This is a genomic window from Chlamydiota bacterium, from assembly GCA_016178055.1.
Taxonomy (GTDB): domain Bacteria; phylum Auribacterota; class JACPWU01; order JACPWU01; family JACPWU01; genus JACOUC01.
Genome location: JACOUC010000036.1, coordinates 1 through 57,671 on the forward strand (window position 1 = coordinate 1; position 57,671 = coordinate 57,671).

Genomic DNA, 57,671 nt, shown 5'->3' on the forward strand with positions numbered 1-57,671 from the left:
CCTTCCCTCTGGCTTCACTCGGTTCGTTGCCTCTCCAAGTGCAGAGTTCAGTTCTGAGTCGGTGGTTAGCCTTTACTCAGGCTCCTTATTTCGGCTTGCTTTTGTTGGCTTGCTTGGCGCACTGAACTTTCAACTTTAAACCTTAAACTTTCGTGATACATCGCATCTCTCTCAACCGGCTCACGTCCCGCATCAGAAATGAGTTTAATGAGCGTCTCTCGGGTGAGCGCATTTTGAGTTTTTGCTCCGGCATCATGATAAATTTTTTCCTCGATTACGGAGCCGTCAATATCATCGGCTCCATAAGAAAGAGCCACTTGAGAGAGAGCGGGGGTGAGCATAACCCAATAAGCCTTGATATGATTAAAATTATCCAGAAGAAGACGAGAAATGGCCAATGTTTTTAAATCATCCATTCCCATCGTCCAACCGATCTTTCCCATCCGATTATTTTCAGGATGATAGGCCAAAGGAATAAAACATCGGAAGCCTCCTGTCTCATCTTGAGCACTCCTCAACGCTAAAAGATGTTCAACACGCGACTCTAATTTTTCCAGATGTCCATAGAGCATGGTCGCATTGGTTGGGATCCCTAACCGATGAGCAGTCTTTGCGACCTGGAGCCAGCGAGCCCCTGTCGCCTTCTCTCCACAAATTTTTTTGCGCAATTTTTCATCGAAAATTTCAGCTCCTCCCCCTGGAAGAGAATCCAAACCCGCTTCTTTGAATTCTGCCAAAACTTCATGAGCTGATTTTTTATAAATTTGAGAGAAAAAATCAATTTCAACACAAGTAAAAGCTTTAATATGAAGCGTCGGATATGCCTTTTTAATGGCCGATAAAAGATCCAAATAATAAGAATAAGATAACTCCGGATGAAGCCCACCGACCATGTGAAGTTCTGTTAAACCCTGATCCCAAACATTCTCAATTTTTTTTAGAATTTGATCAATGCTAAGTGTGTATCCTTCAGAATGGCCCAGGTCACGTCGAAAGGAACAAAAGAGGCAATCGACGGCACAGATATTGGTATAATCAATATGGAGATTAATAACAAAATAAGCCTTATTTCCATTTTTCTTCTCACGCACAAGATTGGCAAGAGCCCCAATTCCGTTCAAATCTCGAGAACGAAAAAGAGTCAAACCCTCTTCAAACGAAAGACGCTTGCCATGCTCAACTTTTTCGGCAATCAAAGACAATTCAGATTTTTCTAATAAAAGATTCATCATAATCCAAACTTGTTCCACATTTGAGTGACCCGCTCTTTTACTTGAGCATCCATCACAATTTCATCAGGCCAATCACGAGTAAAACCTTCTTCCTTCCATTTACGCGTGGCATCAATCCCCACCTTACTTCCCAGACAGGGTAAGCGACTCGCATGATCCAGAACATCAACCGGTCCAGTTGTAAAAAGAAAATCCCGTTCAGGATCAATATGGTTCAAAGCCTTCCAAGCAACTTCTCTGAGATTGTGAACATCCACATCTTTATCCACCACTACAACCACTTTTGCAAAGCACAATTGAGCTAAACCCCAAATCGCACTCATCACTTTCCGAGCCTGACCCGGATAGCGTTTATCAATCGAAACGATTAAAAGATTATGGAAAATACCCTCTGCGGGCATATTCATATCAATGAGTTCAGGAAGCTGTTTCTTCAAAAGGGGAAGAAAAATACGCTCCGTCGCCTTCCCCATAAAAAAATCCTCCTGAAGAGGAGGACCCACAATGATTGTAGGATAAATAGGATTTTTTCTCATCGTGATCGCGGTCACGTGAAATACAGGATAAAGATCAGCCAAGGAATAATAGCCGGTGTGATCTCCAAAAGGGCCTTCCGTTTTTGATTCTGTTGGGTTCACATACCCTTCTAAAATAATTTGAGAATTGGCTGGAACTTCTGAATCGATTGTTTTACAAGAAACCATTTCCACGGGACGATTGCGAATAAAACCGGCCAACATCATTTCATCGACTCCTTCAGGAAGAGGTGCAGATGCCGAATAAATGACCGCAGGATCAGGCCCTAAAGAAACCGCAACCTCTAGACGTTTTCCTAAAGACTTCGCCTTATGAAAATGGGCTGCTCCCCCCTTATGAATTTGCCAATGCATCCCGATCGATCGTTCATCAAAAATTTGGAGCCGGTATATTCCATAATTTTTTGTTCCCGTCTCAGGATCTTTTGTAATCACGACCGGTAACGTAATATAGCGTCCACCATCTTTGGGCCAACATTGTAACGCGGGTAAATCAAAAAGTGAAAACCCTTCTTTTTTTACAATTTCCTGACATGGGGCCTGTTTTATCAACTTTGGTTTTAACGCCCTTAACGTTTGGAGCATGGGCAACATCTGAACAGATTCTAGAAAACCTGAAGGAATTTTAGGTTCTAAAAATGAGGAAATGCGCTCCGCTAGCTCCTCTAGATTCTGAGCCCCTAAAGAAAGGGACATCCGCTTCGCACTTCCAAAAGTATTAATCAAAAGAGGAATGCTAGACCCTTTGACTTTTTCAAAGAGAAGCGCAGGCCCACCCTGCTTGGTCACACGATCCGTGATCTCTGTAATCTCAAGAACAGGATCCACCTCGTAGGAAATACGCTTCAGCTCTCCTATTTTTTCAAGAGCCTGAACAAAATCATTAAGACTGTCGTAGGTATACATATTTTATGGAGGAAACGATACCAAAAGGCTCATAAAAAAGGAAGGATTACCTCTTAGATATTTCAAGGTTCATAAGAGGTTCATAAAAAAATTGACGTAATACTGAATTACTGATATTCTTACTTTCATCAGTCTAGAAAGGCGAGATACTAAATGATCCTACAACTTAATAATCGCTCAACCATTACGATCCCTTTGGTAACACGAAGAGAATTGGGTATTGGGCCAGGTGATCCCTTGGAGGTATGGATCGAGAATGGTCGTTTGGTTCTTGTACCGGTATCCCCTGTTCCAAGGATGGCCAAATTGACTCCCAAAGGCGAACGGAAGGAACGCGTTGCCCAAAGAGAGATGCGGAAGGGTAAAATTCGTAAATATGCATCATCGCGGGATCTTTTGAAAGATTTGTTACCTTGACCATTGCTAGAACAGATATTTTTAAAAAAGACTTTTTGGCTTTGCCTCCTGAAGTCCAGAAGGCTACAGCCAAGCAGATTGCTCAACTCTTAATTGATCACTTCCACCCTTCTTTGAATTTAGAAGGGATCAAAGGACATCAGGGTTTGTTTTCTGCCCGAGTTAATCAAAGATACCGGATTTCCTTGAGCTTTCAAGGAAGTGATACCCTCTTATTAAGACGCGTTTTTGATCATGATGATCTCTATTGGAGGCCGTAGCTTGCATCTACTCAAACGGCACTAGGAGCTCAATACCAACATGCGATCTCGCAAGAATTCTGGAGCTAAGTCAGCTCCATTTTCCCAGACCAGAGTTTCTAGTTCCGGGTCTACTCGAAAAGATTTAAATCTTTTAATATTTTTTAATGGTTCAAACATCTCTCCATAGAGCTCGTCTTTTAAATCTACAATCCCTTCAGACCCATCATTGAGTCGCAACCAAATCATATATTTTTTTTTATATCTAGCTTTCACAATGTGTAAAATCATGCTTTTACTCCAAGGGTGGAATACAACGAAGAGGGCTCCTTTTTCTTGCCCGATCCCAATCATCCACCAACTCACTCACATGAATTTTTCTCCACGCATTCACCAATCCCAAAGCCCGCTTGGACAAAGATCCTTTAATAATTTTCCCGCTTTCGATCTCAATCACAGCCTCCTCACCACCATACTTGGCATGAAAATGAGGCGGAGCATGATCATTCCAATAAATCGCAATGAGAATTCCAAAAAACCTACTGATGATTGGCATGCGTTGATTTTACCATAAGAAGAGACAGACTTTTCAAAAAAAATTGAACTCTTCACATGCTTCGTTCCGTCATCTCCGTCGCTTCACGAAATTTTTCCATTTGATCATGCCAACGGCTTACATTTGCGAAGGGCGTAACCTGATGCTCGTCCACATCCACAAGCAATCCTTCCAACTCATCAGGTTTAAAACCATGCTGAAGCAATGCTCGGGTAATCGCTTCGGCATCCCCATAACAAATGGCAGCCATCACGGACACCATCTCCTGACCGTACATGAATTTGTCAAAGAGCCCTTGAATGGGTTCATATAAGTTCCTATTTTCGCGATGCCCCAGCAGCCACTTTTCTGCCTCCTTCCCGCGAAAAAGTTCCCTCACTTTTGTATCGATTGCAGATCTCGCATCTTGTTCATTCAAATCTGTCAGGAAAAGAACTCTATCTTGAGGAATTTGATGTTCCCTGCAAAGGGTATCAAACTCTTCTCGAGATCTTTTTCGTTCCACAAAAACCATTTTACGATTTCCTGTTTCGGATTCTTTAATAAATTCTGTCGGACTCAAACCTCCCAAACTTTGAACCGGTAAATCCATATCGGGGAATAGACAAACAGGTTTTTGATCTGCAGATGGTTTTAGAGCCGCTAAAAATTTTTTCTGAAAATGACGCAGCTTGGTTTTTAATCCAATCAGATAAGCGAGGGCCAAAGATAAATCTCTAGGCCGTGACATCTGAACGTGTGTGACACCCAGCGTCTGGGAATTCAGCTGAGCGGTCATTTCTCCTATTTCCATTTCGAATGACGCACCATTCATATCCTGTCTGATAGACCAAGTCACATCCCCACTAAAGTCGAGCGTAATCGAGCTTTGCTGAAATTCTCCTCTTTCTACCTTTCCTTCAAGCTCTTGCTCAATATTTTGAACTGTTTGACCCAACCCCTCCTCATCCAAAAGCCTCCTTGCCTCTAGCTCGAGAGAAAGTCTTTCAGTTTTTGCCTGATGAGCCTCTGCCTCTCTAATAAGATCCGGATGTTTGACTTGGATCATGAGTTCGACCAGTACAGCATCTAAAGTCTTAAGATCATTCTCTGAAAGCGATGTCTCTTTAGCAAATGAATGTGTCGCATCTCCCAAAGTCCAAAGAATGTCATAAACGGTATGGCTCTCCATCCATTCCCTTAAGGAAAGTCCCGCCGTTATGTTCTCCTGGGCCCAGGATTCAAAATTTTGAATTAAATTTTGTTTATGGAATTGAACAACGCCCTCTAAAATTCTAGACTTCAAAGGTTCATCTTCGGGCACCAAATGAAGATAAGCTGAAAAAATTTCTACTAAACCCTTTCGTTCATTGATGGCCCTAACAGCCGCCCGAACACTGGCCCAGGGGAAGGCGTCTCTTCCTTGATAATGACAAACCAAAAGGTCCGCTCGATACAACCATTTGTTTATCTCTGTAAAAAAGGCATTTGTCTCGTCAGGGTATAACGACCGAATCCCTGAAGTGTTATAGCCCGGGAAAGACAAGCCCGTTATAAGAAATTCTACAGAGGAGTAAACTTCATACTCTGGTTGAAACGGGATGGCCTCTTGATAAAGGCAGTATTGATTCTCACCAACACGTTGAATCACCAAATAAAGATCTTCATTCTGATTTTCAAAATAAATTTCCCCCCTCGGTAAATTTAAAAAGCAAACGCCTTGATGGGAAAGACGCTTTAACAATCTCTCCACCACCTCCTGTTGAGTCTGGGTCAATAAATAAAAAGGCTGAATGGCATTTCCAGATTCATCAACCCAATCGACCCCCTTCGCCAAAAACCTGCGTTCTACCCCTTCATCAGGTTTCTTTAAATGGTGTAAAGTCATGCTAAGCGAAATAAAATCAAAAGATTCTGCAGAACGATTCTGCATAAACGATTCACTCATTACATCATTTTGAGGAATTCTGGCGTCAAGATATGTCACCCCTTCTACATCCGTTTGTCCTCTCTCCCTAAAATCCGCACTGTTAAAAGCACTCTCTCTGATCTCTCCACTCTCTAGCGAATAACTGGGGAAAAAGGCATCTGTTCCTTCATAGCTAAAATGGGTCCCGGGCAAAGCCTCTTCAAAAGTTTTTCTCAAAAGATTGAGCGTGGGAGCCCCATAAGCCTTCGGGGCAGATCCAATGTCCAGCCAACGATAATGGTCTTTATGAGGTATCGACAAATGAAGTGAAGGAAGGTGAGTGGGAATCCATTCCGCTTCAACACCAAAGGGATTTGCATAAAGATGATACATGTCCAGTAAATATCGAAACTGAGGATTGATTTGGATAAACCGGACAATCGGCTCTCTTGAAAAAATATCTCTTCCTTCAAACATATTCACCACTGCAAGTGCAAGAGGCATGAAACGATGTTCTCCACTGGCATGCCAGGTCATGAATTTTAGAAAACGCACTATATTTTCTAAGACCTCTTTTCGCCGAGTCTCTGGCAAAGCAGCAACGATTGATAAAATCTTTCCTGCCTCTCGATGTCGTTCATCGTCATTAGCAAAATCCAACCCGAAAATAGCTGCAATTCCTTCTAAAATATTTTTCTCTTCAATCGTTTGGTGATTAATCTCCGTATAAATTCGTTTAATCTCAGTTAAGATATTCGTCCGACGCATAACACCTAAAAACAACTTCAAATGTCTCTCCAAATTCGCCTCTCGGGAAAACCTCTTGCCAGCCACTTGTCTCGCCCTTTGTCCCATCGTAACTCTTAAATTTGGATGACGGATTAATTCCTCAATTTTCCCTCTAAACGCTTCAACATTTCCAGACTCAACAATACAGCCTGTTTCTCCATCCACAACTGTTTCAGGCAATCCTCCCGATCGAGAAACAATAACGGGTTTTCCCATACTTTGAGCCTCTAAAGACACGAGACCAAATGTTTCCTCATTTTTTAATGGTTCATCTCGTCTGCTTGGCATGGCAACGATATCGGAAAGAAAATACCAATCTCTCATTTCTTCCGCACTCAAAGGGCCTAAAAGAACAATTAAAACACCCTCTTCACGCAAATGTTGAATTTTCTCATACAAAGACTCTCTGAACTGTCTATTGTAGTCGTCATCTCCGTCTCTCAGCATATCCTCCGTGAAACCCGCAATGACAACAGCCGCATTCCTCTTTAAATCATTTGATAAGCCCAATATGGCATCGAGCACGACGTCATATCCTTTCCGTTCCACTGGACGGCCCGACATCAAAATAACTGTCTTACCGGACAAAGAATGATTTACTCTCAAGTCATCTGTTTTGGTAGTAGTCACATAACGAGGATCGTAAAAACTTAAATCAGCAACAGGATAAAGGCACTCCACTTCAACACCAAAGTCCTTCTGAAATCTTTTTTGAACAGACTCACTAACCGTCAGAGCTAAATCAGCTTTCTTAAGAATATTTACCGTATTCGGAGAGAAAAATCTTGAATCACCAACCAAATCTTCTGGGACTCGATCTAACAAACGCCAGGGCCCTGAGTGAAATTCTTGGATCACAGGTATTTTATTTTGTTTTCCGAACGCATTAAAAGCATTCCCTGCATAGTGAAAAGAAGATTCACTCACAATGAGATCTACTTTACCCTCTTCTTGTAAAATTTTCCTTAACAAGCCATTGACTTCATCTGCAAGATCTTGCCCTGGCTCATTATTCTGACGAGTCATATGAATTTGAACAACGCCTTCCAATTCCGATGAAACGACGACTTTACCCCCATCCCGTTTCAATAATGGAGACACCCTTTGACCACCACCCAGAACAATCACATGGATTTTGAGTCCTTTAATCTCTTGAGCCAATAATAAAAGCAGATGATCCATATAGGTCGATACCCCATTCATCTCCAAATACCCAGGGGCATAAAAAACAAGCACTTTTCCCGAAAATGCCTCTTTGAGTTGAGATAAGTTCTCTGTTGTTGAAGCTTCCCCCTGTGTAACAGTAATCGAACCCTCTGGACTTGTTTGGGAACCTTGGTCATCGTTCGCATCATCCCCTAACACCCCCTTCTGATAAAGGGCCCCTGTGACCGTTACCCAATGATTAGAGACAATGTGGGCAATCAGGCCCATGGCCAAAACCGGCCAGAGGCGAAGTATATTTGAAAAAAGGTTTGATACAACACTCGTCGGTTGAATATCCGGAAGAAGACCAGCAAGGGCAATGTCAGGTTGAATTAACGAAGTTAATATCAGCAACCCCATGCCCACTACTAAAAAAATCGCTGCTCTTTGACTCTTTCCCTTGACTTGCCTAAGCATCTGTCCTACGATTCCTGCCATGGAAGAAAATAAATCTGAAAATGATTCCGTAATGAAATCAAGCCACGTGGCTGTCATTCTTGAAGACCTTCGAGGCCAATTTAAGGTTTTTGGAGAAGGGTTATCCGGACTTCGTGAAAAGACAGAGGAAGGCTTCGCAAGAATCGATAAAAAGTTCGACCGTATCGAAAATGAGCTTGCTAATTTTCGCGTTCGTGTGCGCGGAGTTGAAGACGGCAATGCACGTATAGAGACCAAAGTCGATAAGATCGAAACCCGACTAGAGAAGGTTGAGACCAAGGTTGATAAGATCGAAATCAGGCTAGGGAAGATCGAAACCCGACTAGAGAAGGGTGAAATCAAGGTAGAAAAGATTTCAGAAAGTAACGTCCGAATTGAGGCCGATCTTAGGATCATCAAAAATCTTGTCAAAGTGAAGGTTGATTTGGAAGAATATAAAATTCTGGAAGATCGTGTTGCCCTTCTTGAATCAAAATTTGCTGCTCTAGCGAGATAACGCGCTCCATACAAATTCCACACCAAATAAAAAGTTATCCCAACCACCAAAATCATCTCCCACGATGAGAGCCCTGTACGGAAAAATCCAAGAAGTGAGACCAGAGAAATCAAGGTTGGAATGAAAATTCTTCTGAAGCTAGATGAAAAACCGCTCGAAGCTCGAGGCTCAAAGCTCGAGGTAAATACTTCTTCGGTTCTTTGCTTTTCCCTCGAGCTTCGAGCCTCCAGCTCATTTTTAGCTTCTAGCCGCCTTTCATGCCCCCACACAAACACCACTCTCAAGACGGCGTAGAGCACAGGACTTCCTAAAGATAAGGCCCAAATAAAAATTTCTTCGATAAAAGGAACAACAAAATCTTCTTTAAAATCTCGACTCAAAGACTTTCGTCCAAGAACATTTACCCAAAACCAGTCGAGAGGTCGAGTAACCTGAGACGCCAGCCAATAGGAAGGAAGAAGAACGCCTTTGCCAGAAGAGAAAGAACCTAAAGCAGGATCAACATAGCGACTTATAAATGCTTTTAACTCTTGCACTTTAAACAGAGGTTTTTCAGAAAGTTTTCGGGCTTGAATCTCATTAATATAGTGATTGAGCCAAACTTTTGCTAATTCTAGTCCCTCCTTATTGCCATGTTTTTTCATCATCTCTAGCAAAAATCCTTGCATGACCCCTGTTCGAAGAATGGCATCATGCCCCTGGCCAAGACTTTCATGTCGATAGCCCTTCTCACCTTCCCTCAACGAGCCAAGCCAGTGTAAATTAAAATAGTAATCAAGAAAGTGAGATGGATCGATCCCTCTTTTAGTTCCCCGCCATGTGATGAGAGAGAATTTCATTTCCCGACCCGAAATAACAGAAGCTCTCCCTTGTGCCGCTGTCAAATCTCGAACATCCACTCCCACATCTCCTGCATTAATTCTAAAGCCATCAATCAGGGTTTGAGCCTCAGGATTATAGTAACGAACCAAAAACCGTCCCATGGCCGCAAGGGTATTGATCATATCTCCAGGCTCAACAAAAGCGCCCCACTTTCCAGGCAAACTTGTATTAACGAGTAAATATCCAGGAGGGATTCGATTTGCCCAAGCATGATGAGGCGAAATATACTGAATCTCATCCCGACCATTGATGAATCGACTCGTGTAGGCGCTCACTTTTCCTTCCTGAGTCTCGACCTCTCCATCACGCAAAACCTCGACCAATTCTGCATCCCCGCGATGGCTTAAAAGGGCTTGATACTCACTCGATGTAACACGTGATTTTTCTTGTGCGTCTCTGGCCATGACCATCACCAAAGGAATCACTTCCTTCGTTTGTTTTAAAGTTGTCAAAATAAAATAAATATTCTGATAAACCCCCTCTTGAAGGCGAATGACTTGAACAGGAAATTCAATATCATCTAAAGAAAGTTTACGCCCTCCCAATTCATCCTGAAGAGAATCGAGCAAAATATTTCCCTCTCCCGTTTCAAGATTCTTCATCAACAGAGCCTCAACCGCATTTCTTGATTGTGCCAATGTCAAATCATTGCGATCCCGAGGCACATCCCACTGATCTCCCTGCCGCCACTGACCCGCTCGATAGAGGTCATAATGGCAAATCCTACCCCCTTGAGCCATCGAGGCATTGTCCGGCATTTTCTCCATCGCTTGAGATAATCTTTGATAGATCTCAAGCGTCTGAGAGAAAGTGGAGGGCATTTTGGTTTTGAGTATATTCAGCTTTGATTGATAACGCTCAAGCAAAGTCCGATCCTGCAAAATCACAAAATTGACTGCTGTTAGAAATAAGAGTTGGTCTACTTGACTCTGAATCGCCCCTTCAATAAGTTTTCCAAGTGTCCCGATCTCCTCGGAAAGCAAGGCCTGTCTCACTTCTTCTGTGATACGCTGATGCACATTTTCTCGTCGAACCACAAGAGGTTGAAGAGTAGAGGCTGCAGGCAAAGCAGTTTCACCAGACAAAATATGCGCCTCAATAAACCTCCTCAACGCCTTGCCCAGGGGATTTTTGCCTTCGCGATTGAAAATTTTATCTGTGAGCTGGATAATCTGAGGATGCGTAAGACGGGTTCTTTCCAAGGCCTCATGAAGGGTCGCTTCATCCACCAGATCCGAAATGCCAGTGCTCTTTTCCTCCGCCTCAAGAAACTGCATCAGATTGACCGCCAAAGCGCTTTCAGAGCCCAAGAAATATTTTTCTCTGCTCAAGACCCGAGCCTCAAACCATTTGAAAGCCTCTCGAGGATTTTGAAGAGCCGCCAAGACCTTTACTATTTCATCGTTTTCAATTCCTTGCTGAACCAATGTGCTCCAAATCTCACTTCCAAGGCGCCCAGCCAAAGCCCTCGAGCGTTCTTCCACAAGCGTTACAACAGGCTCATGGGAACTTCTCACCTTGTCACTTTGCTCTTCAATTTCTCTTCGCCACTGGGCTTCTTCGTCAGGCGTAACCTCTGGGCCAATGATGTTGCCTGAAGATGGCTCTTCTTCACTTAAGGCGAGTGACGGAGATTGGGAAGTTTGAAGTTGCCACACAATTTTAGAAGATCCATCACCATTCGTCGTTAACACCTGACTCCCATCTTCAGAAAACTTAGCAGAGCGCACCCAATTTTTTCCTCCATAAAAAGTCTCAAGGAGCTCTCTTGTTTCAACATTCCATACTTGACCACTCCAATATCGAGTTCGCTCTAGGTAATAGTTATATTGATCACCCCCCCAGCTTGTTTCAGTTCTATCAAAACGCATTGTTAATACTGTACGTCCATCAGGGGAAACAAGAATATGAACAAGTTTTTTGCCCATGTATTCCCTATAACGCTTGATAATGCGTTCCTTTGCTTCTTCGGTTAATAGAGAATCAGGAGATCGAGGAGTCGTGGTACCTAAAGGAGCGTCTGACGCTGTCGAAGTTACACTTCCTTTTTTCCCCCTCTTTCGAGAAGGACTTGACGGAGGTGTGACTGTTGCTCCAGCAGAGTCAGCTGTTATCGTTGTCGTGGTCGAATCAGCCCCTGAGCCCGTTTCATCTCGCACAGGTTCAGGGACTATGACTACTTTTGGAGCTTCCGTACATTCCATCCTCAACCAATATGTCACTTCATTCTCCCCTTCTGTAAAGCCCAACTGACACCCTGGAATAGATGCCATTTGTGCCTTGAGTTCGAGTAGTTTATTCCTGACATTGGATTCTCCTGATTCTCTGAGACGAAGGGCCTCCTGTCTTGCAGCTTCAATGTCTGGATATTCACCGGTGAGATGTGTTTTTAAGAATTTCTCTTCGTTGGCAGACATTCTTCCTTCTCTGACAATCTGAATATTAAAGTGGCCTTCTTTTAATTCACTTCCCAGTTCAATGAATCGGCCTGGGTTGTGGGTTTTGGCGATGCGGACAAATTCATTGAGCCAGTCTTTTGCGATGGGTCTTTGTTCTTCTGGTAGAGGGAGAGCTTGTGTGAATGGGGTGATGGCTGCATCTTTTAGTTGGGGGTCGTTGTGGTTTGAACGCTGCCTTTGTTGAGGGGGTGCAGGTAAAGGGGTTCTGGCCCAGAAGCAGCCATATTGTCCATTCATCTGATCGGTTTTGGGAGCGGTTCTTTCAGAGTCGATGAGATTTGAAAGCACGGCTGGCTCCACCCCATCATTCTGAGAATCCACTGTTTGGCCGACGAGTCCCATGATCTTCTGAAAGATGGGAGCGACAGCTTGAGAAGCTGATAATCGATTGTCTGAAGGGGGCGCAGGGTCGAAGGTGAATTGAAAGCCTCTTTCTGGGTTGATGTCTATGTGGAAGGTTCCGCCATTGAGAATGTGGCCTTGAGCCATTTCTTCGAGGATTCTGTTGCTTAAGGGGTCTCTGATCTCCTGTTCGATGAGTCGTCGTAAGGGCCGTGCCCCATTGATGATGTCATAGCCTCTTTGAGCGAGGGTTTCATAGACGTTATCCGCGACTTCGACTTTGAATTTGTTTTCTGTGAAGTCACTGAGTTCCCGTTTTAAGAGGATGCGAGCAATTTGTCTTATGTTTTCAGGGGTGATGACGTTGCAGGCGATGATGTGGTCGATGCGGTTGATGATTTCAGGTTTGTATTTGGCTCTGATGCTGGTTTCTACGGTTTGGGCAATGAGGTCGTTCATTTGGGTAATAATAGCTTGTGTTGCCTCTTCTGTTTCTGCGGTTTTAAGTTCTTCAGCCAGGGTTCGTAATGGACCTTGTATTTTCTCCATGCCAATGTTGGAGGTCATGATGATGAGGGTGTTTTTGAAGTCGACGGTGTTCCCTTGGCCGTCGGTGAGTTTTCCTTCGTCGAAGACTTGCATGAGGGTGGTAAGGACGTCCGAATGGGCTTTTTCGATTTCATCAAAGAGGAGAACGGAATAAGGACGTTTGCGGACGGCTTCGGTGAGTTGGCCGCCTTCTTGGAATCCCACATAACCCGGTGGGGAGCCGATGAGTCTGGATTTTTGATGGGATTCTTGGTATTCACTCATATTGAAGACCGTTAAGGCCTGGTCGCTGTCAAAGAGGAATTGAGCTAAGGCTTTAGCCAGTTCTGTTTTGCCTACGCCTGTGGGGCCGGCCATGAAGAAGACGCCCATGGGACGTTTGCGCTCACCGGGGATAGCCCGGGCACGACGAATGGCTTGAGCGACGGCTTTGATGGCGTCTTCTTGGCCTACGACTCTTTTATGGAGTTCTCCTTCGATGTTCAAATATTTGGCTGCGTCGTCTTGGTCTAAGGCACCGACGGCCATGCCGGTCATGTCGGCTAAATATTCCTGGACGTCGGCTTGGGTGATGCGGATGTCTTTTCTTAAATTGGATAATCGGCTCAAAATAGTATGGTAAGCCTCGAGTATGCCGATCATTTGGTTATGGACTTCGATGACGGTGGGGTCGGTGTCTGGAACTCCTTCTTTTTTAAGGTCGATGTATTCGTTAATGACGCTGTGGAGACGGTTGAGGAAGTCTTCTTTAGTCATTTCTAGACTGTTCCTTCGGGCGTTGACTCGGCCCATGGTTCCTTCTAAGACGTCAATGGCTTTGCGGGGTTGGGATTTTTCAGAGAGATAGCGTTGGGCGCATTTGACAGCGGCTTTAATGGTAGCACGATCTATTTTGAGTGAGAATTTTCCTTCTAAGTAGGTTTTGGCGCCCGTAAGAATGGTTTCTGTTTCCTGGACACTGGGTTCAGGGACAGAAACTTTGGTAAACCTGTCTTCGAAGGGTTTGTCTTGTTCGATGTAGGCTTTGTATTCAGGGTCTGTCGTGGCCCCAATCACAGTGACTCGCCCTTTTTCCAGGATGGGCTTTAAGAGGTCTGCGATTCGGGTGTCAATGCTGTTGCTGGGCCCTTTCAATAGGAAATGGATTTCATCGATGAAGAGAATGACGTTGTTGTTGGTTTTTTCAAGGAGTGGGATCAGTGTTTTGAGGTTGTCTGACATCTCTGAGAGGGTGCTTCCTAAAGCACCCGCTTTAAGGGCAATGATTCTCCTACCCTTTAAAGGGCCATCGAGGTTGTTTCGGGCAAGTTTCAAAGAGACGAGTTCGACGAGGGCTGTTTTACCGACTCCTCTGGGGCCGACAAGAACTAAGCTGTTTTTGATTCTTACTGGAGTGGCCAGACGAGCCATGATGCGGCCGATTTCTTCAGAGCGCCCCACCAATGGGCGAGCGCTGTCAGCTTCAAGAGCGAGGTCATAGGTATAGTCTTTTAATACCTGCCACTCTTTTTTCTTTTGACCATTGCCTAAATCGACATCTGCGTTCAGTCCTATTCTCTTCAAGTAATCATCCAGGGGCTCCATCGGAGACTCACCTACAGAGAGTCGAAGGAATGGGACACCGAGGAGATATCCTAAAAGACCTGCAACTACGGTAAACAATAAGGAAGCAATCGAAGATCTCCCATTGATCATCGAAGCCCCCCATGGTACTATTTTGATAAAGGAGGCTTTAAAATGTCCGCGAAACTGCAAGAGCTGACGGAATTGATGGGAGAATTGGAGCCTAAAAGTCTTTCTCGACGAAGTAGAAATGTTGCCAAAGCGCTCTTGGGTAGCTGCCGCGGCCTCATCACGCCTCGAGGTAAGTCCTCTACCCGGTGGATCCGACAAGAACGTTCCTCCCTCCACAGCAAGGTGAGATAGTTCTGTGCCCTCATTACCAACACTCATTCTCGATACAGATGTCATTGTCAACTGGCTATCGGAAGAGCTTGAAACAGGAACAGGTCGAGAGTTATGGAAAGCCCCATTTGACATTATCTCTAAAGCAGAAGAAGGTCGCTCTAGTGTACTCATTTGTCTTACAACTCTGTTAGAGCTTAGATTTCTCTTGAGGAGAAAGAAACGGCTGAGTGACGCTTCGATTCGGTCTATTATTAATCGAATGTTCCAAATTATTTCGGTCAATGTTCCTGACAAAACTGAATTGCTCAGGGCCAACCATCTCCAGAGCCTCCATCCTTTGGACCCGTTTGACGCAATACTGCTCGCTTGCGCCATGTCGTCTGAAGAAGCTATTCTTGTTTCTCGTGACAAGCCACTCCTTCGCATTGCATCTGAATTCCTTGAAGCACTTAACCCTGAAGATGCCCTCGCCAAAATTTCAAAGTCTTGAATAGCATCAATGCTAAGACGAAAAACCGGAGAGCCAAAAATCCATCCTAAGAGGCCTGTCCCTATGGCTAATAACACAGAACCAATTTTGAGGATGTGTTGAGCATGTGTATGCTCTCCTTTTCCATCGCCATGAGAATGGGTGTGAGCGGGTTTCATCACTATGCTTGAGGTAGGGCCTCCTTCATTTGAGGATTGAAGAAGTTCGAGGATTTTAAATTCATCGAGCCAATTCCCAATGGCTTCTACGACGCTTACTCCGTCAGGGAGCCTACACTCTTCTATAAGTTTTCTTACAGTGGCTTCATCATCGGCCCCCATTTTTCCCATTTCACGCAGTTTTTCAATCAGCCTGGGCGTTAAGGCCTCACGAAAGCGCTCTTGAGTATAAGCACCGCTATTGATCATTTCATCCAGGGCCTCAGGGACGGCATGGGAAGCAGCATGTTCTGCGTCTTCTGAGTCTAAGTTGCTTTTGATGTCGGGATTCTTTTCGGCATCTTGAGCAAGTTGCCGCCCGATCCGGCCTAAGATCTGAGTCAATTTCTTCGCCGCTTCGTCTAGTTTTTTCTGAATAAATTCTTCCTTCATGAGAATATTGGCTTGAATCTCTTTAAAAGGCTTACCGTAATGCTGTTCCAGCTCTTTTTGAAAAAGTTTAATAAAAAGGTCCCGCGTCTTAGGATCAGCCGTTTTTAATCGATCCGCCAGAAATTCACGTAAGGGTCTTTCCTCACACCAGCCCAGGGCACCAAAACCAAAGAATGCAGATATGGGAGACGTCATTGCGAGGAGCGAGAGCTCCGAAGCAATCCCAGCTTTGCGCAAAACAGAGATGGCTTCGTCGGCTTCACCTCCCTGCAATGACGGCCAAACATAGCTTCCATCCAAAGACGGAAGAGGCAAAAGATTCACCAACCCTAAAGCCAAATTAATTTTGACTCCCCAAATAAGCGGGCCCATTAAAAATCCAAAAGGCCCAACGGCATTAGCGGCAAGGGCCCCTACCGCAAAGACCACGGCCAAAATTAAATTACTCACCGGCCCCGCAAGCGCTACTTTCTTCATCGAAGATTCTGAGAGCCGCCAAGAAGAAATAGGAACGGGCTTTAACCACCCGATCGGAATCCCGATCAAAAGCGTAGACGCTAAAAAAGAAATCGTCCCCCAAAAATCTAAATGCCTCCAAAACCTGAGCAACGTCAATCGCCCCGCCTCCTCAGCCGTCCGATCCCCCAACCTCGCCGCCAGCCATCCATGGGCATATTCATGAAGAATCGCGGAGAAGAGAATAATTGCTATCAATGGAACAGCACTTCCTAAAAGGCCAGGGTTGGCCACAAATACAGCGGCAAAAGGAATGCACAAAAAGACATAAATATTCTTGACTTGCCCCGGACTTGATTCTATGATTTTTCTCATGAATGAGAAAAAGACTCCAAAACCTATTCCTACTCCAGAAGAAGCCCAGCGATACAACTCCGTTATTATTGAGGAGATGAGAAGCCAATTTAAGGTTTTTGGCGAAGGATTAACCGGTTTTAGAAAAGAAACGAATGCACGATTTGACAGACTCGAAGAAGTCGTTATGGATACGCGTGAACGTGTCTCTAGGGTAGAGAATAGACTCACCAAAGTTGAAGAGAGCAACGCTCGCATTGAATCTGACATTCGCCTCATCAAAAACCAAATCAAAGTCAAGGTGGATTTAGAAGAATTTAAAGTACTTGAAAATCGGCTTGTGATCGTTGAAAAAAGACTGGCTGCCCTTCCCATCTCCGCTTGATTAGCGCTATTTGAAACTCTTCTGGAACCCCCTATACTGCGTATCAAGCCATCCACATCCCCCACATATCCTCCTAATTCCAAGGCTCTTCTAAGGTAAATTTCTATTGAATGAGCCGTTTGTGCGTGACTCAGGAAAAATCGCATCTGATCTTGCGTGAGCGTAGTCACGCGTTCAAGCCAAAGAAGAGGGTTTTTCTGCAATTCATCGGAAACTTCCGAACGATTTTCCTTTCCCGCTTTCCTCTCTATTTCTCGAATAACCCCTTCTAAATCTCTCGCCACCTCCTCCCAATTTTCTAAATTAAGTTCTCGGGCCAAAACCTCTTGATCCCTTTGCCATTGATCAAATTGGAGAGCCGTAAGCCCCGCAGCAAAAGCAGCCTCTTCTCCCAACGAGCGTATTTCCTCAAGAAAATGAAGCCTCGCGATTTTCTGAAGGGTCGGAAGTGAGGCTTCTTTTAAAGCATCAGGAGCGCCCGAAATAAATCCAAATTGCTCTTTCATCTTCCTAAAATAGGCGCTGCGATCGTCATGACCCGTCATACGAGGGGCAATGACCCAATAACCGATCTTGGCCTCTTTCAATTTCTTCGTGATCCCCTCCGTATGAAACCCACCCACCACAAGCGCTGCACAGGGAAGTTTCTTTTCCTGAATTAATTTAAGAGATTTTTCGAACATGATTTTGTCTCGTTTTAGAACTTGAGTGTAGAATTTTTGGGAGAGGTTAAAGATTTCTCCAAAATCAGGAGATTCATAGTCTATTGCTTCCTTTTTAGCTAATTCGCCAAGTTGAATTAGAAAATCTCCGATAAAGTCGTTCGGGCCTGCTTGGCTCGAGGCTCGAGGATAATACTTTGCTCGAGGCTCGAAGCTCGAGGCTCGAAGTAAATGCTTCTCCAGTTTTTGCTTTTGCCTCGAGCCTCGAGCTTCGAGCCGTTTTATGTCTTCCCTACTTCCTTCCATCGCAATCACACGCCTGAGTAGGTCATAGTCTTTTTCTAACGCCAGCAGCTCTTTCGCCTGAGGCGTTGTCGCCAAATTTTCAACGAGTTCTCCTTCGAGGTTTTTAATTTCTTCATCCAACTTCTCCCAAGAGATTTGTTTTAGGAGAGACATTTGTTGAATAAGGAGTTGAAGATTGGGATATGGAGCTGATTTCTCGACAGGCTCGAAACGTTTATTAATTCTGTTATTGGAGTGCTTCTCGACTGCGCCTCTCGCTCCACTATCGTTTCTCGACGCGTTTCGACTAATGTCGAAACTTGCTTGAAAACTAAATTTATTGTTCGAGCGTAGTCGAGAACCTTCCTTCGCGTCCTCTACCTCCTCCTGGCCCCTCCTTGTGGTTTGCGCCGTGTTAGGCTCCAACCACTTCCTCGTCCACCCGCTACGGCGGGTACCCGGACTTGGTCGCAAGGAAGGGAGATTATTTCCCTCTAGCTTCGAGCCTCGAGCCTCGAGCATTCCTAAGTACTTGCTTAGGAACAAATAATGCTCTTCATCACTGGTTCTGCCCAGCCGATGCTCTAAGATATTTCTCAAAACTTCATTGAGTTCTTCTTTTGGAAGCTTCTTCTCTAGTTCAGATAAAAATAAGAGGTATTCAGACTCAATTTTTGATGCGTCCGTTTTCTTTTCGAGTGCTTGGAGTCGAAGGTAGAAATCAAGCTGGGGGTAGTTTTGGCTCGAAGCTCGAGGCTCAAGGCTCGAGGAGGAAAGAGGAAGAGATTTATTTTCTACATTTTCAGTTTTTCCTTTTGTCTTTGCTTTTGCCTCGAGCTTCGAGCCTCGAGCCTTCAGCCCGTTTTCCGCTTCTAGCTGCTTTACATATTCCCCCATCTCTATCTTATGCTCCCTATACTTCTCCCTTTCTTCAATGAGCTCTATCAATTCCTTTGGATAAATTTTTTCGGACAAACCCCTAAATATATCATCTAAACCCTGCCAGACATGCTCTTGTAAATTCCTCTCCTTCAAAAGCTCCCCCATCGCCCTTAAATTCTCGACATAATCAGACAGTTCTTCCACCCCCACTCCCTTAACCTTTTTTGGCCCTTCCTTAACGAGAAAAGTCTCCACCCCATCGAGTTCATTTTTATCCAAGAATTTTTTGAGAAGAGAAGCTAAAACCCTCTGATCTGGGAAAGACCAGAAAAAGGACATGTCCATTTCACCATCAGCAGCCTCACAAAATATATGAAATGGTTTAAAATTCTCAGATACGGCTCTAACTTTGAGATTGTTTTGGCTCGAAGCTCGCCCGCCTCGCCTGACTCGTTCGTCAGACGAGTCGCCGCCTTTGGCGAGCCTCGCCCTTTGGCGGGAGGTGGGAGGCTCAAGGCTCGAGGTAAATACTTCTGCTTTCTTTGCTTTTGCCTCGAGCTTCCAGCTTCGAGCCTCGAGCCCGTTTTTTTCTTCGAGCTTCGAGCCTCGAGCCTCTAGCTGCTTTTGTAAAATTTTCAACATCCTCTGAATATTCTCTTGCGCCTGAGAATTACAATGAATATCTTCAATAATGAAGAGATGAGGTGCTCCGGGGACATAGAATTGATCGGTCACTTCCCCTATTTCATGGGGAATACGCATCTCCTCCAAAACTGAACTTAAATCGAGGGATTTGCGATCCACAGGATTAAACTCATTTACAGAAGTGACTGCTTTCAAATGAGTTGCGAATTGAGTATTCTGGCCAACAGAATAAGAAATGTCATAAAAGAGGAAGGAAAAACAAACGCACAAACTAATCAATGAACGCATAAACCTGACAAGCATGACAACCCCTCTCGATCTTGAAAAAATCAATAATGACTGCAAGCTTACATAAGTAAAGACACTTTGGGGACTAGAAATGTAAAAATAAAAATTTAGAAATTTCCATCTCACAATTGATAAAGGAAGGTTTCTTATAGAATAACCAGCTATTCCTTCAAGCCCTTACATAATGATTTCCTCTACTTTATGGAACTGTTGCAAAATGTAAGCTTTACCGTTCGAGCGCAGTCGAGAACAAATGTTTTGAGCTCGAACTTCTCGATTCGGCTCGAAATCTTCGACTTCTCGAGACTCGGCTCGAAGAATAACGGGTGATGCACATTTTGCAACAGAGCCTTTATGAACTAAAAGTAACTGTTTTTATATACCTTTAGTTCACATTGTTTTCCAATCTCCCTTTCACCCCACCTTAACAAGCCCCAACGTCACATCATCGGTTTGGGGCTGATCTTGGATGAATTCTGTTACTTGCTTTAAAAGTTTTTGGAGAATCACTTTCGCCTTCTCGTGTGAGGCCTCTTTGAGGACATTTTCGATGGCAGGTATAAAATAATGCTCGAAAGTTTGATGAAAAGCATTTCGAGCATGAAGGGCTCCATCCGTGTAAAAGAAAATTTTATCTCCTTTTTTTAATTCTATATTTTTTTCTTCAATCATATTTTCAGAATCCCAATCAGAGACCCCTAATGCAACACCCTTGGTAGTTAATTGAATCTTTTCCTTTCCTTCATCCCTCATGATTAAAAGAGGTAAATGCCCAGCTCTCGCAAAAGAAAGAACATCATTCTTAACATCTAAAAAAACAATATTGCAACTGATCAACATATCTTTTTTCAAGTTCTTCAAAAGCCATTGATTAAGTGTGTTAAGTAATTCCTTCGGCGATAAAGCCCCTTTTATTTTGGTCTTAAGCATTAAACGAAACATCGCCATCGCAAGCGCTCCCGAAATACCCTTGCCGCTCACATCCGCCAAGACCAAGGCCAATCGATAATCATCGACCCAATACCAGTCATAATAATCATTCCCGACTTCTTTTGCAGCCCAGCGGCAAAATGAAAAATCAAATCCTGGAATTTCTGGAAATTCTTTTGGAAGTAAAGCCTGATGAATTTGATCAATGGCTTCAGATTCATATTTCACATTCTGCCCTTCTCCATAAATCTTTTGATACTGCCGCACTTGAGAAAGACTCACCGCCACTTGTGCCGCAAATCCGCTCAAAAAACGCAAATCATCTTCTTCAAATTGACCCATTTTAAAAAGCGTATCGCAATAGATCATCCCTAGAACATTTTTCTTTAAAATAATCGGAACACAAATCGCTGATTTGATCCCATGAATCTGTACGGTTTGCGATTTTCGAAATCTTTCATCCTGACCTGCATGCACACAAAGAACGCCCACCCCTTCACGAAGAACGGTATCCAAAATTTCCTTACTGATCTCCAAAGGATAATATCCAGCCCGATCCGTTCCACGTCGAATGCTCCGGGGAACAAATTCTTGAGTCTTTTCATCACAGCAAAGAATGACATAGCGGTCTGCAGAAATAACTTCTCCTATCAAGTCCAAAATTTTATAAATCAAAAAATCCTCTTCTAAAATAGAATTTAAAATAGAGCTTGCCCGATAAAAAAGTGAAAGATTTTTTTCTGTTTTTTTGATGAGTTCTAAATCTGAAAAAGAAGGTTCAAATTCAAGATAAGAAGAAAGATCCTGACTCGGAAAGATTTGAGCAATCGGCGGAGAAATTAATTTTTTGGTAACGACTTCCAAAGGGTTTTCTCTTTCTTCATGAGATAACGCAAGGGCACTCGAAAATTTTAGAAGCGTCCCTCCCAAAAGAATTTCATCCCCCTCTTTGAGCACATACCGATTAATAAATATGCCATTGACATATGTCCCATTAACGGCATCTAGATTTCGAAGAATGTAGGAGCCTTCATCCTTGCTAATTTGGGCATGAAACTCTGAGACGCGCAGATCATGAAGAACCCATTGATTGCTCTTATCTCGCCCAATGGAAACCCCCTCATGAATAGGATAGACCTGTCCTTCTTCAACACCATGAATAACAATGAGATTCATGAGTTATCCATTTTCAATTTTAAATTATCAATTTGTTTTAGATAGCCAATCGCCACAACTTATTCTACAATCTTTTTCCAAAATCTAATGTAACCCAAGAACAGAGATAGGAAAATGGAATTCGACGCAAGATCTTGGCCATCTTGTCCTTCAGAAAGCCTCGACAGACACCTCTCAGTGTATGCCTACGTTTTCTTCAGGCCAATCTAGCTCAAGCTTTTGCGTCTCGGTTCTCATTTCCTATCTCTGTCCTTGGGTACGAATGAATCATGATCGCATTTCATAAAGAAATTCTAAAGAACTATGATCGGGCCTCTAAACGAGAATGGGTCGTCACCAATGGCCTGGGCGGTTACGCCTCTTCGACCATCTGTGGCGCCAATACTCGCCGATATCACGGCCTCCTGGTTGCAAGTATAGAGCCCCCCACCAACCGCATGGTCATTCTCTCTAAAGTAGAGGAAACCATTCACATCGATGGAAAATCCTATGATCTTTCTTGCAACAAATTTCCTGAAACCATTCATCCGATGGGTCATCAACATTTAGAACTTTTTTCTTTTGAATTCTACCCCAAATTCATTTACTCCGTTGATGGGGTTCGACTCGAAAAAAATGTTTATATGATTTTTGAAAAGAATGCGACAATTATTTTTTATCGCCTGCTTGAGAGTCCTAAACCGATTAAACTCAGTCTCATGAGTTTTGTGGCTTGTCGAAGATTCCATGAACTCACCCATGAGAATCCTTTCTTTAATCCCAAAGTCGAATGTCAAGAGGGCCTACTCAGACTGAAGCCCTACAAAAATGCCCCGATGATTCATTTCTTTTTTAGCCCTGCGCAATTTGCCGATAACCCATTATGGTATCAAAATTTTGAATATGAAAAGGAATACCGTCGAGGCCTGGATTATCGTGAAGATTTATTTACCCCTGGCGACTTAACGTTTGACATCGCTCCGGGAGGCTCCTGTTTCCTGATTGTTTCAACCGACGAGCTTTCATCCTCAGATCTTCTTCAGGCAGAATTTAAAGAAACAGAACGAAAAAAACTGATTCTAAAAAATTGCAATAAAGACGATAAGCTTGCCTTTTCCCTCTTCTTGGCGGCAGATACTTTTCTTGTCCAAAGAGGAGAAAAAGGTTCTGCCTCTGTCATTGGGGGATATCACTGGTTTAGTGATTGGGGGCGTGACACCATGATCAGCCTTCCCGGACTTACCTTAGCGACAGGTCGATTTGACCTTGCAAAAAGCATTCTCACCACCTATTCAAAATATTGTTCACAGGGAATGCTCCCGAACCGATTTCCTGATGAAGGAAAAGAGCCTGACTACAACACCGTCGATGCAACCCTGTGGTTTTTTAATGCGATCTACCAATATTTTCTTTATACCGGCGATGAAATTTTTATTCGCTCGACGCTTTTTCCTGTTCTTAAAGATATGATTCACTGGCATGAACAGGGAACCCGCTATCAAATTCACGTGGAAGAGGACGGTCTTCTTTTTGCAGGAGAAAAAGGCAGCCAATTGACTTGGATGGATGCAAAAATTGGTGACAATGTCATCACTCCCCGTGTAGGGAAAGCCGTTGAAGTGAACGCCCTTTGGTATAACGCCCTCAAAATCATGGAATTTTTTTCCGATCGATTTGGTTTTCTCCCACTCAGAGACCATTATAGCTCAATGGCCGACCTGGCAAAAAAAAGTTTTAACCACCTCTTTTGGAATCCCGAACTCGAATGCCTCTATGATGTTATTCAAGAAAATCAGGGAGATCCGTCGATTCGCCCCAATCAAATTTTTTCAATCAGCCTTCCCTTCCCTATTCTTAAAACAGAGCACCATCGTCCCGTTTTAAAAATCATTGAACAAGAACTCCTCACCCCTTATGGGCTTCGAAGTCTCTCCCCTCAAAATCCAAAATACACAGGAAAATATTCCGGTAACGCCATTGTCCGTGACAAATCTTATCATCAAGGAACCGTTTGGCCCTGGCTCTTGGGGCCCTATGTTACTTCTTTTTTAAAAGTCCATGGTCGTACGGGCCGCACCCTTGATAAAGTCAAAGAAATGCTTGAACCTTTTCGGGATCATCTTTATGAAAATGGCATTGGAACCATCTCCGAACTCTTTGATGGAGACGCACCCCATGAGCCCAATGGATGCATTTCTCAGGCCTGGAGTGTTGCAGAAATTTTGAGAGTCGTTGTGGAAGAACTGAAATAAAGCCTATTTCGAATCTCGGATTTCGAATTTCGAATTGAAAAACAAAATGAATTCTCAAGAGTTAAAAACGAGGACTAAACTGTTTGGACTTAAAATCATTCTTTTGGTTGAAAAATTGCCACGTTCAAAAACATTGGATATTATAAATCGTCAACTTCTACGCTCTGCAACATCCATCGGGGCAAATTATAGAGCTGCATGTCGTGCAAGATCCAAAGCGGATTTTGTGTCAAAAATTGGCATTGTCGAAGAAGAATCCGATGAATCAGTTTATTGGCTTGAATTGCTTATAGAAACTAAGCTGGTTACTGATACCCAAATACATGTCTTGCTTAAAGAAGCAAACGAGTTAACAGCGATCTTTACCGCAACAGGAAGAACTACAAAAGAAAAACAGAAAAATGAATAAATCCGAGATTCGAAATCCGAAATCCGAAATCAAGAGGCTTTCCCTCGAATCCCTTGCCCAAAATGCCCTCGATGAGGCTATTTCGCTTGGAGCTTCCTACGCCGATGTCCGATTAATTGAATCCACCAGCCGAAATCTGGCCACCAAAAATGGAGTTCCAACCAGTTTGGATATTGAAGAATCGCAAGGCCTAGGAATCAGGCTTCTTTATCATGGGGCCTGGGGATTTGCGGCTACGCATGATCTTTCAAATGAAAATGTATTACGGACAGCCTTTAAAGCCATTAAAATTGCTAAGGCCAGCGCCCTCACAAAAAAAGAGCCTGTTCGACTGGCCGAAGAAAAACCGATTCAAACAGAATGGTCCAGCCCCTTCTCCATCGATCCTTTTTCAGTTCCTATTGAAGAGCAACTTAATTTTTTATTACAAATCGATGAAGAAATCAGAAAAACCAAAGGGATCAGCATCTCTGAAACATCCATGCATTTTCATAAAGAACACAAACTTTTTCTCTCGAGCGAAGGAAGCCGTATTCTCCAGCACTTTATCACCAGTGGAGCAGGGTTTGTTGCGATGGCTTTTCGAGATGGAGAATTGCAAAAACGTTCTTACCCTAATTCCTTTGGGGGACAATACCAAAAAAAGGGTTATGAGCTCATTCAAGAGCTAGAACTTCTCAAAAACGTTCCAAGAATCGCTGAAGAAACCGTTCGCCTTTTAGATGCCCCCAGTTGCCCTGTTGGAGAAAAGGATCTCATTTTAGACAGCTCTCAACTCGGTCTTCAAATCCATGAATCGGTTGGACACCCTATTGAGCTCGATCGAGTGCTCGGAAGTGAGGCCAATTACGCCGGAAAAAGTTTTCTTACGCTAGATCAATTAAAAACCCTTCAGTACGGATCCCCTATTGTTCACGTCGTCGCTGACGCTAGACTTTCACATGGTCCAGGTCTCGGCACGTTTGGCTATGATGATGAGGGCGTCCCTGCACAAGGAACGGATATTATTCGAGAGGGACAATTTGTAGGCTATCTCTCCTCTCGCGAGACCGCTCAAGATATCGGCGAAACACGCAGCAATGGAACCATGCGAGCTGAAAGCTGGAATCGGATTCCATTAATCCGCATGACCAATATTAGCCTCATGCCAAAAAATTGGGACTTTGAAAACTTAATTGCAGACACAAAAGATGGAATTTATTTAGAAACAAATCGAAGCTGGAGCATTGATGATCGTAGGCTCAATTTTCAATTTGGAACTGAAATAGGATGGGAAATTAAAAATGGCAAGAAGATGAATAGGGTCAAAAACCCAATTTATTGGGGAATCACACCCGAATTCTGGAACGCCTGCGATGCCATTTGTAGTGATCGATATTGGACGCTCTGGGGAACTCCCAATTGTGGCAAAGGACAACCCTGCCAAACCATGGGAACAGGTCACGGTTCTAGTCCAGCTAGGTTTCGCGGGATAAAGGTTGGAGCCAGTCATTGACAAGAAGATCTATAAACGCGGATCTAACGCAGATCTATAAACGCAGATCAAATGCGGATCTATTTATGGCTATAGAAGAAAAATTGCTGTATCAGGAGATTACATATGAGATTAGAGGAGCGTGTTTCTGGATATGGAAGGAATTCGCAAGTGCATTCAAAGAATCTATCATTGATAAAGCCCTCACGGAGGAACTCAAGAAAAGGGGACTTAAGGTTGATAACCAAAAACACATAGACATTTTCTACAACAAAAAGAAAGTAGGAACTTATATTCCTGATAAAGTTATCAATGATTGTGTGCTCGTTGAACTCAAAAGAAAACCTTTTTTACTACGGCAAGATAAAGAACAATTGTGGCATTATTTAAAAGGATCCGAATACAAATTGGGTTTGCTAATCAACTTTGGAGAAAACGAACTAGAGTTTGAACGCATCGCCTACGACACTAAAAGAAGATCAAAGAGAGATCAGCGCCAGATCCGCGTTGCAGATCCGCGTTTGATCCGCGTAGTAGATCCGCGTTTGATCCGCGAACAATGAAAATACTCAAAGAGAAATCTGAACAAGTTTTTGATACGGTTTTCAAAACCAGTCAGGCTGATGAAACTGAAATTCATTTTAACTGGATCACCCATGCCCTCACCCGGTTTGCCAATAACGAGATTCATCAAAATATGGGGGACGAAGATATTGAAGTTTCGATTCGTTCATCCTTTGGAAAAAAAACGGCTCGGGTCACTACGAATAAAACGGACATGGAATATCTCAAAAAAATGACCCAGTTGTCAAATCATCTGGCTTCCCTAACCCCTGAGGATCCCGACCTTCTTCCCATGCCAGGGCCCCAAACTTATCCCACAGTGAAACACGCTTATGAAAGAACAGATCACATCAAAGCTGAAACCAGAGCTCGTGCGGTTTCAGTCCCCATCAAAATCGCACAACTAAAAAATCTGACTTGCGCAGGTATTTTCGCAAATGATCTCACACGTCATGCCCTTGGAAATTCCAAAGGACTTCGAGCCTATTCTGAGGAAACCTACGCTGTTTTTTCAACCACCATGATGGATAACAAACTAGGTTCAGGTTGGGCAAAAATGGGTCACCCCGATTCTACTCAAATCCCCGTCGAAACCTTGGCCTTACAGGCTTCTGAAAAAGCTATTTTAAGTAAGAATCCGATTGATATTTCTGCAGGTGCTTACACCGTGATTCTCGAACCCTCTGCTGTGCTTGATCTCCTTGAATTCATGCTTCTTGATTTTGGAGGACTTTCCGTTTTAGAACAAAGGAGTGCCTTTACAGAAAAATTGGATAAAAAAATTTTTGGTTCAAATATTACTTTTAAGGATGATATTTATCACCCCTTACAATCAGGAGCCCCCTTTGACGGTGAAGGATTTCCAAAAAAGCAAATTGAGTTGGTCCAAAATGGCATTTTAAAAAATTTGGTCTATAGCCAATCAAGCGCTCTTCGCTCTCAAAAAAAGCCTACAGGCCATGGATTTCCGGTTCCCAACGCTTATGGAGAAGCACCCATGAATTTCGTCATGAACGGGGGAAACTCCTCCCTCAAGCAAATGATTGAAGGAACGGATCGAGGGCTTCTCATGACTCGTTTCTGGTATATCCGTGAAGTCGATCCCATGCAAAAAATCTTGACGGGAATGACAAGAGATGGGACTTTTTTAATTGAAAATGGCGTTTTAAAATCGGCCGTTAAAAATTTAAGATTCAACGAAAGCTTATTTCATCTATTAAATAATGTGGTTGAATTAGGACCCAGTGTCCGTGCCTCTGGAGAGGAAGGAATGGATATGATTGTCCCTGCTTTAAAAGCGAACGATTTTCACTTTACAAGCAGTACTAAATATTAATAAAATCCAAAATTTAAACATCAAAAATCAAAATGACATCTCAAAATCCAAAATATATCTATGTCATAGATCATGAAATCATTTTAAATTTTAATATGTCATTTTGATTTTTGTCATCATGAACTTTCAGTCCACCCAAGTGGATGAAAATTGAGTTCCTCCCCTTTGGGGTACAAAGGAGGGAAATAGCCAGTAACAACGTCTCATTTTCATGACTGAATTTTGATTTTTGGAATATCGAAAGGATACTATGTTTTACTCTAAAACTAAAATGTCTCTTAAACTCGCCCACAGTCCCGACGCCGATGACGCATTCATGTTTTACGGTCTAGCCAAAGGTTTTGTTCCGTCTGAAGAAATTGAATTCACACATATCTTAAGCGATATCGAAACCCTTAATCAAAAAGCCAAAGAAGGGATTTATGAAGTCACCGCCCTTTCAGTCCATGCCTATCCTTATGTCAGCGACCGCTATAACATTTTAAAATCTGGCGCAAGCATTGGAGATAACTATGGCCCCCTTTTAGTCGCTCGAGAAAAAATGAGCATTGAAGATCTTAAATGGAAAATCATTGCGGTTCCCGGAACCCTGACCACAGCTTATCTTGCTCTTAAACTTTTTGACCGAAATATTCGAACCAAAATCATTCCTTTCAATCAAATTATTGCAGCCGTGGAAAAAAAAGAAGTGGATGTTGGCCTGATCATTCATGAAGGACAGCTTACATTTTCAAAAAATGGCCTTCATAAAATTTTAGATTTAGGAGTTTGGTGGAACGAAACAACCGGACTTCCTCTTCCCCTCGGAGTGAACGGAATTCGAAAAGATTTAGAACCCTCTCTTCAGAAAAAAATCGCCCGTCTTATTAAAGAAAGTATTTGTTATTCACTTTCCCATCGAAAAGAAGCGGTAGAGTACGCCCTTCAATTTGCTCGTGGAATGGATCCCGTCCTTGCGGATAAATTTATTGGCATGTATGTGAACGACGACACCATTGAAATGAGCGAGCAAAGCCAAAAAGCCATTGACGTCCTTCTCACTAGAGCCTTTGAGGAAGGATTAATCCTCCAAAAAAAATTAGAATATATCTAATATAACTCCCTTTTTAGCAATGAGTTATCGATGTTCAAAACTGTTTAATGTCAGGATTCATTTTCCCTTGACATCGCCCACTCAGCAGCGTGAGAATGGGGGTAAGAGGTCTTATAAAGAGACCTTGTGGTGTTAGTAAAAGCAGAATAAAGCAAGGTTATAGCCCGATAAAGGCAAACTATTCGAAAGAATGGGGCGCAAAGTTACAGATCCGAAGATTTTGAGTTCGTGAATCGTATAACATTCCACGAGTCAGGAACCCAGAGTCAGGGTGGCTGAACTGCCAAAGGCTGTGAACTTAGAGTTCCTTTGTGCACACCTGTTCTTCGAATAGAAGAACAGGTTTTTTTATGGGCACGAAGAGGAACTCTATGAAAAAGCGACGGGTCAAAGAATTTAGTCTGGGATTCAGTCTGATCGAAGTTGTTTCAGGCATTGCGATTATTCTAAGCATTGCAGGACTTCTCTTATCTGCAATTACATCCGCACGAGAAAAAGGACTCCAAGCAAAATGCATCAGCAACCAGAAGAATTTAACCGCAGCGCTCATCATGTATGCTGTCGACCATGAAAATTTTCCGACAGAACTTGCCCAACTAAAATTATCCCCTCTCCAAAAAGAACGTCTATCTGGAGCATGGGTTTACGCTGATTCTTCCGTACCATTTTACTACGACTTACAATTTGGAGTCACTCAATGTCCTAAGGTACAAGGTAAAATTACAGATCCAACACCCACTTACTCCTATGGAATTAATGAATGGGTTCAAGGAAAAAGTCTAAGCCTTATTACGAACCCTTCCGAAACCATCGTCACCTCTGACAGTCTTAACAAGGCCGCTATCTCAAGCGTCCAGGATGTCGACCCTCGCCACATGGGAGGAGCCTTTGCCGGCTTTGCGGACGGCCATGTAGAGTTAGTCAAATTCTCTCAACTTGAAACCTTTTTCACTTCAAGTGACACATCCTCTTCTTTAAACACGACTGACACTTTCCCCTCTCTTCCTGAAGGGGATACAACAGGCGGCATTCTTTTTTACCGTGGCGGGGTCCCCACTGAGGAACCAGTAGCCGATGAGAATGAAGATGTTGAAGACAATGATGACTCTGCTGAAAGTGAAGACAGCCCTCCTTCAGACGAAGATGAAACAGAAGGGAAAAATTCTGAAGATGAAAATGAAGATGAAAATATTGAAGAACCCATCGAAGAAAATGACGAAGAAGATCTTGAGGATCCTACTAAAGACGAAGAAGACCTTGAGGATACCGAAAATGATGATGATTCGGGAGAGGCTCACGATAATAACGGACATGGCAATAATGAGGACCACGATGACGAAGACAATCCTGGTCAAGGTAATGGAGATCACGGACATGACCACGACGAAGATACCGAGGACCTCCCATGATGGCATCGATGATGACGAGATGGGAGGAGGAAACAAAAGTGGAGATGATGAGGATACTACTTCTAAAGGAAAGAAAAAATGAGTGTTACCGATCCCGCCCAGGTCTACCTACTCCTGAGTCTCCCCCAGACATTCCAGGGTCATGAACATCAGTTCCAGAATGATCCCCTATCCCTCTACCCTCAGGTGCGTGAGATTCAATAGGCCCTATACCTCCATCCCCACCATGGGAAGGGCCTGGACTTTCAACAGCATTGGAAATGGTTTCCCTCAAAGATGAAGCAACACTCTCTCTTACATGACCTGATGGAGCTCCAGAACCTAAATTTGAAGATGAAGGAAGATTAAGATTCAAATGAGCAGCTCCTTGATTTCTATCAAAATCCGGCCTCGAAAAATCCATTCTTCCCAACCCATTTTTAAAATCATTTCCTAATGTCTTAAAGTCATTCCCCTGAAGTTTCAGTGCATCCTTAAATTCTTGAAGGTCTTTGAAATCAAATTTTCCTCTGAGATCTTCTTTGATATTCTCCGCCCAATTTACATTTTGATGATTCTCTTGATATTCTTCATGAAGCTCTTTTAATTTCTTTTTAATTTTATGCCTTACCTTGCCATACCCTGGCCTTCCCTCTTCCATATTTTGACTGCCAGAATTAATAGTATCTGTCAGTCCTCCCGTTGAAGAACCTCCTCCAAACGAAGTCGGAGAACTCCAAAAATTACTACCTCCCACAAATCCTTCGTAATAATAATTATTTGAGGAATCACCCCCTTGAGCACTATCCTGGGTTGTATTTAAAGATGAAGAATCACCCCCTGAACTCCCTGAACTACTCGTTCCTGAACTGCTCGTTCCGCCACTGCTTTCATTACTTGTATCCGTATTTGTATTTGAGTTTTCTTGATGATGTTTAATCAATTTTTTAATGACCTTTCGCCTACGTTGACGACGTTCTTTGGGAGATAATTTGCCATGGCCTAAAAGAGTTCCTTCCTTCAAATTTTTTAAATTTGGATTTTTCGGATTTCCTTTATTTCCATCTCCCTTTTTTCCTTTTCCTCCCGGCTGATCGCTATGAACCTCGCCCTCGCCCTTCTGACCATGATGGTCTTGAACAGTTTCCGAACGCTTTTCTTCATGAGATCCCTCTCCTCCAGAAGACGGGTTATTACTCTGATTCACCTGTTCTCCAGGAGAGGAGGCCAGAGGGTCTCCTTCTCCAGAAGGCCCAGCGTCTGAAGAGAATCCACTGATGACAAACAAGGTGAGAAAAACAATTAGAGAAACCTTTCGTCCCATAAAAGAATCTCCCATTACATTATAGCATGTAAAAGGAAAGGCGGTAGGGTAGCGGTAAATTTTACATAATATACTAGAGAGCAATAAGTTAAATATAAAAAGAGGCTTGCATTTGTGTTGATTTATTACTTGATGATTTGTCTTTTAGGAGGGGATCAAACTGACTTTCAATCACTTCCTTCAAATCTTTCATCTCGACATGGCGATACCAGATATTATCAGGGAAAATCATCACATTAGGCCCTTGAGCACAAAGATCAAAACACCCCGACCGACTCACACGGACTTTCCCTTTTAGACCATGATCTTTCACATAAGACTTTAAATATTCGCAAATCTCTTCCCCTGCTTGAGCGCAAGACACTTCACCATTTTTACGATGGTTCGTGCAGATAAAGATATGCTTTTGATAAGGATTTTTAGAGGCTTTCATTGTTGACCTTCTTTTAGCACAATCATTTTACCATGAATATTTTGTATTTACTCACTCTAAGAGAAAGAATATGATATCTCCACTTATGCAAAAATTATCGATTAAAGAACTTGAAAATTTAGCCCATGAGATGAGAAAAGACATCATTATCATGATTGGAAAAGCCGCCTCGGGTCATCCAGGAAGTTCGCTTTCCGCCATTGATATAATCACAGCCCTTTTCTTCAATATCATGCGGCATGACTCTAAAAATCCGCACTGGCAGGATCGAGACCGCTTTGTTCTCAGCAAAGGCCATGCAGCCCCTGCCCTTTACGCCGCTTATGAAAGATCCGGCTATTTTCCCTATGAGTGGATTTATAATTTGCGAAAATTAGGCTCTCCCCTGCAGGGACATCCCGATCGTAGAAAAATGGATTTTGTCGAAGCCTCCACGGGTTCGCTTGGCCAAGGCCTTTCAGTCGCTTTAGGAATTGGGCTTGCAGCCAAGCTCGACAAAAAAGACTACTGGACTTACTGCATGATTGGCGATGGAGAATCCAATGAGGGGCAAATATGGGAAGCTGCGATGTTTGCCTCCCATCAGAAAATAGACAATGTCACTGTCATTTTAGATTACAACAAATTTCAACTGGATGGGGCCGTCAAAGACATTTTAAACATGGAGCCCATGAAACATAAGTGGGAATCCTTTGGCTGGCATGTTCAGGAAATTGATGGTCACAACATGAAACAAATTATTGATTCTTTAGAACAAGCTAAAAAAATCAAAAATCAACCTACGATGATCATTGCCCATACGGTCAAAGGGAAAGGAGTCTCTTTCATGGAAAATAACAATCACTTTCATGGGGTTGCTCCTACGCCTGATGAAATGAGAAAAGCGCTCTCAGAATTAGGTGAAAAATCAGAACGAATTGAAGAAATTTTAAAAAGATAGCGATGAACAACGAGTCCACGGTCAACGGTCTACAGTCCATAGAAAAAAATAATTCCTTTAAAGCTGTGAACCGTTGACTGTGGACTGTGGACCATTTTCCTCTAGATGGGTGGACGAAAGTTGGATGAATTAAAATTACAATGACTAGGAAACATCTATGCCTCTCGAAAAAAAATTAGGTGCAGCAACGCGTGATGCTTATGGGAAAGCCCTCATAGAGCTTGGGAAGAAAAACCAAAACATTGTCGTCTTGGATGCGGATCTCTCCAAATCAACTAAAACCGAACTTTTTGGAAAAGAATTCCCGGATCGATTTATTAACTGCGGCATCATTGAAGCAAACATGGTGGGTGTTGCATCGGGACTCGCCCTTTCAGGAAAAATTGTCTTTGTTTCAAGCTTTGCCTGCTTTGTCATCTGCAAATCCTACGATCAACTGCGCATGTCTATCGCCAATCCCATGGCCAATGTCAAAATCGTCGCCTCTCATGGTGGAATCAGTGTCGGTGAGGACGGAGCCTCTCAACAGGCGATCGAAGACATTGCTCTTGCAGCTTCTCTTCCAGGATTCACCGTCATCCTCCCTTCGGATGAACATTGCACGCGAGAGCTCGTCATTCAAGCAGCCCAAACTCCTGGCCCCTTTTATATTCGCACCGGACGCCCGAAAGCCCCACTTGTTCACACTGAAAAAACGAAATTTAAAATTGGAAAAGGGGTCCTCCTCCGGGAAGGACAGGATGTCACACTCATTGCAAATGGCCTTCTTGTCTTTGAAGCCTTAATGGCTGCAGAAAAACTTCAAAATGAAGGAATGAGCGCTTCTGTCATTGACATGCACACCATTAAGCCTCTGGATTTGGAGCTCTTAAAATCCGAGTGCAAAAAAACGGGAGCCATTGTAACCGCCGAAGAGCATCTTTTAATTGGAGGCTTAGGAAGTGCAGTAGCCCAAGCAACGGCTCAAATCCATCCTGTTCCCATCGAATATGTTGCCATCAACGACACCTACGCAGAATCTGGAAAAGGTGACGAGCTTCTTGTAAAATATGGCCTCACCTCCCGCCATATTGTCGAATCTGTCCGAAAAGTGTTTAAGAGAAAATCTCTACGCTAATTAATCTTTTTTTAAATCTTTTTACACAATAACACTAGAACCTTCGTAGGCAACCTTGATATGAAACTTACTCACCTTAGAAATCAAGCCACCAAAGCCATATCAAAATCTGGAAATAAAATAACGGCTGGATGAACCTTAAGGGCTTTTGCTAGAACCAAAGCCCTTTCTCTACCCATATAATGTGCATCTGTTTCCATGGCAAGAGAGAACTATCAAATGTTTTCTAAATGAGAACTGGGAAATTCTTGGAGATAAAGTTCCGTGGCTTCTTTTAAGTTCGAAATGGCCTCTTCCAATGCAGAACCTTGACTGACAGTTCCAACCTCTGGACATTCCGCAACGTAAAGATGATCTTCTTTATGAATAACTGCGCAAAAGGACTGAAACATTTTACTATAGCTCCTATATATCTTTAATTTAAGTATTGCGGAAATCTATTACGCTGCGGCGTCAGAGAGTGTTAAGAGTTATAAGGTGATTAAATAAACTTTTTTTTGAGTTTTTTTAAGAAATCTTCGATTTCACCCTGTTGCATTCTTTGATGATCAATCAAGGCACAATCAATGGCCTCAATTAAACTATTTTTTTCAGAGTAGTTTAGAACTAATTCATGAACTACCTTGTCAAGCAGTGGAAGCTCTTCTCTTAAGACAGACCAAACAATATCGATATCAATCCCAAAATATTCATGCGTAATTTTATTTCTAAAGTCTACTATTGGGCGATATTGTTCATTCAAAATTTTATATCGAATCAAATTACCAATCGCTTCCCCTATCACTTGTAGTTCTCTCAAAACTGCATCGTATGACCTAAAATCTCGCAAGAGCTCTTGCTTGGAGAAAAAACTGCGAACAAGGTGATTTACCTTATAAATAGCCACTAAAACATCAACAATATAATGTTCCACATCACGCTTAGGCATAAATCACATCTTTTTGAATACGACGGCGAATAAATTCTTTTAAGGAAGACTCAAGTCCAAGATCGACCTTTTTTTTGAAAGAAGATTCAAGAAAATGGTTCAAATTAAAAAAACTCCTGAATTTATTTGGACTTACAATATCGACAAGAATATCAATATCACTCTCCTCACGAGCCTCATTTCGTGCGTAGCTCCCAAACAAACCGATGCTGACGACCCCAAAGTTTGTCTTAAGCTCTGCTTTATGTCTTTGAAGAAAATGGAGAATTTCGTCACGTGTCATAAATATATTTATTTAAGTATAGCGTATTTTTAAAGTTGATGGTCACAAAAAATGCGGGAATCTGTTACGCGGCGGCGGCGGCGAGTTCTGAGATGGCTTTGAGGTTGTTGCGAGTGATTTCGTCAGAAAGGTTTTTGCGTTCGATATGAATAGTTTTATTTTCTCTAAATTGTTGTGCAAGATTCGGGTCAATTTTCCCAATCATTTCTAACACCTCGGGACTGACAGAATCTACCTGAATATTGATTTCATCATTGCTTAAGAGAATGATGTTAAGATCTTTCGAAATCAAACCTTCATAGAGACTACGATGTTCCATATGAACGATAAATTGAAAGTCTTTTTTCTCCAGTGCTTCTAATCCATATCCAGGTTTGGCAAGTTCAGCCTTAATAAAGTTGAACAGTGCCTCACCCGCTAGGTCCTTACTTTCAGGAGTAAGTAATAAGACACTTCTATTGTTTTCCTCTCCTGTTATGCTAAGCAAGCTGTCAAACTCTGGCCCCAATGCACTCTTTAAAGAATCCTTTTTAATCTGATCATGATTCATGAGCACAATTTTAAATCCCTTATTATTTTTCATCTTCTGAGCAGCTTCTTTCAAAATCTCAATATAAAAATCCGCCTCAGGTCGCTTGACTCCCTTTGCATCGACCAAATTAGCTAAATCAAAATCAACGACGCCTTTTCCTTTACCAAACGACTCGCGGCTGTTCACAAAGAGATTTAAGAAAGCTTTTGTTGCAACACGAAGATGATTGGGTAGCACTCGTATGTTTTTCAGCTCCTCGTCCTTCCATCGATCAATCTGTTCAGATTTGGTTTTTAAACTTAGCTTTTCAGCATCCGTCATTTCATATTGATCAATTTTGGATTTGAAAGTGCTCGAAGGCTCTAATCCATTCAGCTCTTCTCCACTGGCAAGTTTCATCTCAAGCTGCAATCTCCAACCAGCCTCGGCTGCAACGCCCGAGCGATGGGCATTAAGGCTCGAGGCTCGAGGCTCGAGGCTCGAGGTAGAAGACTTTTTCAGGCCAAACTCCCTATCTTCATGATTAAAAATATCATCAACAACATCTTTAAAGTGAATCCGCCCATCAAAAAGGGTTACCGTCGCGGCTTCAATCAAATATTCAATGGGGATGACTGACCAGCGAACGCCATCCACATCTACCGTGACAGAAGAAGCAGTAGAGACGACTCCATCTGCATCCGTCGTTGTGAAATAATAGGGATGCCGCCCCCTATCTGGCGAGTCGTTGCGACTTGCAAAAATAATGTTGCGGTCTGTAAACCATTCTTTGATCTGAGCATCGGTCAACGCCATTCCCCTAACGCTTAAACTATTCTTTAAACGCTCCACATATCCATCAGGTCCCGATTGACGATGTTTAACCTGCTCATAAATATCTTGGGCATTTTCTTCAGAAAAATGACCGGACCCAATGGTGCGGGAGGTGATAGAAGAGGGCATCGCTGGAGCTATCGCAAGTGGATCCATAAGGCTCTGAACCTGAACAGTCTTATCATCCGAACCCTTGCTTCGAATGTTTAAGTTTGGTTGGGTCCTGTCGTCTAAGATATCTATCCCTTCTGCCTGCTCAACCAGGACGCGTGGAACATCTCTCACAGGAACCCTTGAAATCACTCTTCCCATCTGCGAGTCACTGAGGGGATCAGAGATTCCATCCGTCATTTCAAGTAGCCAAGACCCTGATGGAACCTCTTCTGCTACAACGACTATTGGAAAATATAGATGATTGGCAATCAGGCTATTCACCACCCTGTTTCTTCTCTGCCACAGTTGCTCAGGAGTATATCGATTGAAGTCACTTGGAATGAGATGTTCCCACTTCTCAAAATCACCCTCCTGCTCCACAGTAGAATAAAAGGGCTGCAAGGTCCATATCAAACGTATTTTTTTTGCCCTTCGGGCATCGTAAATAAGAAGTGACGAAGAGGTTGTCACTGGATAATTGTCTATCGTTAAAGGTAAAAGTTTTGTCTTAGGCCTTCGTAAATAGACCCGAGAATCGCCCGCATTAATGGTATAGACCATATAGGTTCCGTCTTTTTTTGGGATCACAAGAGACACGGCTGCTGTTGTCCCCATTCTATTGATCGGAAAAAGTTTTAAAAAAATATTCCAATCCTTTCCGTAGAAGAAAGATTCCAACTCATTAATCCGCGCCTCAGATCGAGATACTGCATCAAAAGCCTCTAATATACCCCTTTGATTATCGCGAAAATGTTTCCTTAAAGATTCGACATCACCCTGGGTCGTTGACCCTCTCTTCATCTCCTCGACCCATTCGGGTGTAAAAATTGACGGCTCAGAAGAAAAGGATTTTCTCAAAACTCTTTTGATCTGATTGCGATCATGGGCGCTTAAGGGGATGCGCAACACACGAGAGATGATGTTATCTAAGTAGGACTCGATCATCGATTCCGGCACTTCTTCTAAGATCATATAAGGATTTGGAACTTGGCTCATCTTCTCTATGACAGAGTGGGCCCTTTTAAAAGAGCGAGCAAGGATTGTATAAACCTGATCTTCATCCGAGGCCTCCTCTAATTCCTCGGAAAGGATAGAGGAAATCACAATCTTGGCAAGGGTACTGGCGACCTGCCCTCCAGGACGACCTCCCACGCCATCCAAAACGCCCGATACCCTCCAGCCATTCCTTAAAACCATCGCAAATCGATTGTCCTCATTTCGATCCGGATGCGCACTGGAAGCCTTTGTCAGATGTGAAAACACAGTGGCTTCAACCCTCCATCGGTCGACATCCTGTGCTAAACTCTCAAGGGAAGCTTGATCATTATGAGAAATGTTTGGATCATTGCGGATTTCGAGAATCAATTTTTCAGAGGGCGCTAAACCTTGTAAATATTTCTGGTCGCTTCTCTTCCTAGCCAGCAAAAGATCATGATGGATGCGCTCACCCTTTGAGGCACGGTATTCAGCGGCGACACCCACACGATGGGCTTGTTGACGAAGGTCAATAGACAACTGGTCGATTCGACTGACTCCCACTTTCTTCATTAGCTCAAGCAATCTTTGATATTCACTTCCTTCATGGGTCACAATGCCACTCACCACTCTATCAATGTCTGTATCAAGCTCGCCAGAGGGTTCAAGATAATCGACGGTGATGAGGGTGTAAAGCTGGTTATTCGCCACAAAACTGATGGATGGACTGCGGGCTCCGATGATATTGGTAAGATAGTGAGAATCTCTTTGACGATCACCTCCCGGCATTTCTCGTAAGTCGCTTAACCGAACATAAAGAACTTGCACGTTTTGGGCCAATGCCGTTTGATCTATCTCTTCGAGATCGAGGCCCCACTGGGCACACTGATCACGCGTGTTTGTTTGAGTCGTTTTAATTCGATTTACAAAATCCGTCACACTCAAACTCGTCACATCCGAAAGCTGAATATCCGGGTGATTTCCAACGACATGGGAGTTAAAGCTTCCAGAACCTCCTGAAGTTTCAGTGTCCCATCCTTCCATACCCATTAGACCCCACTCACCCTGTCCAGTAAAGCTCATATCTCCTCCTGCCGATAAGAAGCTGGCCATGCTGGATTCTTCCGCCTTCAGCTTTTCACCAAGGCTAATAATCTCGAGCAACTTTTCTCTCGCTTCCTCAAAATCCATTCTGTTTTTTGCTGGATTCAAAACTTTTTGAGTTTCTCCATCAACAACCACCGAGGAACGATTTGCCGCAAGCTCGTTATGTAATCCCTTCTTTACCCACTCGATCCACAATTTCCACATTTCTCCCTCTCCTCGACCCAGAGGCCTGTTATCTTCCAAAATATTCAGATTAGGCTGTGCAAACAATTTTCTTAAAAACACATTCACTGTTTTTCTAAATGCTGGATATTGTTGAACAAGTACTCTCAAACCTCCATGAACTCCTTTTAAAAATTGGTTTGCATTTATCCACGAAATTTCTTCTTCTTGAATATCTTGATCAGAAAAAGGATCTTTTCCATGACTCAAAACATGAAAAATCATAACAGCCATGCCATATAAATCAGAACGTCTTAAAGGATCTGGATCACTGACATCAACCGGTTCTAAATGTTGCTGAAACATCTGTGTTAATAACTTTTCCGGTGATAAATAAGAGGAACTGCCTGATACTTGTCCTCCATCTTTAGAAAGGTCATCTGTTTTAGACCTTGCAAGTCCAAAATCGATCAATTGGGTCTGAAGCGTTATCGGATCTACGATCACATTATCTTCTTTAACATCATGATGATTGACATCACCGTCTTGAACTCCTTGTAAGGAGTTCAGAAAATTCAGCGATACGCGAGCCAGTTTGATCATGTCGTCCACCGAAAAAGCCCCAGATGATGGAAAATCCTTCACCCAATCATCGAAGGTCACCCCTTCTACCCATTCCATCGCAATAAAAAAGGACTTTTTCTCTTTTTTCTCTACACCTGAAACGAAAGTTCCTTCTCCAAAATCATAAATTGCTGCAACATCTTTACGATGAATTTTGGCTTGAAGTTCAGCCTCCCTCTTAAAGAAAGGTAATTTGTCTTGATCCAATGCCTCTTTAATCAGAACGCGTCTGCCATTCTCATCCTCTGCAATCCAAATCCTTCCCATTCCGCCTTGGGCAAGGTAGCCAACAATGTCATAACGATTTTCGAGCCTTGACCCCATATAGGGATATTCTGATAATTGCTTGCCTTCTAATTTACGAATAGCATCTTGGGCTTCTCCAATCGATAAATCTATACTTGCAATTATATTCTTATGATCAGTGATACGACTTTTATAGATATTCTTATCTAATCCATTTAAGAAACTCTCAGAAAAAGAAGCAATTCGTTTTATATCTTTAGTAATCTCCCATTTTTCCAACCTTGTAAGCATAGTATTCAAGGAGCCTGTGAATGCGGCAGTAAAGGCATCAAAATTTAAAATGACGGTTTTTGGAGAAGTTGTAAGTGTCTGTAAAATAAACTCACAAGATTGCTCAAAGGAATCCAATGTTCTTGGAGTTTGAACACTGTTTAAGTTTTCAAGACCTGCAATTAGAGCAATATAGGCATTGGCTAAATGAAGCTGGCTTTCAAGAGAGGCACCTCCTCTTTGAAGGGATTCAAGATTATTTCTGACCTCTGGTAAAAGAGGAGAAACAAGAGGATTCGTCGAATGATAACTCAAAAGGGCTTCGATCTTCCACTCATCTACTTGATTGGCTAAGCCCTCAAGATCTTTTGCACCTGTTGGAAGCTTAAGTTGAGAAGCAGGTTTCAGAGATTGAAGATATTGAATATTTCCTGTCTTGGCAGCAAGGAGGATGTCCCAATGAATTCTTTCGCCATGAGTCTGAGCAAATTCTGTTCTGACACCCGTCTGATGGGCTTCTCTTCTAAGCGATTCAGGAAGAGCAGCTATCGTGTCTACCTGAGCTTCACCCATCCTCTCTATCAGCTCTTGATATTCCGACCTCTCATGAACGACAATACCTCGGGCAGTTTTTTGAACATCTAAGCTTTCATCAGGCTTATCTTTTAAATAATCCACACTGATCACCGTGTAAAGCTGACCATTCACCACAAAACTGATGGAGGAGCTTCTGCTCTTACCCGTTGAATCCGTGAAATAATGAAGATCTTGAGAACTGATCCGGCCAGGAAGGCCATTTAGAGTTGTGAAGAGAATATGATGGGTTGGGTCCCCTGCTGTGACTGTCTCTAAAGACTGAGCATCAAGACCAAACTTGCTACATGCTTTTCGCATCTCCTCTTGCATACCTTCTAGCTGCTCAACAAATTGAGTATCTGTAAGGGTAGTTAAATCAGAAAGTTGAATGTCCTTATTTTCTCCAATGGTGTGGGATTGGAAAATTGGAGTAACTCCAGAAGCAGAAACAAGTGCTTCCCAACGGTATTGGGTGGGGAATGTCTGCCCTATTTGAGTGATGATAAGGGTTTGTCCATCTTGGCTTAAATTTAAGGAAAACTGAGGTGTTGAAATCTTTCTAGCGTTAGTATCATCTGGCAAGAGAAGATCCGATTCAGCAGTTTTTTTAGCGCGGCTTCCAACTGTGACGACTTTACCTTGTTCTAAGATAAAGTTTTCAACACCCGGCTGCCGGCCAGGGGCAAAAATCTTATCCCCCTTTTTAGGAAGAGAAAGGACAAACTGTCCTGAACGGTAATCTATATGTAATATCTCTTTATCAAAGCTTTCGGGTGCGCCAAGTTTTTTAACTAACCCTTTCACTCCTAAAACTAAGGTTCGGTTTGAGAAGTTGCCGGGTCCTACCGGAAGACTGTCTCCGCTTTTCAATTCATTTATCCATTTTTCTGCTTCTACTTTGACAGCAGATTCAACGAATGGCGTGGGTGGTTTTTCTTCACCCCTAAATGAGGTTCGAGAACCCAAATGTTCTACTTCCAAGTCATCTTCAACTCTTTGGATTCTGACATGTTTTTCTGAAAGAGCTTGAAACAGACGGAGTAAAGTCTTATCATCCCTTCCTAAAATTTGGCCAGCAGTAAGATGATCCTTATTCCATTTACAAAGACTCGTAGAAGAAATTCCTTTCCCTTCAAAAGACAAAGCAACCCCTCCATCCAGTTGGAGTGAAACTCTGACTTCAATCGACTCCTCACTGCGTGCTCCAGGCACTCTAAGAATCAAATCTTTCTTTTCCAAAACACTCATCGGAAAACGCAATAAAGGCCCCGGTTGATCCTTTGCAGTCTTTACTTCACCTAAGGGGGTATTTTCTAGAGGCAAATCTTTCAGTTCTAAAACTTTTCTTTGAGCTGAAGGCTGGACTGCAAGAGGAGCAAATTTTGAAGGCTGAATCACCTCTTCATAACCGGTCATGTCATCATCTTTTGCACGACCTCGTAAAGGATGTGTAGAACCTTTATTGGCAGATGTATCTCTAACTTCACGACTCTTTTGAATCAGAAGAAGAGGGGCCTCTCCAGGGGCTGTTTCATCCATGATTTTATCAATTGAATCGTGGATCGAACCGCCTGGAGTCTCGTCGGGTAAATTATCTCTCAGTCCATCGCACACCCCTATTAAGCGAGTGCCAGCCTTCACTCCCTCAGCTTTTACGATAACAGGAATACATTTCATACCCGGTGTTAGAGAAGTTCCGAGGGCGTTCCTGTTTTCAAAAACTTCTTTAGGGTTTCCTTGAAGATTGCTAGGAAGCAAGTTCTCACAACGATCACAATCACGAAGACTTAGAACGGAGGCCAAGAAAAGTTGAGGGGTGTTTTTTCTAGCCTTATCAGCCTCATCCAAAGAGATAGACCTGTTTCTTTGTTCTTCTGAAGGAATATAATTATCAATGGTCATCACACGTAATTTTTTACCGGGTTCCTTCAAATAAAAACCGGTATCCCCTACATTAATCACGTAAATATTGGAAGTCCCATCAGATTGGGGAACAATGATCGAAGTTCCTCCCGCTGTTCCCATATTTGAAAGGGGGAAAAACGCCTTCCAAAATGCTTCTATAGATTGATTCTCATTGATTGCCCGATCCATTTTCCTATTCATTTCCTTTACAAAATTTCCTATCAATTTTTTAGCATCATCTTGTTTCAAATTAAGAAAAGTATTTGAAAACTGTTTTCCTACCTCTATAGTAAAGAATCTCTTCCAATCATTTAAAACAGAATCTTTTAAAGTAAGAAAATTATATTGTTTATCTACATCCTGACCATATACAGATTTCAGATAACCCAGAACGGCGTTAGATAAAAGATTTTCAATTGAATAAGCAGCAAAATGACTCTTCATCACCCCACGAATTTCCGAGACATCAAATGAAAACTTCAAACGCCCCGGAAGCAAATTCAAAACTTTTTCTAAAAATGAATCCAAAAACTCATCCTCAAAAAGAGGACGGGGAAGACTTGCAACTAATTCAATCGCAAGTTGAGCTTTTTGATAAGCCTCACCCAAAATCGAAGGGATTTGCTCTTCTGAAGCATTTGAAATTTTTTGTTTAAGATATTCGCTCACGACAACTCTGGCAATGGTGCTGGCCACTTCTCCTCCTGCCGCCCCTCCCATTCCATCAAAGACGCCTCCTACAATCATCTCATCCTTCAAAACAATTCTAAAATAACTGTCTTCATTTCGCCCCATGTGTGCATTTGCAGCGAGAGTCGCCATGCTATAGACTCCAGGTTCTCTCTTGACTTCAATCCCTATCTCCTCCTCTTCAAGTGAAAGTTGGCCCGGCTTATCCTCATAAGAAATCGTTAGACCTTCTCTATAGCCAATGAAAAGCTTCCCATCGCTAACACGAAGCGAAACACGACCGATCGGTGTGCCTCCGTTAACCGAAGGAAGGCGAATATTTCTAGTATTGGTATGAGGTCCTAAACTGCCCAAAAGAATTTTTTCTTCTAAAATATCAGTGGCTCTTGATCCCAAACTTACTTCCTCATCATTAGATCCGATCCGAGAAAAATTAAAATTCCCATCTTCGAGACTAACTTTCACAACAACCGAATTTCCTAAATCTGGCGAAGAACCCGTCCATGTCAGAAGAATATCCTGAGACTCTAGATCTGTCAGATTGATCTCTTCAAGTCCGGTAGAAGCTATAACATCAAAGTCATCAATGGCTTGATCTATGGTTTGAGTTCGTTGCTGTGGGTCTTTCTCAAGAAGTTTTCTCAACCAATCGACCCATGGAGAAGGTAAATTCAGCAAGCGGGGATGATGAGGATTTTTCTCGAAAAAATCTACCGCAACAGTATTCGTTAAAACTTGCCGTTTTTGACCTTCGTCAAGAAATGCCTCTGCCCCAAAAGGATTTTTGCCAGTCAAGGCCTCTAAAAAAAGAGTTCCCAGTGAAAATAAATCTGAAGAGAATCGAACGCGATAGCCAGGGGCACTTTCAGAAATTTGATCTATATCTACAATCTCAGGGGCCATATAACCAAGCGTTCCAACTATGCGATGAATCTCTTCATTGACCGAAACTGAGATTCCAAAATCTAAAAGGGTTATCCTTCCCGTCTCCTCATCATAAATGATATTTTCCGGCTTAAGATCAAGATGAACAATATTTGCCTGATGCACCTTTTGAACAGCCAAGAGAATCCTCCTAAAACATAGCAGCATTCTCTGAATATCGGCCTCTTCCAGAGTCTCCTTAGCCCTAAACCTCTGAATGAAATCTTTCAGTTGTTTTCCAGATCCATACTCCATCGCAAAATAGTGACGTGTCCCCCCTGTCGTCGGATCTCGATAGGAACTCTTTTCTAACACCCTTGGGACAATATTTTCACCTTCCGAAATTTTAACTACAGCCTCTTGCATCTCCATTTCACGATTTCTTGCCTGACCCTGACTCATAGCGGGTTCTTGATCTAATGGGACTTTGACAACACACCGTGTTCCTGCGGAATAAGAGCCTTTTGGTTCATCTGATTCAAGAGGTTTAACTAATTCAACCTCGAAGACCTTGGCGATACTTGAACTCACCAATAATCCAAGAATTTTGTACTTTTCTCCAAGCGGTGGCAAATTTTGTTCAGGAAAAGAAGCCATCCAATTTTCCGGGGCTGAATCTTTTAAAAATGGGAATAATTTTTGTTTCATCTGACGAGTTCGTTCAGGCCCCACAATAGAAACAACTCGATCGTAATCAAAATGATTTCTTCGCTCATAGGCTCTTTGAGCAACATTCTCAAAACCCTTCATGATATCGTTAAATGTCTTTTCGAAAATAGGTCTTAATGTTGAATCTAATGTGGCATTAGGACTTAACCGTCCTTGGGTTATATTAAATGCCCGTTGAAATTTAGCAATGGCAAAACCCGTTTGATTAAGCTCAAATTCCCTTAACCCTTCAAGAAAACTAACACTCGCTCGGGTATAATCAAGCATGCACTCGTGTAATAAATCTAAGCTTTTATCTCGATCAGAGGATTTCTGTTTAATCGTAATCCCTGGAGTTTTTTCCCAAAATTTCTTTAGGCTTTCCGATAACTGCATCGCACTAGATTTATCACCCCTTTCAAGAGCTTCGCGAACGACCTGATCGTGCCTCTGAACAAGCCCTATCAATCGCGTGTATGTACTCTGAAATTGAGTCGGATCTTTAAGAAGGTTATTCCACAAAAGTTCACAGGCTTTCGCATCATCTTGCGTTTGAAGAGCGGCTTCAACCGAATCTTGTCCCCTTGCTGAGGGGGAATTACGCGGCGGCGCAAGGGCCGCCATCGAAGCCAGAGGAAGGATCTTAAGAAAATCACTGACCCCTCGTGGCACCCATGAAGGGAGTCTTCCCTCTCGAGCCCGTAAAATAAGACGGTTATATATCGAGTGAATCAACGCAAGACCGATAGAAGCACTGACTAAAGGTGCCACAGGTGCACTAAAAATAAATATAGCTACATCATAAATTCCAAGATAAAAAATGGAAAAGTAGACATAGACGACAAAATAGTTTAAAAATTCTCTTTTAAACGCATCCCCAAAATTTCGATAGCGCTGATCGCTGGGCAAGCGATAGCGATCGATCATCCACAGCACAATCACATGTCCAGCCGAAAAAAGAAACCCGCTCACGAAAAATGCAGTCAAAGCCAAAGGCGCCTGCAAAGAGAAATAATCCACACTTCCATGCACTAAAGACCAAAAGAGACCCGTTTCAAGAATGGGTGCTACCCACGTGATCAGGATCCTTCCCCAGAAGGTCTTTGATGGCTTGATCAGAAATCGCTCACGAAGACTAAGAGCTGCCTCGCTCACTTCTTGACCGTTACGAATATAAGTTCTGCCAGACTCATGCGCGGACATCCAGGCTGTATCTTCAATAAAAACTGGAATCTCTTTAAACTCCCTTTTATAGAACTCTTTCAATAGTTCTAGAGCAATCTCACGAATTTTTTTAGAATCACGGCCTGCTGCCTCCCAAATTTGACCTGAAACTGCAAGTAGTTTTTCCTTTTGTTTCTCTCTATCCAGGTTTCTCATTGCTTCAGGCTCTGGTATGATGATCTGTGTTCCTGTCGGCGAAGAAAGTTTTTTTGCAAACTCCTTGAACAAGTGATGAATGGCCTGGGCATGTCCCTTTTCAATTTGGGGTATGGCCATAGTACCAGTGTCTAAACCGCCTTGCTGACGAACTTGCTCTTTTACCTCTTCAACCTTTTTCCAATATTCAAAAAGCTCTGTTTCAAAAAATCTCATAACGTTGATTTCATCCGGGATGGCCGCTAAAGAACCCAGGTAAGCCGTGTATTCATCGTTAGGGCGTGAAAGCCCCTTGTTCAACAAGTCTGCCAACTCATTCAATTTATGAATCGCTTCATGATAAACGGTGGATAATGTCAAGCGCTCGTCTCTCCCCTCTTTAAGAAGAACATAAACCTCATCCTGCTTGCTCGGAGCAAAACATCTGTAATTATCCTTATTCGTATAATCTGGTCTGACAAAGGCAACCCGAAATTCTGAATAGGGCTCAAGATGAATCGGGATATAAGAGTCTAGGCGGCCCAAAAGAACGATGTCGGACGGGTGGGCATAAAAGACAAGATGATAGGGCTTGAAGAATTGTCTTAAGAATTCAGCGGCTTGTGTATAATTCCAGCTCTTTTGAAGAACGGCTCCCACAGATTCCACAAGTTTGGGATTTTTCCTTTTCATGTCACTGATCCAGGTCTGATATTCACCACCATCCGCCTGAAGCTTGCCTTGAAAGAATTTCAATAACATTGAATAAATCCCTTCTGCTTGAGGCTGGGTATAGGTTGGTCTGAAAGATTCACCCTTTAGAAGAACCTCCCCATAAACCTTCAGGCTTGTCTCAAACCAATCAAATACAAATATTTCACCATCCTTTCCGTCAAAGAACAATTTCCTCAACTGGCTGTGAGCACTTCGATCTTGGCTAAAAAAAGCGCTTTTATCTTGAGAAGAAACCTCAACATTCGAAACGTACTCATTCACCTGACGTGTGAGAAAGGTTGAATTGTCAACGATGCTCCAACTATTTTCTTTAATCAAAGAGCCCCAGGCCAGCACATGAGCCATTCGAATAATATTGGGGCGGCCTTTCTCCATAAAGGATGGAGGAATTTTTGCTTGTAACTCCAAATCTTGCGGCAATGTCCAACGCAGCTTGTGATACCAAGCGGCTTTCAGCTTTTCAAACTGAAGCGCCTCGGCACGTTCGGACTCATTAAGACTCTGATCCATAAAGATGTAATAAACAGGATTTTGTCCATCACTACTTTCAACAGGCAAGAGATAGGCCCCTGTAAAAGATTTTAGATGCTGGCCGATGACATCACTTTCATTCTGACTGTCATAATTAAAAATACGACAAGTGATGGCTTCATTATTAATGGTTTCCGTTGTCACCTCTCCCTGTGTGGAAATAGGCAATTCAACTGTTTTCTCTAGGTTAATGGTTTTCCCAAGACGGAGCGCTACCCTTTGCCCCTGAATCTGTTGCGCTTTGATTAGAATCACTCCATCACCCTCTTTCCCCAAACTATCTCCCTCGCTCCAAATATTCTTACGAGCGCCGCCACCGGTGATATTGGGCGGATTAATCGAGGGAACTCGCAGAAGAGCGGGGGCTAAACTTCCACTGCTTAAGAGGCTTAGGCTCAAAATGACACCGCTCATTCTTCGGGCAAGAATTCCATGCTGCCTCAACCAATTCCAAACGGGATAGAGCCAATTCATCCTTCCTTTAAGTTCTCTTCTCGCCTCATCTCTAAACCTTTCTTCATAGGTATGAATAGAATCTATCGAAAGAATCGGATAGCGATATTTTTGCAAAAGAGGATTGATGAGCCCAGACAATTGATTTTGATAATTAATTCTTGCTTGAATATTTTCGGCCTTAAATGCACTTTCAACAAATCCTGCCAATTCAGTCCCATTCATCTCTAATATTTTCAAACGGCTTAATTGAGTCAATCCTTCAGGTGTTTGACCCGCTTCAAGGTAGGATTGAACTTGATGGGCAATGATTGTGGCTAGAATAAGAGCTTTATCAGTATTGGGATGATCCCGCTCATCAGCATCAAAACGCTCCTCTACACCCGGAAGAGCAAGTAGCTGTGTTTTTAATTGAGAGTCCCTTTCACCCAAAGCAGCTAAAATAATCTGAATGATTTGCCATTCTCCACTTTCATGTCTCAAAACTTCGTCAAATGCTTGACTTGGCTTCCCCTGACTGCAAAGATCTTGCCTTACCTGAATAGCAAGGGCTGTAGCAGTGCCCTCATGCCCTCCATGATGGCCTCTTGGAAAATTTTTCAGAGAAAGAGAAGGTTCTACTGCTTGATCCGTTACAGGATTTAAAATGGGCTGACCTGACCATACAAGAGAAGGCGAAACTTTATCAGTCACAGATCCAGATGCAGCCAAGGAAAGTGGAAGAGCTGAGTCATCACCCGGATAGCCCACAAATGGTTCCCGTCTCATAGATCCGACTAGAGGTATTTCACCTAAAGATGGAGCAACAACCGCAGGCACACTCGCAAGTCTAGGCAAGAGCCCAAGCCGAGATTGAGTCGGAGGTTGAAGCTCACGCATGGCCGTGGGTAAAAGGCCTTGATAAATATTTAGAATGATTTCTCTAGAAAGATCTACCATTGCTTGAGCAATTTGTTCAGCTGAAATTTGTTGTTCTCGTCCTGGAGGGCCACGAACACCTGCAAGTTTATTTAACAAAACAGGAGGAGCTCTTCCCGAAGAGGGTTCTACCCATTTTTGAAGTTCTAGAGCAACAGCCTCACGTGATTTAAGAATACCCTTTACATATAACGCCTTCTTTGCGAGTGCATGAAGTGTTTCCATTCCTGGGCCTGAGAGACCTGCCTTCAATCCTGCATCACGAATTCGAGCCATATATTTGGCAGTCTTCATTAAAGTTTGGATCGGATCCCCCTGATACGACTCTCTCTGGTGCTCAAATTTACCTAAGAGCTCAGTCATGGAATGAAGGTAACGCAAGGGCGTCATATCGATGAATTCAATTCTCTCACCCTCTTTCTGCATTTGATTGACCACATGGAAAATAGCCCCTGTAGAATAGTGAGGATCTTTCTCGAAAAGACGGACTTCCATGGAGAGGCTTAACAACTGAACTCTCTGGGACATACTCAGCGGTATAATATTTTCTTGAGTGACGACATTATTTTCTTCCTTGAAACGAGCTAATCTCTCAAGCTTCCTTCGTAAAATTCGACGTCTGGCTTCTTCTTCCCGCAATCCCTCTGGAATTGTTGGATCCAAATTTGAGATTTCAGCGGCAAGCTGCCCTTGTACTTTTCCATAGTAGGCCTCGGCTTGTGCCAAAAAATCTTGCAAGGAAGGAATTTCCTTTAAAGACTTCCACATTTCATGGGAAGGACCCCCCCCATCGATCAAAAAAGCAGTATAGGCGACCTGAGTCTCCAATAGCAATGCCTGTTGACGACGAAGAGAATCTTCTTGGCGAGAGATATCGATGATCAAGGGGTCTCCATAAGAATTTGCATCGAAAACCTGATAAGAAGAATCTTGAAAGCCCGCCTCTTTCCAAACATCATCAAAGGCCATCAAAATCCGCTCGGACCCTTCATTGAGAATGCTGAGGTCATAATCACTCCCCATTCCAACTGAACCTGTAGAGTTTAAACGGACTTCTCGGAAATTTTTGATTTTTGAATGAACTTTAATCCAAGAATAATTCTGATGAGCCCTTTCTTCCGCCTTCATTAAAAGGGTATCCACAACCGCCTTTCTCTGTCGTTCAAAAGCCTTTTGAAGTTCTTCAGAAAGATTAAATTCTTTCACCCATGCACGAATCTGATCCCAATCTTGCACCTCTTTAAAAAAGGCAAGAAAACGCTCATCCACCCCCTCATCGGTGACTTGGGAAAGTCCATTTCCAACAGAAGATAAAAGCTTTTGAAGAGGAAGAGGAAGCGGCTGATGAATCCTCTGGATAATATTTCCTTTATAAAAATCAAAGTCATAGGTCAAAAGATTTCCCTTTCGATCGGTAGAAGTAAAAAAAGTTTCTTTCAAAACGCCCAGGGCATCGCGAAAATAAGTTTCTGCCTCTACTCCAAACTTCTGAAGTAATTCTGAGCTCCGCGAAAGATTTTTTAAGAGATATTCCAACTCCTTTGAATTCATCATGTACCATGAACCCGCAATGGCGACCACCTCATGGGGATTTTGTTTCCAATGAGACCGGTCTCCCTCTTTATCTTCTCTAAGTTGGCTGAAAGAAATACCTGCCTGACGAAGTTGAATCGCTCGAGCCTCAAGAAAACCAAATAGATCATCCCCTTTTGTCTCTTTAAATTGAGCGATTTCCTCATCTATTTGGAAAACATCGCCTGTTAGCTGGATCATATCTTTTTTGTTCAACAAATTCATATATTCATAAAGATCCGAACTCACATAAACCACCTCTTCTCCTCGTTCCTGACGAACCCAACCGTCTGGTTGCAATGATCTAAAGCCCTCAATACTGAGGGAAGCAAGCTGATCCATTGTAAACCTGCTCCCTGCATCATCAATATAAGCGGTAAACCCCGAAGCCTTACTCATACGAATCCAACGATCAACAGAGAAGAGAGGCGTTTTTTCACGATTTGAGCCCGTCGAGAGTTTGTGACACAGCTCATGAAAAAATGTGACCGCCATCGGCTCACTTGTTCTTTGTTGCTCTAACAGTTGAAAATTAAGTGAAAGGGAAAGAACCGTTTGAGCAAGCCGAGCTACCCCCAGTGAAGACATTCCTCTTTCCGCACCTGAAAAAGCAATAAAGGTACGATAGGCATCCGTCATGGGGCGGGGAAGAAAACTGACGGCCTCTTCCATTTCTTTTATGAAAGACTCTGGAATGGGTGCCTCAATCGCAATGTTACGTGCTCGAGCCTCAAGGTGGAGCAAAACTAGATGATATAAAATAGATGATTTCCACTCTGCTTCTCTTCCCAGGACAAAATTTCTTTGGAGATATGAAAGCAAATTTTGTCCTTCCCGATCTATGCCTCTTTCCTCTTTTTTATATTTTTGAAAGAGAAAATCATTAAAAAGATGGCTAACCATATGATTGAGAATTGCATCCCCAACATCCGGAATGTAGGATAGTGCGATCATCAAAGCCCCTATCTCATCTTGGGTCAGCTCAAGTCCGCCAAGAGGATTTTGGAAAGTGCGGTCAAACACGGAAAGATGAACCGTCCTGGTTTCAAGACAATTTGATACAAATAGGACCAGTTGATCCTTAAGCTCAGGTCGTATAGGTAAAGGCCTCAGCTTTTGTTTGAAGCTCTCTAATTCAGGCCTTTCTACAACCGTTTGTCCCCCCAAAACTTCCAGTTTCACCGTTTCAGCTATATCAAGTCTGCGAGGCTCAACCGAAGGAACCAATATCGCTGAATCCCCTTCCACAGAACGGGCCGGCATAGATGTAAAAATACCGCTGGGTTTAAAAGCAATGGAAACTGGAACAACCTCGCGTACAGTAGAATCATGTTTTCCATTAATACCCTCAACAATTGTGGCTGTACTCGTAAGAGCTTGCTTCAAAGCACTTATTTTATCCTTTATGTTTAAATATGAACCATTTAAAAAATTAATCACTTCCTTCAAAGCAGGGGTCACCACAGCAACATTTGCTTGGTAAAAACGAAGAGCGGCCTCTAAATCAGAATAGCTATAATGTACCGCCAAATAAGCAGCAACTTTCTTTACAGAATCAAGGTCCCCTTCTTCGAGAAGAGGAAGCTGTTTATTTAACCCAACTTCTTTGCCGTCTCTAACATAGACACGAGACAATTCATGAGCCCTCATCCAGCTTGTATCCTCTACAAAATCTGGGACATACCCAAGTCCTTTTTCATCCCTGTAAAACTCTTTCATGAGTTCCAAAGCAATATCATGAATCTTGTTGGAATCCTGGCCTAAATCTAGCCAAATTTTTTGCGAGATAGCCTTTAATTTTTCCTTTTGTTCACTCCTAGACAACCCCTGCAAATCAATAAACTTAGGAATAACAATTGGAATTGCGGTCCTTGCAGAAACTTTTTTGGCAAATTCTTTGAATAAATGATGAATGGCCTTGGAATGCCCCCCTTTATCGTCGCTTTCAACAGCCAAAGTGTTTGAAGTTGATTCACCTCGTCCACGCGCTTGGGCTTTAGCTAATTCGGCCTCTTCCCAATAGCCAAAAAGCTCTGTCTCAAAAAAACGCTTCACATTGACTTCATCAGGAATGGCAATCAAGGAGGCAACGTAAGCCGTATATTCATCATCAGCAAAACTCAATTTAAAATGTGGATTTATCTTTTTTAATAAAGCATTAAAATTATGCAAAGCTTCATGATAACCTGTGGAAAGTCTTAAGCGCTCAAGTTCTTCACTAGAAAGTTCCCGCCGACTCTCGCTATCCTGCAATAGAACATAAACTTCATCATTTATTCCCGGAATTTTAAAACCTCGGGCATTTCCTCGATTATCGTAATCTGGATGAACAAAAAGGATACGAAATGGGGGATGAAGACCTAAACTGATCGGAATGTATGAATCTAGGCGACCGAGCAAGATCGAACCATAAGCTCTTCTACTCTGGAAAACAAAATGGTAGGGTTTAAAAAATTCCCTTAAAAATTCTGCGGCGGCAGCATAGCCCTGTCCTTTTTTGAGGATAATTTCAATATTTTTAAAAAGCTCTGTATCTCTATTTTTGGGGGAAAAGCTTACTTCTATTGAAGGATTTCCACTTTGAAGAGATACTCGAAAGCGGTTGTAAATTTCTTCAACCTCTGCCTGTGTGTAGGACAACGGTTTTTCTACAGAGGATAGTGAATAAGGGCTCTTATTCTTTCCAAGATGCCTTACAATCAAATGACCCTGACTATCCTTCTTTAATGAAAGATGAAAACGAGATATCAGACTTTCAGAATCCTTAATAACTAAATTGAGACTCTTCGGAGAGCTTCCAGCAAATGGCGAACTTCCAACCCGTAATTCTTGATCACCAACCTGAATGACGCTCTCACCAGAAACCACAATGAATTGACCCTTTGCTGAATCATATGTAATAGTAATAGGCGCCTCTGAATAACCTGCGAGTTTGACCTGTAAAATTTTTCCAGATAAGAGATCAGGTGAAATGCGGTAGAATTCTCCTTTCTTCCAAACTCCTTCTTCCAGCGATATAGATTGTGAAAATCTGATTAAGGCTTCTTCCTTCCATTGATCTATTTTTTGGGCCAGCTCACCAAGGACATCCGCATATTTAACAGGCAAACCTTGCTGGACATATTCTTTAATCTTTGATTTATATTCACGAGCACTTTTGAGATTGTCTAAATAAGCCCAATCGCCTCGTTGAGTTGCACTGAAAATTTCATAACGAATTCTTTCTCCTTGAGAAGCTCTATATTCTGCAACCACCCCAACTCGATGCGCATGAAGTTGAACTTTAGAATCCTTAGATTGTTTGGCCAAATTTTCTTTTGTCTCATGGAGAGCGACACCTCTGATCATTTTCATGATATCAAAATCAAGGGCTCTCGCTTCTTTCAAAGACTCTAGGCTCATCACCGTATAAAGTTTTCCATCCACTTCAAAACTGAGGGTCGAACTCTTGCCGCGCGAGCCTTCAAAGAAAACAGAAGTCGAATCTGTCCCCGAACGCAAAGCCCCCGGTAAATCTTTTAGAGAGGTAATAAAAATATTATTCTCTTTAAGCCAATCAGATTCATCTTTTTTCAAACCTAGTCCAGGGGAACTTCCATTCACCAAACCAATCTGTAAACGTTGAAGAACCATTACAAAATCTATCGAACTCAATGAAGTTAAATCCCCTAATGCCAATTCCTGATGCTCGCCCACCGGCTGAGCGGTGGAAAGAGGAATTATTTCCGCTACCGGAGGGCCACTGGCTTCGAGAGCAGCTATATTAACTTCTACCTCAGACAGCTGTAACCCCATAACCTGACTGGTTTTTCCATCGATTAAAAAAGTAGCGAGATTAATTATTAAATTTTTTCCGGGCAAACCTTCAAGAGGAATCGCACATAAAAGCTCGCTTCCTTGTAAAATGAATTTTAAATTTTGAAGATCTAGAGAGAAATCTCGAAGAATAGCCCCTGGCGACGACCGATCTTGTTCGAGCGCAGTCGAGAACCCGCTCTTTCCCATAGCCTGAAGCCTTGCCCCAACAAAATCACCAAAAGATTGTGGACTGACAGCCGCATCAGTTGCTTTAAATTCAGCATAAAGACTTTTTAAAATGGTCGAAATCAACTGAAGTTCATAGGCAATAATCGGAGCTCGGTCTTCGGGAAGGCCTTCAGCATTGGTCATGAGCCAATGCATGAGACTCTTCTGGCTCGAGGCTCGAGGCTGGAGGCTAGAGGAGGAAATAGGAAGAGATTCATTTTCTGCTTCTTCGGTTTGTTTTTTTTCTTTTGTTTCTGCCTCGAGCTTCGAGCCTCGAGCTTCGAGCCTAAGATTTTCCCCCACCCATTTCTCAAAAGGGGTCAGCTCCCCCATCATTACAGATTCATAGCGGTCCGCAGAAGATGCATTAAAATGAGGGATGAAGACAACATACGAGTAGCCCGCCTGTTTCAAGGCTTCCTTTAGAGCTGGAGTATGGAACCCCCCGGTCATCACGGCCCCGAAAGACTCATCAGACTCTTTCAAGCGATTTAACGCCCGAAGCGTCATTTCATGATCCCGTTCAAGCGTTGCTTCATAATAAGGTTCGATCTGGCTAAGCCGATCGGCCAAGGGATAATGGATATCTTCAGCATGCTCTTCTACAGTGTAAGCCCCCGATTCATGCTGAATGAATTTTAAAATTTTTGGAATGAGCTTATCTTTTTTAGAAACGTATTCCTGATATTCAGATTTCTCAATGGAGAGATCTGTAAGGCGATCCAGAAGATTAATAAAGGATGAATAGAGGCATAAAGATTTTTCTTCCTCGGTCACACATTCAGCAAATAAGGTTTCAAAGGCAAGTTTTTGGATTTGTTCAAAGAGGAGGGCATCACTGACTTTTTGCACCGCTTCGAGATAGTTCATGTAGTTTTGGATATTTGGATAAGAATTTGAAATGCTCGAGGCTCGAGGCTCGAGGATCGAAGCAGGCATAGAAAGCTCCATAAACCTCTTCACTGTCTGATAAAATTCTAAGGGGGCAATCTCATTCAAACGATACGATAAAGTCTGCTCTAAAAATTTGGCCATTTCCTCATCACTGGCCTTTCCGTTGACGGCGATGAGAAGCTTTCCCATTTCATTGTGAATTTTCTTTAGATCAATATTTTTCTTGAAGGGAAGCGTTGCAAGATAAGGCTTAATCTCTGAAAAATTTTCAAGATTGATTTTTGCCTTTTCGCTCTCCCTCATGAGACTTCCCATAAAATGCTCTAAATCTATTTTGTAGGTAAGATAGTCATTCAATTCCCTTACAAAACTCTGAACTTCACCTGTATAGACATAATCCGAAAACTGAGCCATTAAAATTTTTAATTTAGCAATATGCTCTTTCAATTCTTTGCGAAGAGAGACCGTATCCCGGTAGGCATGATAATTTTTTAAGTAGAGATGGATATCCTCAATCCCATAAAGTTGAAGAGGCTTTTCTCCATTGATCGCTTCAAACTCAGCACCCGTGAGCTGACCCAAATTGAGATATTCCTCGGACACCTCTTTTAATATTTTTTTATCGGGGAAAGATCGAAAGCGTTGGGTCGAGAGCTCACCCGAGGCGGCTTCGATGTTGATCCTTTTAAGATTATATTTTTGAGCGAGATATTCTAAGAGGTCCACCGTATTTTTCTGAGCTTGAGGATGGGCATGAATATCCTGAAAGAGGAAAACGGTATGGCTTGAGTTCGGCGCTTGATACGTCTCGATCACCCGTCCCAGCTCTGTCGGAATAAAAATAGAGGAAGAATTTTCAAGAGAAGAAATGGACGCCGCTTCTTTAGCCCCTAAAGAGGCGTAAAGGGAGAGGTTGTCCTGAGCCAGAAAGGCCAGAACAACCGTTGAGCTGATAATTTTTTTGAAAAATTTAAAATTAAAAATCCCCATAATCCTTCTCTTGAGAAAAGCATAACTTTTCTCTCCGTTTGATAAAGTAAACTTCTCGACTCTCTCTCGATAAACTCAAGATCACTCGAAGAATAAAAGACTACGCCTTTACCGCAGCCAAGTCATACATCTGACGCGTTGCTTTATATTTTTCCTCGTCTAATTCTTCTTTCTTAAGATGCACGCTATAGGTCTTCACTCCTTGTCCCACCTCTTTTGCCTTAAACCGTTTTGCAAGCTCTGCATTCATTGCGCTCAATTTATCAAACATCGTTTGATCAAGCTGGATATCAATCGCATCGCCCAGTATGAGTTGATTCAAAATTTTCGAGTAAATAGATTGATGGCTGGGGTCGATCACAACCTGAATATTTTGAACTTGTAATCCCATTAAACCCTTCGCCTCAGCCGCTTTTATAATATAATTTTCCATATTTTCAGGGCTTGCCTCTTCTCGAGTGGGTGCCTGCTCAAAAATAATTCCTTCATTTCTAAATCTCAACAAAACTTCGGCTCCAGGAATTTTCTTATCAACCAATGCCTGAAGGCCACCGATCTTACCTTCATGGTCAACCAATACTATTTTCATTTGGCCTTGACTCTGACGCATCTGGGCCGCTGCTTTTACTAAAACTGCAATTGAAGCCTCAGCCCCAGGACGAGCGATATTATTACCATCCACAAGAGTCGAAAGATCGATCAGCAAAAGCGCCGGAGCTCTATCCAGTGCCTCTGGTCTGTCCATAAAAAGTCCACGAACAACTCCCTCAAGCGCTTCAGCCTTAGACGCTTCAAAACGATTCGCAGATGTTTTCCGGATTGACTTCTGAAGCAATGCAAATTGTTTAACCGAGGTCTCAAATTTTTCAATTTGGAATATGACATTATCCGGAGACTTTCCTAAGGCTGTTAATATCAAGGGTAAATATTGCTTAATAAATTCTCTCTGCTCAGCACGATCATCTCCAATCACAGCTTGAAGGGCATCTAGATCCATTTCTCGAATTTCATTCCAGAGAAATTCTACTTGAGTAATATCAGTCCAACCATTTTCAATGATTT

23 protein-coding genes, 1 pseudogene and 1 riboswitch (1 of these 25 running past the window's edge) are annotated in these 57,671 nt (G+C 42.6%); of the genes and pseudogenes, 11 read left to right on the top strand and 13 right to left on the bottom strand.

Annotated elements, in window-relative coordinates; translation table 11 throughout:
- Positions 1-65: 65 nt before the first annotated feature.
- Together mqnE and HYS07_05565 are read right to left on the bottom strand one after the other, a co-directional pair.
- Positions 66-1,229 (bottom strand): aminofutalosine synthase MqnE, encoded by a 1,164-nt coding sequence (mqnE, locus tag HYS07_05560; GenBank protein MBI1870646.1) that lies wholly within the window; start codon positions 1,227-1,229, stop codon positions 66-68.
- Positions 1,229-2,674, bottom strand: coding sequence for a menaquinone biosynthesis decarboxylase (locus HYS07_05565; protein ID MBI1870647.1), 1,446 nt, complete (start codon positions 2,672-2,674; stop codon positions 1,229-1,231). Before HYS07_05565 ends, mqnE begins: the two co-directional genes overlap by 1 nt.
- Before the next feature lie 153 nt (positions 2,675-2,827).
- Between HYS07_05565 and HYS07_05570 the strand changes: the two genes are divergently transcribed.
- Together HYS07_05570 and HYS07_05575 are read left to right on the top strand one after the other, a co-directional pair.
- Entirely contained in the window at positions 2,828-3,091 is a 264-nt protein-coding gene (locus HYS07_05570) for an AbrB/MazE/SpoVT family DNA-binding domain-containing protein (protein MBI1870648.1), read from the top strand.
- The gene (locus HYS07_05575; protein ID MBI1870649.1) at positions 3,088-3,351 is read left to right on the top strand and encodes a hypothetical protein; all 264 of its coding nucleotides are present in this window, start codon (positions 3,088-3,090) and stop codon (positions 3,349-3,351) included. Before HYS07_05570 ends, HYS07_05575 begins: the two co-directional genes overlap by 4 nt.
- A gap of 21 nt (positions 3,352-3,372) precedes the next feature.
- Here the strand turns inward: HYS07_05575 and HYS07_05580 are convergent, their stop codons facing one another.
- From HYS07_05580 to HYS07_05595, 4 genes are all read right to left on the bottom strand, one after another.
- Positions 3,373-3,621: a DUF2442 domain-containing protein gene (locus HYS07_05580; GenBank protein MBI1870650.1), complete on the bottom strand. Its 249-nt coding sequence runs from the start codon at positions 3,619-3,621 to the stop codon at positions 3,373-3,375.
- Between the two features lie 4 nt (positions 3,622-3,625).
- The gene (locus tag HYS07_05585; protein MBI1870651.1) at positions 3,626-3,886 is read right to left on the bottom strand and encodes a DUF4160 domain-containing protein; all 261 of its coding nucleotides are present in this window, start codon (positions 3,884-3,886) and stop codon (positions 3,626-3,628) included.
- A 52-nt stretch (positions 3,887-3,938) separates the two neighbouring features.
- Entirely contained in the window at positions 3,939-19,895 is a 15,957-nt protein-coding gene (locus HYS07_05590) for an AAA family ATPase (protein ID MBI1870652.1), read from the bottom strand.
- Positions 19,896-20,294: 399 nt separating this feature from the next.
- On the bottom strand, positions 20,295-21,986 hold the full coding sequence (locus HYS07_05595) for a SpoIIE family protein phosphatase (protein MBI1870653.1): 1,692 nt from the start codon (positions 21,984-21,986) through the stop codon (positions 20,295-20,297).
- 269 nt (positions 21,987-22,255) lie between these two features.
- On the opposite strand from HYS07_05595, the gene HYS07_05600 reads away from it, so the two are divergent.
- The 7 genes from HYS07_05600 (at position 22,256) to HYS07_05630 (ending at position 30,502) form a co-directional block, all read left to right on the top strand.
- Positions 22,256-24,217, top strand: coding sequence for an amylo-alpha-1,6-glucosidase (locus HYS07_05600; GenBank protein MBI1870654.1), 1,962 nt, complete (start codon positions 22,256-22,258; stop codon positions 24,215-24,217).
- Between the two features lie 46 nt (positions 24,218-24,263).
- A complete protein-coding gene (locus HYS07_05605; GenBank protein MBI1870655.1) occupies positions 24,264-24,626 on the top strand; it encodes a four helix bundle protein in 363 nt (120 codons plus the stop codon).
- Positions 24,619-26,121: a TldD/PmbA family protein gene (locus tag HYS07_05610; GenBank protein MBI1870656.1), complete on the top strand. Its 1,503-nt coding sequence runs from the start codon at positions 24,619-24,621 to the stop codon at positions 26,119-26,121. The genes HYS07_05605 and HYS07_05610 overlap by 8 nt, the downstream gene beginning before the upstream one ends.
- A gap of 65 nt (positions 26,122-26,186) precedes the next feature.
- Complete coding sequence (locus HYS07_05615) at positions 26,187-26,663, top strand: GxxExxY protein (protein ID MBI1870657.1); 477 nt, start codon at positions 26,187-26,189, stop codon at positions 26,661-26,663.
- Entirely contained in the window at positions 26,660-28,000 is a 1,341-nt protein-coding gene (locus HYS07_05620; protein MBI1870658.1) for a TldD/PmbA family protein, read from the top strand. Before HYS07_05615 ends, HYS07_05620 begins: the two co-directional genes overlap by 4 nt.
- Before the next feature lie 271 nt (positions 28,001-28,271).
- Positions 28,272-29,093, top strand: a complete 822-nt coding sequence (locus HYS07_05625; GenBank protein ID MBI1870659.1) for an ABC transporter substrate-binding protein — start codon at positions 28,272-28,274, stop codon at positions 29,091-29,093.
- Positions 29,094-29,255: 162 nt separating this feature from the next.
- Positions 29,256-29,381: riboswitch (cyclic di-GMP riboswitch) on the top strand.
- Between the two features lie 83 nt (positions 29,382-29,464).
- Positions 29,465-30,502 (top strand): hypothetical protein, encoded by a 1,038-nt coding sequence (locus HYS07_05630; protein MBI1870660.1) that lies wholly within the window; start codon positions 29,465-29,467, stop codon positions 30,500-30,502.
- A gap of 85 nt (positions 30,503-30,587) precedes the next feature.
- On the opposite strand, the gene HYS07_05635 is transcribed toward HYS07_05630, so the two are convergent.
- Together HYS07_05635 and HYS07_05640 are read right to left on the bottom strand one after the other, a co-directional pair.
- On the bottom strand, positions 30,588-31,805 hold the full coding sequence (locus HYS07_05635) for a hypothetical protein (protein MBI1870661.1): 1,218 nt from the start codon (positions 31,803-31,805) through the stop codon (positions 30,588-30,590).
- 163 nt (positions 31,806-31,968) lie between these two features.
- Positions 31,969-32,238: pseudogene (locus tag HYS07_05640) on the bottom strand ((2Fe-2S) ferredoxin domain-containing protein).
- Positions 32,239-32,308: 70 nt separating this feature from the next.
- Here HYS07_05640 and HYS07_05645 point away from each other — a divergent pair.
- Together HYS07_05645 and HYS07_05650 are read left to right on the top strand one after the other, a co-directional pair.
- Complete coding sequence (locus HYS07_05645; GenBank protein MBI1870662.1) at positions 32,309-33,178, top strand: transketolase; 870 nt, start codon at positions 32,309-32,311, stop codon at positions 33,176-33,178.
- A gap of 157 nt (positions 33,179-33,335) precedes the next feature.
- Positions 33,336-34,295, top strand: coding sequence for a transketolase family protein (locus HYS07_05650; protein MBI1870663.1), 960 nt, complete (start codon positions 33,336-33,338; stop codon positions 34,293-34,295).
- 215 nt (positions 34,296-34,510) lie between these two features.
- Here the strand turns inward: HYS07_05650 and HYS07_05655 are convergent, their stop codons facing one another.
- From HYS07_05655 to HYS07_05675, 5 genes are all read right to left on the bottom strand, one after another.
- Positions 34,511-34,687, bottom strand: a complete 177-nt coding sequence (locus HYS07_05655; GenBank protein MBI1870664.1) for a type II toxin-antitoxin system HicB family antitoxin — start codon at positions 34,685-34,687, stop codon at positions 34,511-34,513.
- Positions 34,688-34,776: 89 nt separating this feature from the next.
- Complete coding sequence (locus tag HYS07_05660) at positions 34,777-35,223, bottom strand: DUF86 domain-containing protein (GenBank protein ID MBI1870665.1); 447 nt, start codon at positions 35,221-35,223, stop codon at positions 34,777-34,779.
- Entirely contained in the window at positions 35,216-35,506 is a 291-nt protein-coding gene (locus tag HYS07_05665; GenBank protein ID MBI1870666.1) for a nucleotidyltransferase family protein, read from the bottom strand. The genes HYS07_05660 and HYS07_05665 overlap by 8 nt, the downstream gene beginning before the upstream one ends.
- 64 nt (positions 35,507-35,570) lie before the next feature.
- On the bottom strand, positions 35,571-56,609 hold the full coding sequence (locus HYS07_05670) for a protein kinase (protein MBI1870667.1): 21,039 nt from the start codon (positions 56,607-56,609) through the stop codon (positions 35,571-35,573).
- Between the two features lie 100 nt (positions 56,610-56,709).
- Positions 56,710-57,671: the 3' end of a protein kinase gene (locus tag HYS07_05675; protein ID MBI1870668.1), read on the bottom strand. The gene runs 6,091 nt beyond the window's last position; the window shows 962 of its 7,053 coding nt (coding positions 6,092-7,053); the start codon falls outside the window, past its right edge; the stop codon is at positions 56,710-56,712.

What these genes read in the sequence shown, in the direction of transcription:
- mqnE (MBI1870646.1), bottom strand. Translation starts at nt 1,229, where the DNA reads ATGAATCTTTTATTAGAAAAATCTGAATTGTCTTTGATTGCCGAAAAA.
- HYS07_05565 (MBI1870647.1), bottom strand. Translation starts at nt 2,674, where the DNA reads ATGTATACCTACGACAGTCTTAATGATTTTGTTCAGGCTCTTGAAAAA.
- HYS07_05570 (MBI1870648.1), top strand. Translation starts at nt 2,828, where the DNA reads ATGATCCTACAACTTAATAATCGCTCAACCATTACGATCCCTTTGGTA.
- HYS07_05580 (MBI1870650.1), bottom strand. Translation starts at nt 3,621, where the DNA reads ATGATTTTACACATTGTGAAAGCTAGATATAAAAAAAAATATATGATT.
- HYS07_05585 (MBI1870651.1), bottom strand. Translation starts at nt 3,886, where the DNA reads ATGCCAATCATCAGTAGGTTTTTTGGAATTCTCATTGCGATTTATTGG.
- HYS07_05590 (MBI1870652.1), bottom strand. Translation starts at nt 19,895, where the DNA reads ATGCTTGTCAGGTTTATGCGTTCATTGATTAGTTTGTGCGTTTGTTTT.
- HYS07_05595 (MBI1870653.1), bottom strand. Translation starts at nt 21,986, where the DNA reads ATGAATCTCATTGTTATTCATGGTGTTGAAGAAGGACAGGTCTATCCT.
- HYS07_05600 (MBI1870654.1), top strand. Translation starts at nt 22,256, where the DNA reads ATGATCGCATTTCATAAAGAAATTCTAAAGAACTATGATCGGGCCTCT.
- HYS07_05605 (MBI1870655.1), top strand. Translation starts at nt 24,264, where the DNA reads ATGAATTCTCAAGAGTTAAAAACGAGGACTAAACTGTTTGGACTTAAA.
- HYS07_05610 (MBI1870656.1), top strand. Translation starts at nt 24,619, where the DNA reads ATGAATAAATCCGAGATTCGAAATCCGAAATCCGAAATCAAGAGGCTT.
- HYS07_05615 (MBI1870657.1), top strand. Translation starts at nt 26,187, where the DNA reads ATGGCTATAGAAGAAAAATTGCTGTATCAGGAGATTACATATGAGATT.
- HYS07_05620 (MBI1870658.1), top strand. Translation starts at nt 26,660, where the DNA reads ATGAAAATACTCAAAGAGAAATCTGAACAAGTTTTTGATACGGTTTTC.
- HYS07_05625 (MBI1870659.1), top strand. Translation starts at nt 28,272, where the DNA reads ATGTCTCTTAAACTCGCCCACAGTCCCGACGCCGATGACGCATTCATG.
- HYS07_05630 (MBI1870660.1), top strand. Translation starts at nt 29,465, where the DNA reads ATGAAAAAGCGACGGGTCAAAGAATTTAGTCTGGGATTCAGTCTGATC.
- HYS07_05635 (MBI1870661.1), bottom strand. Translation starts at nt 31,805, where the DNA reads ATGGGACGAAAGGTTTCTCTAATTGTTTTTCTCACCTTGTTTGTCATC.
- HYS07_05645 (MBI1870662.1), top strand. Translation starts at nt 32,309, where the DNA reads ATGATATCTCCACTTATGCAAAAATTATCGATTAAAGAACTTGAAAAT.
- HYS07_05650 (MBI1870663.1), top strand. Translation starts at nt 33,336, where the DNA reads ATGCCTCTCGAAAAAAAATTAGGTGCAGCAACGCGTGATGCTTATGGG.
- HYS07_05655 (MBI1870664.1), bottom strand. Translation starts at nt 34,687, where the DNA reads ATGTTTCAGTCCTTTTGCGCAGTTATTCATAAAGAAGATCATCTTTAC.
- HYS07_05660 (MBI1870665.1), bottom strand. Translation starts at nt 35,223, where the DNA reads ATGCCTAAGCGTGATGTGGAACATTATATTGTTGATGTTTTAGTGGCT.
- HYS07_05665 (MBI1870666.1), bottom strand. Translation starts at nt 35,506, where the DNA reads ATGACACGTGACGAAATTCTCCATTTTCTTCAAAGACATAAAGCAGAG.
- HYS07_05670 (MBI1870667.1), bottom strand. Translation starts at nt 56,609, where the DNA reads ATGGGGATTTTTAATTTTAAATTTTTCAAAAAAATTATCAGCTCAACG.